The organism is Polaribacter sp. ALD11, assembly GCF_002831685.1.
Lineage (GTDB): Bacteria > Bacteroidota > Bacteroidia > Flavobacteriales > Flavobacteriaceae > Polaribacter.
Genome location: NZ_CP025119.1, coordinates 2,752,501 through 2,810,171, shown reverse-complemented (window position 1 = coordinate 2,810,171; position 57,671 = coordinate 2,752,501). Strand labels below are relative to the sequence as shown.

55 protein-coding genes, 4 tRNA genes and 1 rRNA gene (1 of these 60 running past the window's edge) are annotated in these 57,671 nt (G+C 30.6%); 24 read left to right on the top strand and 36 right to left on the bottom strand.

Annotated elements, in window-relative coordinates:
- Positions 1-326, bottom strand: partial view of a SusC/RagA family TonB-linked outer membrane protein gene (locus CW731_RS12370; RefSeq protein ID WP_100947012.1) — the 5' portion only. Its footprint begins 2,713 nt before the window's first position; 326 of the gene's 3,039 nt are visible here — the first part of the coding sequence; its start codon is at positions 324-326; its stop codon lies beyond the left edge, outside the window.
- A gap of 543 nt (positions 327-869) precedes the next feature.
- On the opposite strand from CW731_RS12370, the gene CW731_RS12365 reads away from it, so the two are divergent.
- On the top strand, positions 870-1,295 hold the full coding sequence (locus CW731_RS12365; protein ID WP_100947011.1) for an OsmC family protein: 426 nt from the start codon (positions 870-872) through the stop codon (positions 1,293-1,295).
- A gap of 18 nt (positions 1,296-1,313) precedes the next feature.
- Entirely contained in the window at positions 1,314-2,999 is a 1,686-nt protein-coding gene (gene recJ, locus CW731_RS12360) for a single-stranded-DNA-specific exonuclease RecJ (protein ID WP_100947010.1), read from the top strand.
- A gap of 387 nt (positions 3,000-3,386) precedes the next feature.
- Here the strand turns inward: recJ and CW731_RS12355 are convergent, their stop codons facing one another.
- The 7 genes from CW731_RS12355 to CW731_RS12325 all read right to left on the bottom strand — a co-directional run bounded on the left by CW731_RS12355 (position 3,387) and on the right by CW731_RS12325 (position 13,976).
- On the bottom strand, positions 3,387-5,792 hold the full coding sequence (locus tag CW731_RS12355) for a helix-turn-helix domain-containing protein (protein WP_100947009.1): 2,406 nt from the start codon (positions 5,790-5,792) through the stop codon (positions 3,387-3,389).
- A 103-nt stretch (positions 5,793-5,895) separates the two neighbouring features.
- Positions 5,896-6,756: an alpha/beta hydrolase gene (locus CW731_RS12350; protein ID WP_100947008.1), complete on the bottom strand. Its 861-nt coding sequence runs from the start codon at positions 6,754-6,756 to the stop codon at positions 5,896-5,898.
- 43 nt (positions 6,757-6,799) lie between these two features.
- Positions 6,800-8,176 carry an aldehyde dehydrogenase gene (locus tag CW731_RS12345; protein ID WP_100947007.1) on the bottom strand — a complete coding sequence of 459 codons (1,377 nt, stop codon included), beginning with the start codon at positions 8,174-8,176 and terminating at the stop codon, positions 6,800-6,802.
- A gap of 5 nt (positions 8,177-8,181) precedes the next feature.
- A complete protein-coding gene (locus tag CW731_RS12340) occupies positions 8,182-8,988 on the bottom strand; it encodes an SDR family oxidoreductase (RefSeq protein WP_100947006.1) in 807 nt (268 codons plus the stop codon).
- 95 nt (positions 8,989-9,083) lie between these two features.
- On the bottom strand, positions 9,084-9,662 hold the full coding sequence (locus tag CW731_RS12335) for a Crp/Fnr family transcriptional regulator (protein WP_100947005.1): 579 nt from the start codon (positions 9,660-9,662) through the stop codon (positions 9,084-9,086).
- Positions 9,663-9,794: 132 nt separating this feature from the next.
- Complete coding sequence (odhB, locus tag CW731_RS12330; RefSeq protein ID WP_100947004.1) at positions 9,795-11,006, bottom strand: 2-oxoglutarate dehydrogenase complex dihydrolipoyllysine-residue succinyltransferase; 1,212 nt, start codon at positions 11,004-11,006, stop codon at positions 9,795-9,797.
- A 234-nt stretch (positions 11,007-11,240) separates the two neighbouring features.
- On the bottom strand, positions 11,241-13,976 hold the full coding sequence (locus CW731_RS12325) for a 2-oxoglutarate dehydrogenase E1 component (protein ID WP_100947003.1): 2,736 nt from the start codon (positions 13,974-13,976) through the stop codon (positions 11,241-11,243).
- Positions 13,977-14,164: 188 nt separating this feature from the next.
- On the opposite strand from CW731_RS12325, the gene CW731_RS12320 reads away from it, so the two are divergent.
- From CW731_RS12320 to CW731_RS12310, 3 genes are all read left to right on the top strand, one after another.
- Positions 14,165-14,238 (top strand) — tRNA-Asn (locus tag CW731_RS12320).
- Between the two features lie 21 nt (positions 14,239-14,259).
- A tRNA-Gly gene (locus CW731_RS12315) sits at positions 14,260-14,331 on the top strand.
- Positions 14,332-14,354: 23 nt separating this feature from the next.
- Positions 14,355-14,440: transfer RNA gene (locus CW731_RS12310), tRNA-Leu, on the top strand.
- A 509-nt stretch (positions 14,441-14,949) separates the two neighbouring features.
- Here the strand turns inward: CW731_RS12310 and CW731_RS12305 are convergent.
- From CW731_RS12305 to pdxA, 9 genes are all read right to left on the bottom strand, one after another.
- Complete coding sequence (locus CW731_RS12305) at positions 14,950-15,654, bottom strand: LytTR family DNA-binding domain-containing protein (protein WP_100947002.1); 705 nt, start codon at positions 15,652-15,654, stop codon at positions 14,950-14,952.
- A gap of 15 nt (positions 15,655-15,669) precedes the next feature.
- The gene (locus CW731_RS12300) at positions 15,670-15,987 is read right to left on the bottom strand and encodes an Hpt domain-containing protein (RefSeq protein ID WP_100947001.1); all 318 of its coding nucleotides are present in this window, start codon (positions 15,985-15,987) and stop codon (positions 15,670-15,672) included.
- A 4-nt stretch (positions 15,988-15,991) separates the two neighbouring features.
- Positions 15,992-16,441 (bottom strand): Lrp/AsnC family transcriptional regulator, encoded by a 450-nt coding sequence (locus CW731_RS12295; protein ID WP_100947000.1) that lies wholly within the window; start codon positions 16,439-16,441, stop codon positions 15,992-15,994.
- 93 nt (positions 16,442-16,534) lie between these two features.
- The gene (gene accC / locus CW731_RS12290) at positions 16,535-17,872 is read right to left on the bottom strand and encodes an acetyl-CoA carboxylase biotin carboxylase subunit (protein ID WP_100946999.1); all 1,338 of its coding nucleotides are present in this window, start codon (positions 17,870-17,872) and stop codon (positions 16,535-16,537) included.
- A 92-nt stretch (positions 17,873-17,964) separates the two neighbouring features.
- On the bottom strand, positions 17,965-18,444 hold the full coding sequence (accB, locus tag CW731_RS12285; RefSeq protein WP_100946998.1) for an acetyl-CoA carboxylase biotin carboxyl carrier protein: 480 nt from the start codon (positions 18,442-18,444) through the stop codon (positions 17,965-17,967).
- Positions 18,445-18,469: 25 nt separating this feature from the next.
- Positions 18,470-19,465, bottom strand: coding sequence for a beta-ketoacyl-ACP synthase III (locus tag CW731_RS12280; RefSeq protein ID WP_100946997.1), 996 nt, complete (start codon positions 19,463-19,465; stop codon positions 18,470-18,472).
- 153 nt (positions 19,466-19,618) lie between these two features.
- Positions 19,619-19,813, bottom strand: a complete 195-nt coding sequence (gene rpmF / locus CW731_RS12275) for a 50S ribosomal protein L32 (RefSeq protein WP_100946996.1) — start codon at positions 19,811-19,813, stop codon at positions 19,619-19,621.
- Between the two features lies 1 nt (position 19,814).
- Positions 19,815-20,351: a DUF177 domain-containing protein gene (locus tag CW731_RS12270; RefSeq protein ID WP_100946995.1), complete on the bottom strand. Its 537-nt coding sequence runs from the start codon at positions 20,349-20,351 to the stop codon at positions 19,815-19,817.
- 81 nt (positions 20,352-20,432) lie between these two features.
- Positions 20,433-21,473, bottom strand: a complete 1,041-nt coding sequence (pdxA, locus tag CW731_RS12265) for a 4-hydroxythreonine-4-phosphate dehydrogenase PdxA (protein WP_100946994.1) — start codon at positions 21,471-21,473, stop codon at positions 20,433-20,435.
- A gap of 57 nt (positions 21,474-21,530) precedes the next feature.
- Here pdxA and CW731_RS12260 point away from each other — a divergent pair, with 57 nt between their 5' ends.
- Positions 21,531-22,115: a riboflavin synthase gene (locus tag CW731_RS12260; protein ID WP_100946993.1), complete on the top strand. Its 585-nt coding sequence runs from the start codon at positions 21,531-21,533 to the stop codon at positions 22,113-22,115.
- Positions 22,116-22,119: 4 nt separating this feature from the next.
- Here the strand turns inward: CW731_RS12260 and CW731_RS12255 are convergent, their stop codons facing one another.
- From CW731_RS12255 to CW731_RS15900, 4 genes are all read right to left on the bottom strand, one after another.
- Positions 22,120-22,302, bottom strand: a complete 183-nt coding sequence (locus CW731_RS12255; protein WP_100946992.1) for a PID-CTERM protein-sorting domain-containing protein — start codon at positions 22,300-22,302, stop codon at positions 22,120-22,122.
- Positions 22,303-22,808: 506 nt separating this feature from the next.
- Positions 22,809-23,072, bottom strand: coding sequence for a hypothetical protein (locus CW731_RS12250; RefSeq protein WP_100946991.1), 264 nt, complete (start codon positions 23,070-23,072; stop codon positions 22,809-22,811).
- A 172-nt stretch (positions 23,073-23,244) separates the two neighbouring features.
- Positions 23,245-23,526: a LytTR family DNA-binding domain-containing protein gene (locus tag CW731_RS12245; protein WP_100946990.1), complete on the bottom strand. Its 282-nt coding sequence runs from the start codon at positions 23,524-23,526 to the stop codon at positions 23,245-23,247.
- Between the two features lie 307 nt (positions 23,527-23,833).
- Positions 23,834-23,959 (bottom strand): hypothetical protein, encoded by a 126-nt coding sequence (locus tag CW731_RS15900; protein ID WP_302849629.1) that lies wholly within the window; start codon positions 23,957-23,959, stop codon positions 23,834-23,836.
- On the opposite strand from CW731_RS15900, the gene CW731_RS12240 reads away from it, so the two are divergent.
- The 3 genes from CW731_RS12240 (at position 23,919) to CW731_RS12235 (ending at position 26,411) form a co-directional block, all read left to right on the top strand.
- Positions 23,919-24,011 (top strand): hypothetical protein, encoded by a 93-nt coding sequence (locus tag CW731_RS12240; RefSeq protein ID WP_232734758.1) that lies wholly within the window; start codon positions 23,919-23,921, stop codon positions 24,009-24,011. The genes CW731_RS15900 and CW731_RS12240 overlap by 41 nt on opposite strands.
- Positions 24,012-24,051: 40 nt before the next feature.
- Positions 24,052-24,222 carry a hypothetical protein gene (locus tag CW731_RS15610; protein ID WP_157812228.1) on the top strand — a complete coding sequence of 57 codons (171 nt, stop codon included), beginning with the start codon at positions 24,052-24,054 and terminating at the stop codon, positions 24,220-24,222.
- Positions 24,223-24,299: 77 nt separating this feature from the next.
- Positions 24,300-26,411, top strand: coding sequence for a thioredoxin domain-containing protein (locus tag CW731_RS12235; RefSeq protein WP_100946989.1), 2,112 nt, complete (start codon positions 24,300-24,302; stop codon positions 26,409-26,411).
- 240 nt (positions 26,412-26,651) lie between these two features.
- On the opposite strand, the gene CW731_RS12230 is transcribed toward CW731_RS12235, so the two are convergent.
- Positions 26,652-26,725: transfer RNA gene (locus CW731_RS12230), tRNA-Ile, on the bottom strand.
- 60 nt (positions 26,726-26,785) lie between these two features.
- Positions 26,786-27,757 carry a polyprenyl synthetase family protein gene (locus CW731_RS12225; protein WP_100947704.1) on the bottom strand — a complete coding sequence of 324 codons (972 nt, stop codon included), beginning with the start codon at positions 27,755-27,757 and terminating at the stop codon, positions 26,786-26,788.
- A 137-nt stretch (positions 27,758-27,894) separates the two neighbouring features.
- Between CW731_RS12225 and CW731_RS12220 the strand changes: the two genes are divergently transcribed.
- From CW731_RS12220 to CW731_RS12200, 5 genes are all read left to right on the top strand, one after another.
- The gene (locus CW731_RS12220) at positions 27,895-28,494 is read left to right on the top strand and encodes a TetR/AcrR family transcriptional regulator (protein ID WP_100946988.1); all 600 of its coding nucleotides are present in this window, start codon (positions 27,895-27,897) and stop codon (positions 28,492-28,494) included.
- 6 nt (positions 28,495-28,500) lie between these two features.
- Positions 28,501-29,832 (top strand): TolC family protein, encoded by a 1,332-nt coding sequence (locus CW731_RS12215; RefSeq protein ID WP_100946987.1) that lies wholly within the window; start codon positions 28,501-28,503, stop codon positions 29,830-29,832.
- A gap of 9 nt (positions 29,833-29,841) precedes the next feature.
- Positions 29,842-31,014 carry an efflux RND transporter periplasmic adaptor subunit gene (locus CW731_RS12210; RefSeq protein WP_100946986.1) on the top strand — a complete coding sequence of 391 codons (1,173 nt, stop codon included), beginning with the start codon at positions 29,842-29,844 and terminating at the stop codon, positions 31,012-31,014.
- Positions 31,015-31,021: 7 nt separating this feature from the next.
- A complete protein-coding gene (locus tag CW731_RS12205) occupies positions 31,022-34,555 on the top strand; it encodes an efflux RND transporter permease subunit (protein ID WP_100946985.1) in 3,534 nt (1,177 codons plus the stop codon).
- A 113-nt stretch (positions 34,556-34,668) separates the two neighbouring features.
- Positions 34,669-35,148 carry a regulatory protein RecX gene (locus CW731_RS12200; protein ID WP_100946984.1) on the top strand — a complete coding sequence of 160 codons (480 nt, stop codon included), beginning with the start codon at positions 34,669-34,671 and terminating at the stop codon, positions 35,146-35,148.
- Positions 35,149-35,316: 168 nt separating this feature from the next.
- On the opposite strand, the gene CW731_RS12195 is transcribed toward CW731_RS12200, so the two are convergent.
- On the bottom strand, positions 35,317-35,721 hold the full coding sequence (locus CW731_RS12195; RefSeq protein WP_232734670.1) for a nuclear transport factor 2 family protein: 405 nt from the start codon (positions 35,719-35,721) through the stop codon (positions 35,317-35,319).
- A 111-nt stretch (positions 35,722-35,832) separates the two neighbouring features.
- Positions 35,833-36,459 carry a hypothetical protein gene (locus CW731_RS12190; protein ID WP_157812227.1) on the bottom strand — a complete coding sequence of 209 codons (627 nt, stop codon included), beginning with the start codon at positions 36,457-36,459 and terminating at the stop codon, positions 35,833-35,835.
- A gap of 164 nt (positions 36,460-36,623) precedes the next feature.
- Here CW731_RS12190 and CW731_RS12185 point away from each other — a divergent pair, with 164 nt between their 5' ends.
- From CW731_RS12185 to CW731_RS12170, 4 genes are all read left to right on the top strand, one after another.
- On the top strand, positions 36,624-37,565 hold the full coding sequence (locus CW731_RS12185) for an NAD-dependent epimerase/dehydratase family protein (protein WP_100946981.1): 942 nt from the start codon (positions 36,624-36,626) through the stop codon (positions 37,563-37,565).
- A gap of 63 nt (positions 37,566-37,628) precedes the next feature.
- A complete protein-coding gene (locus tag CW731_RS12180) occupies positions 37,629-38,240 on the top strand; it encodes a thioredoxin family protein (RefSeq protein ID WP_100946980.1) in 612 nt (203 codons plus the stop codon).
- An 86-nt stretch (positions 38,241-38,326) separates the two neighbouring features.
- Positions 38,327-38,812: an ABC transporter ATPase gene (locus tag CW731_RS12175; protein WP_100946979.1), complete on the top strand. Its 486-nt coding sequence runs from the start codon at positions 38,327-38,329 to the stop codon at positions 38,810-38,812.
- 2 nt (positions 38,813-38,814) lie between these two features.
- Complete coding sequence (locus CW731_RS12170; protein ID WP_232734669.1) at positions 38,815-39,966, top strand: lycopene cyclase family protein; 1,152 nt, start codon at positions 38,815-38,817, stop codon at positions 39,964-39,966.
- A 107-nt stretch (positions 39,967-40,073) separates the two neighbouring features.
- Here CW731_RS12170 and CW731_RS12165 read toward each other — a convergent pair whose 3' ends face one another.
- Complete coding sequence (locus CW731_RS12165; protein ID WP_100946978.1) at positions 40,074-40,751, bottom strand: hypothetical protein; 678 nt, start codon at positions 40,749-40,751, stop codon at positions 40,074-40,076.
- A gap of 159 nt (positions 40,752-40,910) precedes the next feature.
- Between CW731_RS12165 and CW731_RS12160 the strand changes: the two genes are divergently transcribed.
- The gene (locus CW731_RS12160; RefSeq protein ID WP_100946977.1) at positions 40,911-42,581 is read left to right on the top strand and encodes an RluA family pseudouridine synthase; all 1,671 of its coding nucleotides are present in this window, start codon (positions 40,911-40,913) and stop codon (positions 42,579-42,581) included.
- Here CW731_RS12160 and CW731_RS12155 read toward each other — a convergent pair.
- A complete protein-coding gene (locus CW731_RS12155) occupies positions 42,578-43,204 on the bottom strand; it encodes a LysE family translocator (RefSeq protein ID WP_232734668.1) in 627 nt (208 codons plus the stop codon). The two genes, CW731_RS12160 and CW731_RS12155, sit on opposite strands and share 4 nt — an antisense overlap.
- A gap of 106 nt (positions 43,205-43,310) precedes the next feature.
- Between CW731_RS12155 and CW731_RS12150 the strand changes: the two genes are divergently transcribed.
- Positions 43,311-44,183, top strand: a complete 873-nt coding sequence (locus CW731_RS12150) for a LysR substrate-binding domain-containing protein (protein ID WP_100947701.1) — start codon at positions 43,311-43,313, stop codon at positions 44,181-44,183.
- Positions 44,184-44,257: 74 nt separating this feature from the next.
- Positions 44,258-46,483 (top strand): alpha-L-fucosidase, encoded by a 2,226-nt coding sequence (locus CW731_RS12145; protein ID WP_100946976.1) that lies wholly within the window; start codon positions 44,258-44,260, stop codon positions 46,481-46,483.
- Between the two features lie 104 nt (positions 46,484-46,587).
- On the opposite strand, the gene truB is transcribed toward CW731_RS12145, so the two are convergent.
- The 8 genes from truB to CW731_RS12105 all read right to left on the bottom strand — a co-directional run bounded on the left by truB (position 46,588) and on the right by CW731_RS12105 (position 54,749).
- On the bottom strand, positions 46,588-47,283 hold the full coding sequence (gene truB, locus CW731_RS12140; RefSeq protein ID WP_100946975.1) for a tRNA pseudouridine(55) synthase TruB: 696 nt from the start codon (positions 47,281-47,283) through the stop codon (positions 46,588-46,590).
- Positions 47,284-47,305: 22 nt separating this feature from the next.
- Positions 47,306-48,100: an undecaprenyl-diphosphate phosphatase gene (locus tag CW731_RS12135; protein ID WP_100946974.1), complete on the bottom strand. Its 795-nt coding sequence runs from the start codon at positions 48,098-48,100 to the stop codon at positions 47,306-47,308.
- 2 nt (positions 48,101-48,102) lie between these two features.
- Entirely contained in the window at positions 48,103-48,345 is a 243-nt protein-coding gene (locus tag CW731_RS12130; RefSeq protein WP_100946973.1) for a DUF3098 domain-containing protein, read from the bottom strand.
- Positions 48,346-48,348: 3 nt separating this feature from the next.
- On the bottom strand, positions 48,349-49,227 hold the full coding sequence (locus tag CW731_RS12125) for an ABC transporter permease (RefSeq protein WP_100946972.1): 879 nt from the start codon (positions 49,225-49,227) through the stop codon (positions 48,349-48,351).
- 89 nt (positions 49,228-49,316) lie between these two features.
- The gene (gene mce / locus CW731_RS12120) at positions 49,317-49,733 is read right to left on the bottom strand and encodes a methylmalonyl-CoA epimerase (RefSeq protein ID WP_100946971.1); all 417 of its coding nucleotides are present in this window, start codon (positions 49,731-49,733) and stop codon (positions 49,317-49,319) included.
- A gap of 66 nt (positions 49,734-49,799) precedes the next feature.
- A complete protein-coding gene (locus CW731_RS12115; protein ID WP_100946970.1) occupies positions 49,800-50,354 on the bottom strand; it encodes a hypothetical protein in 555 nt (184 codons plus the stop codon).
- 209 nt (positions 50,355-50,563) lie between these two features.
- Positions 50,564-51,985, bottom strand: a complete 1,422-nt coding sequence (locus CW731_RS12110; protein ID WP_100946969.1) for a DUF5689 domain-containing protein — start codon at positions 51,983-51,985, stop codon at positions 50,564-50,566.
- Between the two features lie 13 nt (positions 51,986-51,998).
- Positions 51,999-54,749 (bottom strand): TonB-dependent receptor, encoded by a 2,751-nt coding sequence (locus CW731_RS12105; protein WP_100946968.1) that lies wholly within the window; start codon positions 54,747-54,749, stop codon positions 51,999-52,001.
- A 130-nt stretch (positions 54,750-54,879) separates the two neighbouring features.
- Between CW731_RS12105 and CW731_RS12100 the strand changes: the two genes are divergently transcribed.
- The 3 genes from CW731_RS12100 to CW731_RS15985 all read left to right on the top strand — a co-directional run bounded on the left by CW731_RS12100 (position 54,880) and on the right by CW731_RS15985 (position 56,830).
- Entirely contained in the window at positions 54,880-55,935 is a 1,056-nt protein-coding gene (locus tag CW731_RS12100) for an endonuclease (RefSeq protein ID WP_100946967.1), read from the top strand.
- Positions 55,936-56,395: 460 nt separating this feature from the next.
- Complete coding sequence (locus tag CW731_RS15990; protein ID WP_368356666.1) at positions 56,396-56,572, top strand: transposase; 177 nt, start codon at positions 56,396-56,398, stop codon at positions 56,570-56,572.
- Between the two features lie 108 nt (positions 56,573-56,680).
- Positions 56,681-56,830 (top strand): transposase, encoded by a 150-nt coding sequence (locus CW731_RS15985; protein WP_368356665.1) that lies wholly within the window; start codon positions 56,681-56,683, stop codon positions 56,828-56,830.
- A 695-nt stretch (positions 56,831-57,525) separates the two neighbouring features.
- Here the strand turns inward: CW731_RS15985 and rrf are convergent.
- Positions 57,526-57,635, bottom strand: a 5S ribosomal RNA gene (gene rrf / locus CW731_RS12090).
- Positions 57,636-57,671 lie beyond the last annotated feature (36 nt).

Sequence of the window (57,671 nt, the reverse complement as noted above, 5' to 3'; positions counted from 1 at the left end):
ATACCAAAAGAAGTCACAACAACCTCGTCCAGTGCACTAGAATCCTCTTCAAGAACTACATTTAATAAAGATCTACTTATTATAACTTCTTTAGTTTTATAACCAAGTGAAGAAAATATTAGAATATCTCCTTTACTCGATTTAATAGAGTACGCCCCATTAAAATCTGTACTTGTACCTTTCGTCGTACCTTTTATCAGGACACTTACTCCCAATAATTCTCCTGAACTATCTGATACTTTTCCTTTTACAGTTATCTCTTGTGAATAAAAGTTAAGTGTTAATGTTAAGCATAGAATAGTTAAAATAACTAGCTTTTTTTTCATGAAAACGATTTTTGTTGGTTTATATATTCCATAAAAATATATAAAAAAAACAAGTTTACAGCAAAAAAAAATTAAAAGCAGCATTAATTTAATAACTTAATGCTATAAACAGCAATAATAATGCATAGTTAAAAACAAAAATACGCAATTTGTGAAATGTATAATTCTATTTTACATGAGATAAGAAGCTATTTAATCAGCTTTAACCACTATCTTAAAATAGTATAAACCAATGATTCTCTTTTCTTTCGATTAGTTCCGTTATAGAATTCATTTTGTACGTTAATAGTAAAAAGGAACACTACTCTTCTATCATCTTAAACTAAGATTATAAGTTCCCAATACAAAAACCCTGTATCTTTTCCCCCATAATCTATGAAATGAGGTCGGTTTGGGCATAAAAAAAAGTGATAAAAAACAGGCTCAAGAAAACAAGAGTCTTATATTTAGTCTTTATAGATAATTTAATCATTTACTTATAAGGGTTTTCTTATTTTTGTGTAACAGCACAAATTAATACTTCATTTTTAAAAAACAGAATTTATGGCTAATAATATCGTTACCACAGTTTGGACAGAAAAATCGCAATTTGAAACTGACAACCCAAGTGGAAGTAAACTTACAATGTTTGATAAATCTCAAGACAATGGAGATGTTGTTGGTTTTGCTCCTAAAGCTTTAATGCTTTCTTCTTTGGCAGGTTGCTCTGGTTTAGACGTAGTTTCTTTATTAGAAAAAATGCGTGCAGAAGTTGCCGATTTTAAAATTGAAGTTACTGCAGAATTAACTGATGAACACCCTAAGTTTTACAATAAAGTAAAAGTAGATTATCATTTTTCTGACAGTGAATTACAACCAGAAAAAATACAAAAAGCAGTGAATTTATCAGTTACAAAATATTGCGGAGTGATGGAAATGTTTCGTCAGTTTGCAGATGTAGAAATCGAAATTCATTTGCATACAATTTAAAATGAAGTCAAAATTGCTATGAGATGGACTTTAAAACCAGCACCAAATAGAGAAAAAGCAGAAAAATTAGCAGAAGACTTACAAGTAGATATCGCGATCGCTGAAATACTTTGTCAGAGAAATATTGAAACTTTTGAAGCTGCAAAAAGCTTTTTTAGACCAAGTTTAGAGGAAATTCACGATCCTTTTTTAATGAAGGATATGGATCTTGCAGTTGAAAGAATTGAAACTGCTATTGCGAACAACGAAAATATTTTAGTTTTTGGCGATTATGATGTAGATGGAACCACTGCCGTTTCTTTAGTTGCGTCATATTTAAAAACGATTCACCCTAATATTGCAACTTATATTCCAGATAGATATGCAGAAGGCTATGGTGTTTCTTATATGGGAATTGACTTTGCACATGACAATGATTTTTCATTAATAATTGCGCTAGATTGCGGTATAAAAGCGATTGAAAAAGTAGCGTATGCAAAAGAGAAGAGTGTAGATTTTATTATTTGCGATCATCATAAACCAGGTAAAGAAATACCAAAAGCAGTGGCTGTTTTAAATGCTAAAAGAGATGATTGTACGTATCCTTTTGATGAACTTTGTGGTTGTGGCGTTGGTTTTAAACTGATTCAAGCTTTAGGAGTTTCTAGAAACCAAACTATAGCATATTTTATGCCATATTTAGATTTGGTAGCCACTGCAATTGCTGCAGATATTGTACCAATGAATGGAGAAAATAGAGTTTTAGCGTATTATGGTTTGCAAGTGATTAACGAGAATCCTAGAAACGGAATTAAAGCCATTATTCATCAAACGAAAAAAACAGAGCTCACAATAACCGATGTCGTTTTTATAATTGCACCAAGAATAAATGCTGCAGGAAGAATGAAACATGGTAATTATGCGGTTCAACTTTTAACAGAAATGGATTTTGATGCGGCCGTAGAGTTTGCTGCAGCAATAGAAATTTTTAATGCTGATAGAAAAGACTTAGACAAAAAAATTACAAATGAAGCTTTAATTCAGATTATTGATAACAATGAAGAACAAGGCTTCTCTACAGTGGTGTTTCAAGAAGATTGGCACAAAGGAGTTATTGGTATTGTGGCTTCTAGATTAATCGAAAAACACTACAGACCTACGTTAGTCTTTACAAAAAGTGGTGATAAATTAGCGGCTTCTGCTCGTTCTGTAAAAGGGTTTGATGTCTATAATGCCTTAGAAGCTTGTAGCGAATTCATAGAACAATTTGGCGGACATAAATATGCTGCTGGTTTAACCTTATTACCAGAAAATTACGAAAATTTTAAAAAGAAGTTCGAGGAAGTTGTAGAAAGAACCATCGATAAAGAATTATTGACTCCAGAAATTTCCGTGGATGCAGAAATACATCTATCTGAAATTACCCCTAAGTTTTTTAGAATTATTCAGCTAATGGCGCCTTTTGGTCCTATGAATATGAAACCTACTTTTAAATCTGTTTGTGTAAGAGATAATGGGTATGGCAAACAAGTTGGCGCAGACAAAACACATTTAAAACTAAATGTTTTTCAAGGAGATAACAAACAAACGTTTAATTCTATTGGGTTTAATTTAGGCGATAAAATGGGCTTGGTTCAAAATGATTTTGATATTGTCTATGCTTTAGATGAGAACGAATGGAACGGTCGAAAAACGATTCAATTGTTGTTGAAGGATTTGAAATAAGAGGAATCTATCTTAAATTAGTTTTTCAAACAAACGTCATTCCGACAGAGGGAAGTATGAAAGACAAGAAATCTAAAAATTACTTATAATAATTAAACTTTATTAGAAGTGAGAAAAGTTTACAAAAAGTTTAGCGCTTATTAAACCTTTCGTCGGGCTCAATACAGGCTTTTTATTTGAGCTCTTTTTTATTCTTTTTCTGAATAAAAAAGCGAGTAGTGAAAGCAGGAAATAGCTTCTAAAAGATTATTTTTTTTATAAAAAACCCACTCCTAAACTAGAAGTGGGAAAATTGCTATGAAAAAGAAATGATAAGAAGTTTCTTATCATGTTTCTTTAGACGTTCGTTTTTAATAAACTTACACTCTTGCTATAAAATATTTTGAATTAACTCTCCATAGACATTAAAACCATTTTCAACTCCATGTATGTAATGCCTGCGTCTACTTTCTCTTTAAGTGCTGTTAACCCCTTTACATCACCAGCTTCTTCAATCTCGTTTCTGATTTTTTTATAGCGTTTTAATGCAATCAATTCTAAAACATCGATATCGCCAGAAGATATATAATTTGCCAAATGATTCTCTATTGTTCCCAAAGTTAAGCTTCTTTCTTTAACTATTTCTTTAATAGAAAGACCAGATTTAAACAACTCGTAAGTTACTTGTTTGGTTGGTTTTTTATCTGCCTTTTTTTGTTCGTTTAATTTATTTATTCCGTTTTCATCACAATATTTATTGATGACTTCTAAAATTTCTTCCCCATATTTAGAAACACGAACTTTCCCCATTCCAACAACATTTAACAACTCTTTTTCTGTTCTTGGAAGAATATCACACATTGCATACAGCGTTTCTTGTGTAAATATTTGAAAAGCAGGTATACTTTCTGCTACCCTAATTCCGTCTCTTAATTCTCTTAATTTTAAGGCTAAAATTGGGTCTCGTTTAGAAATTACTTTCTTTTTTTTTGTAGGTTCAGATTTTTGTAAAACGGCTTTTGCTCTTACTTTTAAGTATTCTTGTACTTTAAAACCATCTGACATTTTCTGAAGCACAAAAAGTTTTTCTAATAACTTTTCTTGTAACGAATCGAATTGTTTAGAAAAGTCCTTTTTTACAGCTTGATTATCCGAAGAAAATGTAACCGAATTTAAAGGTTTTAGAATATTCCCTTTTGTTTGCACTACAAAATAATCTAGTGCTTTTGTAAATCTTTCTTGAATTGAAGAACTATTTTCGGGAAGAATAGCATCCTCTGAAATCGCATTTAATTGATTTTTAAATCCGTTAGAAACTTTCATTAAAGCCACTACTCCATCATCTTTAATGGTTTGTAAATGATCTATAACATCTCCTTTTATACTTGTTCTATTTTTGTAATAAATATCTATCAAGCGAGATATTGGATATAAAAAGGGTTGATAATCGAATAATTCTGAAATCAAATTCAATTGAAAGTTTTTTTCAGATTGATTTAAAATACGTTCGTCTGGGTGATTTTCTTCAACACTTTCATTAAAAACACTTACAGTTCTATCATTTATAATAGCGCTACTTGTAATTGGTGTTTTTAAAACCAACCCTTCTAAAGAAGTACATCTACTTAAGGCAACATACGTTTGCCCGTGTGCAAAAGACGCTTCTGCGTCTATAATTGCTTTTTCGAATGTTAAACCCTGACTTTTATGAATGGTAATTGCCCAAGCCAAACGCAAAGGTATTTGAGAAAATGAGCCTGTTACGTCTTCATTTATCTCTTTGGTTTCTTCGTTGATAGAATAATTAATATTCTCCCACTTTTCTTTTTCTGTAACAATTTCTTCAATTTCACTACCACATTGCACTGTTACAGAATTGCTAGAGATATTGGTAATAACACCTATTTTTCCGTTAAAATATCTTTTTTCTGGCGAAGAATCGTTTTTAATAAACATTACTTGCGCGCCAACTTTTAATTCTAGTCTTTCTGAATTAGGAAATGCATTTTCATTGAACTTCCCAGAAACTTCTGCTTTAAAGAAAGCGCTTTTAGCTTTCAGTTTATTCAGTTCAGAATTGTTGATTAAATTCGCTCTATTATTATGTGTTGTTAAAGTTATATAGCCTTCTTCTTTTGTTGGAGAAAAAGAGGGATCGTAATTTTTATTTAAAATTTTAGCAGATTCATCAGACAACGTATTTGTTCTAATTTCATTTAGAATCTTAATAAATTCTTCATTTTTCTGACGGTAAATATGTTTCAATTCTATAGAAACCACATTTGCTTCTTGGTAGGCTTTCGAACTAAAAAAGTACACCGTATTGTAATGTTGTTGTAGTAAACTCCATTCATTTGGTCTTACAACTGGCGCTAATTGTTGTAAATCTCCAATCATTAAAATCTGTGCGCCTCCAAAAACTTTATCACGATTTTTATAACGTCGCATTACTTGGTCTATTCCGTCTAACAAATCTGCACGAACCATAGAAATTTCATCAATAATTACTAAATCTAACGATTTTATAATATCAATTTTCGTTTTCGAGAATTTACGTTGCTGATTTGTATTTGCAATTTGATCAGGTAAAATAGGTCCAAAAGGCATTTGAAAAAATGAATGAATCGTTACTCCTTTTGCATTAATTGCTGCAACACCAGTTGGCGCCACAATAACCATTCTTTTTAAAGATTCCTTTTTAATTTGATGTAAAAAAGTAGTTTTTCCTGTACCTGCTTTTCCGGTGATAAAAAGATTTCTATCTGTTTTATCTATAAATTGTAGGGCAAGTTCTAATTCAGGATTTTTAGCCATTTTACTTTTTGACGCAAGATAAATAATTAAATTATACTACATAAAAAATCCCGAGCAAAAGCCCGGAATCTTGATAACTAAAAATCTAAAACTCCAGGTAATTCTATTTATGAATGTCTATAAATTCAATAATTTCTTTGTAATTTTTATTCCATGGCCAAAAGAATTGACTCATCATTGGAATGTGTTTCTTTGATTGGAAATTGATTTTAACGCTTGGTTGGAACTTATTTAACTTTTCTATAAAATCTTTATTTTGAGAAATAATTGATGGAAATGTTTTAGTTCCCGTAATCATAAAAATTGGTGGTGTTTTTTCTGATACAAAATAAATAGGAGAAGCATCTTTCCAATTTTCTTTTTTGTCTGTCCAAGTTACATCATAATTATAATTTTTAGTTGGTGGATATTTCTTTAGATAAGAATACATATCTAATCCTGCTGCATCATTCAGAATTATACCTTTTACGACATCTCTATCTTCTAAATATTTAGGATTCGTTCCTACCAAAGCAATTAAATGCCCACCTGCAGAATGTCCCATTAAAAATATTTGATCGGGATTTCCGTTGTACTTTTCAATATTTTCATGCGTCCATTTTATAGCTGCTGCAACTTCCTTTGCCATCGTATCATAATTCCCATTAGGACTTAAAGTATAATTAGGAATTACGGTTACCACATCTTTTTTAGCAAAATTTCTACCTAAAAATCCATAAATACCTTTTCTTCCTTCATTCCAGTAACCACCATGAATAAAAATAACAACAGGGTTGTCTTTAGACTTTCTCGTTTTATAAACATTTAATTCAGGAAAAGATGCTACTAAAGCTTTTGAATCTTTTGTATACGGAATATCACTTATTTTTTTTGATGCACAACTAAACAATAAAAAGGCACAAAAAACAACTGCTAGTGTTTTAAAAAAATTATTTATATCAATTGATGCTATTAATTTGTTCATCCCTTTTACTTTAATGGTCTGTTATATTATGCTTTAAAAAGTTTTAAAGAATTTTCTTAATTAATTTGAAATACTTAAAAGGCACGTATTTTAATGGCAGATCCATCCATGTTGGCGTTGTTACTACTGCTCTTTTATTACTAAAAACTAAAAAACTTTCTTGTCCGTGATAATTTCCCATTCCGCTATTTCCTACACCTCCAAATGGCAAATTATGATTGCTTATATGCATTAATGTGTCATTCACACAGGCTCCACCAGATGTCGTTTTTGCTAAAACGTCTTTTGCTTTTTTGTTTTTTCCAAAATAATAAAAAGCCAAAGGTTTTTCATTCTTATTAATGTAACTAATTGCTTCATCGATATGATTAAAACTCATTACCGGTAAGATAGGTCCGAAGATTTCTTCTTGCATTACCAAAAAATTAGGCTGAACATTATCTATGATAGTTGGCGCAACAAATTTTTCTTTTATATCAATCTCACCACCAGTGTGTATTTTCCCTTCACTTAACAAACCACTCAAGCGTTCTACAGCTTTTTCATTTACAATACGAGGATAAAAACGACTTTCCTTTATAGTATCACCATACATCAGTTTTATATTCTTGGCAATTTTGTCTAATAATTCTTCTTTAATAGACTCATGAGCAAAAAGATAATCTGGGGCAATGCAAGTTTGACCTGCATTAATTAATTTACCCCAAGTAATTCGTTTAGCAGCTATCTCTATATTTGCATCAGCATCAACAATACACGGACTTTTCCCACCCAATTCTAAAACGACAGGTGTTAGATTTTCGGCTGCTGCTTTCATTACTACTTTACCAACTTTAGGGCTTCCTGTAAAGAAAATGATATCAAAATTCTGTGCAAATAATATTGTATTGGTTTCTCTTCCTCCTTGAACCACACTAATATAATCTGATTCAAAATTTTCTGAAATCATATTCTCCATTACCTTAGCAACGGTTGGCGTATCTGGTGATGGTTTTAGCACACTACAACATCCTGCAGAAATAGCTCCAACAAGAGAATTTATTAGTAATTGAAACGGGTAATTCCAAGGAGCAACTATTAATGCAGTACCTAGAGGTTCATACAATACTTTACTAGAGGAGGGAAATAAATGAATAGGTGTTGACACTTTTTTGGGTGATGCCCATCTCTTTAAATGCTTGATATGATTGTCTATTTCACCAGTAACAATACTAATTTCAGTTAAGTATGCTTCTTCCGCAGATTTGTGTAAATCTTCCCATAAAGCATTTTCTATTTTTTCTTGATGTTGAAGAATTGCTTTTTTCAACGTACGAAGCTGCGTTAATCGAAAGTCGATATCTTTCGTCTTTTGTGTCGAAAAAAATGTACGATGACCTGCAATATATTTAATAATTAACTCTTCTGCTGTAGCTATCATAATACTTATTTTTTACGACCTGTGAAATGTTCCATCGTTTTATAAATTCCTAATACTTTTCCTGCAAACCAATCAAAAACATCAATGGACATAAAACCTTGTCCTAATCTTGTAAATCTGTACAAATAACCTGGAATTGTTACCATCCTCTTCTTTCGTTCTATTGCTTTTACAATAGTAAGTGCGGCAGATTCTGGTTCTAGAATTGGTATTTTAGATTTTACCCCATCAAACATTCTGGTATTGATATAGTATGGCATTATGGTAGTTACGCTGATGTTCTTTTTTAACTGTTTCATCTCGATGCGTAAACTATCTGACCAACCAATTAAAGACCATTTACTTGCCGCATACACCGACATTTTAGGGTTAGAAATTAAACCACCAGAAGAAGCAATATTACAGATCTGTCCAGAATTTTTGTCTAGCATACCACTCAAAAATTCTTTGGTAATAAACATGGGCGCATTCGCATTAATTTCCATTGTTTTGAGAATGTCTAATGTGGTATGTTCATGGAAGTATTTTCCTGCAACAATACCCGCATTATTTATAAGCACATCCACGCCCCCTATTTCTTGTTTTACTTTTAAAGCTGTTTCTTTTATTTGATCAATATCAGAAACATCAATAGTAAACCCTAGAACATCACCTTTGCCAGCTAATTCTAAAATGGTTTCATCAATTTTTGATCCATTAATATCCCAAATAATAACTTTGGCTTCACGTTCTAAAAATAAACGAACCATAATTTTACCAATACCAGACGCTCCACCTGTTATTAGAACTGTTTTACCTTTCATTAGTTTCATATCAGAAAAATTTAATCACCATTAATTCAGTTGTAAAAATAGCTAATTGATAAAATTTTAGCGATAACAAATGTTATCACTTTAGATAAGTTGTTTTAATCTGAATTTTTTAAACGACTTAAATGTACGGAGCTAATATTTAGGTAAGAAGCAATTAAATGCTGTGGTACTCGTTGAAATATCTCAGGAAAGCTAGTCGTTAAATTATTATATCGTTCTAGTGGAGTTTGCGTATATATCGCCTGAATTTTGTCATTAAACATAAAAAAATAATCTTCCGCTAAGAGTCTTCCAAGTTTTTCGCCATGCTTCAATTTATTATAACCAAGCTGCACCATCTCAAGTGACATTATTGCAACTTCGGTATCTTCCATTGCCTGAATTAAATAGTTTGACGGTAATTCCTTTAGAAAACTCTTATAATCTGTAGCAAATGTATTTTCTAAAGCGAAATGAAAGGTTTTTTCCTCTCCGTTATTATCCACAAAAAAAATTCGTAACAATCCTTTATTTATAAAAAAAATCTCTTTACAAATATTTCCTTCACTAAGAACAATGCTCTTTTTTCTAATTACTTTTACCTGTAACATCGAAGAATAATAAGCCCATTCTTCATCACTAATTTCAATATAACTAGAGATAACTTGATATATATTTTTGAATTTAGGGTTCATTTTCTAGATGATAATTTTAATATGAATGTAGCTAAGTTATATTTTTTTAACCCTAGAAGCAAATCTAATCTTTAAACAAAAAATCCCAAGCAAAAGCTCGGGATTTAAATATTTATAAAGCCAAATTCTGGTTTACATTTCTAATGCTTTTGTAGGATTGTTATCCATCAACAATTCTGTAGGGTTTTCTAAAGCTTCTTTAACAGCAACTAAAAAACCAACAGATTCTCTACCATCTACAATTCTGTGATCATAAGACAACGCAACATACATAATTGGCTGAATTACTACCTGCCCATCAACTGCCATTGGTCTGTTTACAATATTGTGCATTCCTAAAATTCCACTTTGAGGAGGGTTTATAATTGGTGTAGACAACATAGAACCAAACACACCACCATTGGTAATTGTAAAAGTTCCACCCGTCATTTCATCCACTGTAATTTGCCCATCTCTAGCTCTAATTGCTAAACGCTTCACTTCAGACTCTACACCTCTAAAAGATAAGTTTTCTGCATTTCTAATTACAGGAACCATTAATCCTTTTGGCCCAGATACTGCAATAGAGATATCCTGAAAATCTTGTTTTATCTGAAAATCTCCATCAATCATAGAATTCACATCTGGATACATTCTTAAAGCTCTTACAACCGCTAATGTAAAGAAAGACATAAACCCTAAACCAACACCGTGTTTCGCTTTAAAATCTTCTTTAAATTGTTTACGTAAATCAAAAATTGGCTGCATATTTACTTCGTTAAAAGTAGTTAACATAGCCGTTTCATTTTTTACAGCAACCAAACGTTCCGCAACTTTTCTGCGCAACATAGACATTTTCTTACGCTCTGTTCCTCTCGTTCCATTTGCTGGCTGAGTTCCCATTGAAGGCACTGCTTTTACAGCGTCATCCTTGGTAATTCTACCATCTTTTCCTGTTCCTTTAATAGAAGAAGAGTCCATTCCTTTTTCTGCTAAAACTTTTTTAGCCGCTGGCGAAGCAGTTCCTGTAGCATATGTTGCCGCTTTAGGTGCTTCTTTTACTTCAACTTTCTTTTCCTCTTTTGGTGCTGCTGCTTTTACCGGCGCATCACCTTCTGGTCTTGCTGCACTTGTATCTATTAAACATACAACTGCTCCAACTTCTACAGCATCACCTTCTTCTGCTTTTAAAGTGATAATTCCACTTTCTTCTGCAGGCAATTCTAAAGTTGCTTTGTCGGAGTCTACTTCTGCAATTGGTTGATCTTTCTCAACATAATCACCATCTTCAACTAACCAAGTTGCAATTTCTACTTCTGTAATCGATTCTCCCGGAGAAGGAACTTTCATTTCTAAAACACTCATGGTTTCTTATTTTACTTACACTGAACTTATTTCAGTATCTAAATTTAATTAAAATTTTTATTTTTTGGGCGTTTAAACAGGCTTTTCACTATATCTTTTAATTTTTTGTTATTGCGGAGTTTACTTTTTGGTAAACTTTGGCAATCTCTTAATTATAACAGATTGCTTCGTTCCTCGCAATGACGCCTATTTATATAGACAATAAAAAGGATGCCGTTTCAATCCTTAACGCGCTTACTCATTATCATTAAAAACACTATCAATAACGGCCTTATGACGTTTTTTGAATCGTGTGCTAGAACCCGCTGCTGGTACTGCGTAATATTTACGAGAACGTACATTTAATTTTACTAAATCGAAACGTTCTAACATAAAGCTCCAAGGCCCCATATTCCTAGGTTCTTCCTGTGCCCATATATAATTTTCTACATTCGGGTATCTATCAATTACTTTCTGTAATTTTTCTAAATGCAAAGGAAATAATTGCTCTATTCTAACCAAAGCAACATCTTCTCTTTCTAAAATCTCTCTTTCCTCTAATAAATCATAATAAAATTTACCCATACAGAAGACTAGTTTCTTTACATTGTCTGGGTTTAGAGTATCATCTATAACTTCTTGAAATTCGCCTGTAGCTAATTCTTCTACTGTACTTACTACTTTAGAATGACGTAATAAACTTTTTGGTGTAAATACAATTAATGGTTTTCTATAATCGCGCTTCATTTGTCTACGCAATAAATGATAGAAATTTGCAGGCGTTGTACAGTTTGCAACCGTCATATTATCTATTGCACACAATTGTAAATAACGCTCTATTCTTGCAGATGAATGCTCAGAACCTTGTCCTTCATATCCATGAGGTAACAAAATCACAATTCCGTTTTGTAACTTCCATTTGTCTTCGGCAGCAGAAATGTATTGATCGAACATTATCTGAGCTCCGTTTGAGAAATCTCCAAATTGTGCTTCCCAAATAGTTAATGTATTCGGATTTGCCATGGCGTACCCATAATCAAAACCTAAAACACCATATTCAGATAATAAAGAGTTATAAATAAACATCTTTCCTTTATTATCAGGATTTGTGTTTAATAAATTGATTCTTTCCTCAGTAACCTCATCACGTAAAACGGCATGTCTATGAGAAAAAGTTCCTCTTTCTACGTCTTGCCCAGAAATACGAACGTTAAATCCTTCTTCCATTAAAGAACCGTATGCTAAATTCTCTGCCATTCCCCAATCTAATTTATTGGTTTCGAATGTCATTTTAGCTCTACCTTCTAAAATACGTTCTGCTTTTCTTAAAAACTGAACACCTTCAGGAACTGTAGAAACTACTTTTGCAATATGTTTTAATTGATCTGCCTTGTAACTTGTATCTACAGGTTCTAGCATTGCCTGTAGGTCTTCTCTTTCAAAACCTTCCCATGTAGATTGCATGAATTCTCTTACTTTAGAAGTTTTATCTTCTTTAGATAAGGCGAACTCTCTTTCTAACATTTCCTTAAATTCTGAAGTAATTTCAGCTAGATGATTTTTATCTATACTTCCTTCCTTCAGTAACTTTTCAGCATAAATATCTTTTACATTTTTATGTTTAGATATTGCTTTGTATAATTTTGGCTGTGTAAAACGAGGCTCATCACCTTCGTTATGCCCATATTTTCTATATCCTAAAAGATCTATAAAAATATCAGATTTAAACTTCATTCTAAATGCTAACGCCATTTGCATTGCATGACAAACTGCTTCTGTATCATCTGCATTTACATGTAAAACAGGCGATAAAGTAACTTTACCAACATCTGTACAATAGGTACTCGAACGAGCATCTAAATAATTCGTTGTAAAACCAACTTGGTTATTTACTACAATATGAATGGTTCCACCAGTTTTATAACCATTTAGTTTTGCCATTTGAACGATTTCATAAGCAATACCTTGACCAGCAATTGCTGCATCTCCATGAATTATAATTGGTAAAATTTTACTTGAATCTCCGTTGTATTTTCTATCTATCTTAGCTCTTGTAATTCCTTCTGCAACTGCTGCAACCGTCTCTAAGTGAGACGGATTAGGAACCAAGTTCATTTTAATTTCATTACCATCTCTGTAAGTTTTACTTAATGTTAGACCTAGATGGTATTTTACATCACCATCTATATCATCATCTTCGAAATCTTTCCCTTCGAATTCACTAAATAAATCTCTTACTGGCTTCTTGAAAATATTTACTAATGTATTTAAACGACCTCTATGAGCCATTCCTAAAACACATTCTTTTACCCCGTAATTTTCTGCTGCTTCTCTTAAAGCAACACTAATACCAGGAATTAAAGCTTCACCACCTTCTAAAGAAAAACGCTTCTGACCAACATATTTTGTTTGTAAGAAACTTTCAAAAGTTACTGCATGATTTAATTTAGAAAGTATATATTTTTTTGAATCTACAGAGTAATTAGGATGATTATCGTTTTCATTCAAACGATTTTGCCACCACTTTAATTTTTCTGGATTACGCATGTACATATATTCTACTCCAATAGAATCACAATAAATGCTTTTCAGGTGATTAATTATCATAGAAAGCTTAACCCTTCCAAGACCTAAGACATCACCCGCCGAAAACTCTTTATCTAAATCGTTTTCGGTTAAACCGAAATTGTCTAAATCTAAAGTTGGTTGATACTGTCTCCTATCTCTTACAGGATTTGTTGCTGTGAATAGATGACCACGAGTTCTGTAACCATTTATTAAGTCTACAACCAAAAATTCTTTTTTTACTTCCTGCGGAATTTCAGTAGAAACCTCTTTGTCAGAAAAAGAATAATCTTCATTAGCCAAGTCATATCCTTGAAAAAAGCTTCTCCAACTAGGTTCCACTCCATCAGGATTGATTAAGTATTGATCGTATAAATCGGCTATAAAGCCTGTATGTGCCGCGTTTAAGAACGAAAATTTGTCCATATTTTAGTTTGTGCTTTTTATTGTAAGCATATTCTTATAGCAAAAATACAATATTTTGAAATTTAAAGAAGAATTTATTCCCAAATTATTAAAATGAAAAAAAATATTATTTTTTTTTTAAAAAAAACTTGCAGAAGTCTAAAATAGATGTATATTTGCAGTCGCTAAACACAAATAGTGTTGCAAACTCCTCTTTAGCTCAGTTGGTTAGAGCATCTGACTGTTAATCAGAGGGTCCAAGGTTCGAGTCCTTGAAGAGGAGCAAAGTTCATAAACATTGACTGCGAAAGTAGCTCAGGGGTAGAGCATCACCTTGCCAAGGTGGGGGTCGCGGGTTCAAATCCCGTCTTTCGCTCTATTATGACATAGCATACCAATGCTGAAGTGGTGGAATTGGTAGACACGCTGGACTTAAAATCCAGTGGTCAGTAATGGCCGTGCGGGTTCAAGTCCCGCCTTCAGTACAATAACCGTTGTTAATCTTATGATTTTCAACGGTTTTTTTGCTTTTAAACCTCTCCCTCCGCCAAATTCTCTTTATTTTTCCTATTAACTTTAAAAATCTGTGAATTTATTTTCATTGAAAAAATGGATATTATTTCTTATAAAATTTAAAAAGCGTAAGATTAGAATTCTTTATAAACATTTAAGAATCTAAAAGAAATAGTTATATCTGCTTTAAAACTATAATTAAGGAAACACTAAAACCTTACTTAAAACTTAATAATATTTTTTAAAAAAAATAGCACAAAAAAAAGCCAAAGACTAATCTTTGGCTTTTTTTAAACAATCAGTAAATCCCCCAACCTACGATTGTATTTCATTATGATATTTAACTCAACCTTTTATTATGAAATTGTACTTACCTCTAAATACACTTCAAAGATACTTTTTTTCTATCTTTTTTATTATTGAATTTCGATGAGTGAATACTTATTGTAGCTGAATGGCAAGAAGTCTTAGATAAAAAATTTTATAAAAGATTTAATCTCTTTATTAATTCTGATTTATGTGATCTACTAATAGGAATAACATGCTTTTTAATTAAAACACTATTATCCTCTATGTCTATAATTTCTGAAGTATTTATAATATATGATCTGTGGATTCTTAAAAATAAGTCAGAAGGAAGTTTTTTGTCAATCTTTTTCAAAGTAGAATGTACTAAATAACTTTTTTGATCTGTTCTAATACTTATATAATCACCTTTTGCTTCTATTAATAAAATTTCTGGAATGTTAATTTTAACTAATCGCTTATCAACATTAACAAAAATAAAATCTGTGTTTTCAGTTTCACGATTGTTTTCTTCTGCTGTTAGATTAACTAAAGATAGATTGGAAAGTTTCTCTATAGATTTTTGAAAACGATCTATACCTATTGGTTTTAATAAATAATCTACAACACAATCAAACTCAAAAGCTTCTAAAGCAAAATTTTTATCTGAAGTTGTTAAAATAACTTTAAGTGGTGCTTTTAAGGTTTTAATAAAATCGAAACCAGAAAAAGTTGGCATGTGGATATCTACGAATGCAACATCTATATTATTAGAATTTAAGTATTTTATTGCCTCTATAGCAGAAGAAAATTCTTCTTTTACAATTAGTTTTGTGTTTTTACATAACTGCCTAATAATTAACCTAGCAGATGCATCATCATCTATAATTATACAATTCATGGTGTAGTTGGGGGACTATTTATTTTTTAAATATACATTAATTCTCTCTAAAATTAATACCAGATCTCTATATTCTTCGGTATTACCATTTTTTATGTTCTTCTCGCATTTAGAAGCTAAATCGACACTGGCCTCCATACCTAGCATTCCTATTTTGTGTTTTATTTTATGAATATCTAATGCTATTTCATCAAAATTATTATTGTCAAAATTCATTTTTAAAACAGTATATTCTGCTGGAAACTCTAATTTCAGAAGTGAAAGCATTGCATTTTCAAAATCGAGATCTCCTCCTGAAATTTCTTTTAAATAATCTAAGTTTGGTATTTCCAAAATTTTAAATATTTATTTGTCTTTTTACCTGTTGCTCTAAAGAAATAAAAGTCTCTGTTCTTAAAACATTTTTTATTGGCTGAATTTTGTCATTTAAGATATCTTTTAAGCTTTTGTTATTTTTACATAAAACTTTTATAAAAACTGCATAATTACCTGTTGTGTAGTGACTTTCTATAACTTCTGGTATTTCTTTTAATCTTTTTATTGTTGAAGATAGTTGGCTTGATGAATCTAAATAAACACCTACAAAAGCAGTTGTTGTATATCCTAAAGCTTCAGGATTAAGAATCATACTATACCCTTCTATTAATTTAGATTTCTCTAATTTCTTTAGCCTTTGATGAATGGCTGCACCAGAAACACCAACCTCTCTAGCAATACTTAAAATTGGAGTTCTTGCATCTTTTACCAATCTCTTAATAATTGTTTTATCTATTCCATCTATTTTCATACCAAAACATATTTAGCATAAAGGTAAAAAAAATAGAGAACACAAACTGTATTCTCTATTTTTACTTTATTATTAGTACTAAATTGTACGGTTTTATTTCATTACAAAATCTTCCATAAACTTAGTAGTATAGTTTCCTGCAACATAATCTGGATGATCCATTAATTGTCTATGGAAAGGAATCGTTGTTTTAACACCTTCAATTACAAACTCATCTAAAGCACGTTTCATTTTATTAATTGCTTCTTCTCTTGTTTGAGCAGTAGTAATTAATTTAGCAATCATAGAATCGTAATTCGGCGGAATCATATAGCCTGCATACACGTGTGTATCAATTCTAATTCCGTGACCTCCTGGAGCGTGAAACGTTGTAATTTTCCCTGGAGCTGGTCTAAAATTATTATAAGGATCTTCTGCGTTTATTCTACATTCTATTGAATGCATTTTCGGATAATAGTTTTTACCAGAAATTGGTACACCTGCAGCAACTAAAATTTGTTCTCTTATTAAGTCGTAATTTACAACCTCTTCCGTAATTGGGTGCTCTACTTGAATACGTGTATTCATCTCCATAAAGAAGAAATTTCTATGCTTATCTACCAAAAACTCTACAGTTCCTGCACCTTCATATTTTATATATTCCGCAGCTTTAACAGCAGCATCTCCCATTTTCTCTCTCAATTCATCTGTCATGAAAGGAGAAGGCGTTTCTTCTGTTAATTTTTGATGACGTCTTTGTACAGAACAATCTCTTTCAGATAAATGACATGCTTTACCAAAAGAATCTCCTACAATCTGAATTTCTATATGTCTTGGCTCTTCGATAAGCTTTTCCATATACATATCATCATTACCAAAAGCGGCTTTAGATTCTTGTCTCGCAGAATCCCAAGCATCTTTTAAATCTTCTGCTTTCCAAACTGCACGCATTCCTTTACCACCACCACCAGCAGAAGCTTTTAGCATTACAGGGTAACCAGTTTCTATAGCTACTTTTTTACATTCTTCAAAATTTGCAATAACACCTTCAGAACCTGGTACACAAGGTACACCAGCTTCTATCATAGTCGATTTAGCATTTGCTTTATCTCCCATTTGGTCTATCATTCTACCTGTTGCTCCAATAAATTTAATATTATGTTCTTCACATAAATTAGAAAATTTAGCATTTTCAGATAAAAAGCCATAACCTGGGTGAATTGCATCTGCATTTGTTATTTCTGCAGCGGCAATAATGTTAGACATCTTTAAGTAAGACTCAGAACTTTGAGGAGGACCAATACAAACGGCTTCATCTGCAAATCTAACGTGTAAACTTTCTGCATCTGCTGTAGAATATACAGCTACAGTTTTAATACCCATTTCTCTACAGGTTCTAATAACACGTAGCGCTATTTCACCTCTATTGGCAATTAATATTTTTTTAAACATCTTGTTTGGTTTTTAGACATTAAATTTTTAGTTTTCTTTAGATTCTTTAAGAAGATAAACTTCTAATATCTAGTTTCTAACTTATAATTTAACTATGATGGGTCTACCAAAAATAATGGTTGATCAAATTCTACTGGAGAAGAATCATCTACTAAAACTTTAACAATTTTACCTGAGATTTCAGATTCTATTTCGTTAAATAATTTCATAGCTTCGATAACACATACGGTATCACCAATACTAACTTCTGTACCTACTTCTGCAAAATTTGGTTTGTCAGGAGATGGCTTTCTATAAAAAGTACCAATTATTGGAGACTTAATAGTGATGAATTTAGCATCTTCACTTTCCGTACTCCCAACTGTTGCTGGTTGCTCTGCTACTGGAGCCGCCGCCATTGGTGCAGCCATATGTGGCATACCTTGCATTGGTGCAGCTTGAACAATAGTTGTTTCTGTTTTTTCTGAACCTGTTTTTATTGTGATTTTCACATCTTCCATTTCTAACTTTACCTCGCTAGCGCCAGATTTAGCTACAAATTTTATAAGATTTTGAATTTCTTTAATATCCATTTTTCTTATTGTTTAGTTGTTATATTTATGAATTGTAAGCCCATTTTAAGTATGCAGCTCCCCAAGTGAAACCACCACCAAATGCAGCAAAAATTAAATTATCTCCTTTTTTCAATTGACTTTCATAGTCTGCTAATAACAAAGGCAAAGTTGCAGATGTTGTATTACCATATCTATGAATATTCATCATTACTTTTTCTGCTGAAACCCCTACTCTTTTTGCAGTTGCTTCTATAATCCTTTTATTAGCTTGATGTGCAACCAACCATTGAATATCTGGTTCTGTTAAGTTATTTCTAGTTAACATTTTTTCTGCAACTTCTGCCATATTAGAAACAGCATATTTAAAAACAGTTTTACCTTCTTGATACACAAAATGCCTTTTTTCTTCGACTGTTTTTTGTGTAGTTGGCATTTGAGATCCACCAGCCTCTATTCTTAAGAAATCTCTTCCAATACCATCACTTCTTAAATATTCGTCTTGCAAACCTAAACCTTCATAATTTGGTTCGAATAAAGCAGCTCCTGCTCCATCACCAAAAATAATACAAGTTGCTCTATCTGAATAGTCTATAATCGAAGACATTTTATCTGCCCCAATTAAAAGCACTTTTTTATATCTACCAGATTCTATATAACTAGAGGCTGTAGACATACCGTATAGAAAGCTAGAACATGCAGCTTGTAAATCATAACCAAATGCATTTGTTGCACCAATTTCTGTAGCGACATAAGCAGCTGTACAGGCAACTGGTAAATCTGGCGTTGCAGTTGCAACGATTACTAAATCTATTTCTTTTGGATCTATGTTAGACTTACTAATTAAGTCTTCAGAAGCTTTAATTGCCATATAAGAAGTACCTAAGCCTTCTCCTTTTAAAATTCTTCTTTCTTTGATACCTGTTCTAGAAGTTATCCACTCATCATTCGTTTCTACATAGGCTTCTAACTCTTTATTTGTTAGAACGTATTCAGGAACATATTTCCCTACTGCTGATATTGCTGCAGTGATTTTTGTCATAATATTAGTTTGTTATCCCAATGTTAAGGAATTTCAAAGTAATGAAATTTATTTTACTTTTTAAGGTAAAAGTTATCAAAAACGATGAAATTTGATATAAAAACGCAAAAAAACCCTCGAAATTGAGGGTTTTTCATACAAAATAAATTCTTTCTAAGCCTCTACTGTTGCAGATTCTAATACTATTTGACCTCTGTAATAAAGTTTACCTTCATGCCAGTGAGCTCTATGATACAAGTGCGCCTCTCCTGTTGTAGGATCTGTAGCAATCTGTTGGTCAGATGCTTTATAATGCGTTCTCCTTTTATCTCTTCTAGTTTTGGATATTTTCCTTTTAGGATGTGCCATTTTATGTCTTTTTTTCTGTTATTAAATTCTTTAATTTATCCCATCTAGGGTCTGTTGTTTGAACAGTTTTTACTTCTTTTACTTCTAATTCTTCTAATTTATCTAGTGCTTCAGACTCCATAGTACCGTCTAATACTTTTGGATGTATTCTTCTGTTAGGAATTCCTAACACAATCATTTCATAAATAAATTGTGCTACACTAAATTGATATACTTCATGCGGCAAGATTAAAATCTCTTCATTATCATCATTATATTCTGGCCCAAACTTTACAATTAACGGTAAAGTTGATGTAATTTCAAGGTCAAAATATTCATTTGTAACATCACAAGGAACATTTACAGTTCCTGAAGCGGTAAAAACAAGCTCAAACAAAGTGCTTTTTTTTACAAATTCTAAAGTAACATTTATTGAAGATTTTTCAAACTCGCTATAGTTGTATATCTCAAAGAACGTATTGTCAATACTATACTCAAACAAATGCTTCCCTTCCTTTAATCCTACAAACGGTATGTTGAATTGTTTCAAGTCTTTCATTATCAAACATCAAATTGAGCGTGCAAAGATATAAAAAAATGTTTCTATACACTCTTTTCTTTCAAAAAAAGAATTTTATTTTTAATGCTTCACTAAAAGTGGGTTTTTAGTAAGCTCTTTGTATTCATTTCTTGTTTTATAAATTTGAATTGCGGTAAATAAAGCTTCCTTAAAAGAAGAAGGGTTTGCTTTATTTTTTCCTGCAATATCAAAACCGGTTCCATGATCTGGCGAAGTTCTAATTTCACTTAACCCTGCCGTAAAATTAACTCCGTTGCCAAAAGACAATGCTTTAAAAGGTGCTAAACCTTGGTCATGATACGTTGCCAAAACACCGTCAAACTGTCTATAGGTCTCAGAGCCAAAGAAACCATCGGCTGCATAAGGACCAAAAACTAATTTTCCTGATGCTGCAATTTCAGCAATAGTTGGTTTTATTATTTCATCATCTTCTTTGCCAATTACACCTTTATCACCACAATGAGGGTTCAATCCTAAAACGGCTATTTTAGGTTTTGAAATTCCGAAATCTGTTTTTAAAGAAGTGTACATTGTTTCAACCTTCTCTTTTATAATTTCTGGAGTAATTGCTTCAGCAACTTCAGAAATAGGAATATGACCTGTAATTAAACCAATTCTTAATTGATCTGTCATTAAAATCATTAAACTTTTTCCCTCTAAATTAGCTTCTAAGTATTCTGTATGTCCTGGGAAATTAAAATTTTCTGACTGAATTGTTTCTTTATTAATTGGCGCAGTTAATAAAACGTCTATTGTCTTTTCTTTTAAATGTTTTACTGCTTCTTCTAATGATTTTGCAGCATATCCTCCAGAAATCTTCGTTGCTTCCCCTAATTGTATAGCAACCTCTTCTTTCCAGATATTTAAAATATTTATTTTTGAATGATTAACTTGGTTTATAGAAGTAATTCCGTGAACAGGAAGTTCTATATTCAAAGCTTTTTTATGGTAAGAAATCACTTTTGTACTCCCAAATAAGACTGGCGTACAAAAATCTAACATTCTTTTATCTTCGAATGTTTTTAAAATAACCTCTATTCCTATTCCGTTTAAATCTCCTATTGAAATTCCAACAATTATTTTATCAGTTTTTTCCCCCATAACTCTTGTAATAGTCTTAATTTTGATATTCTACAAAAGTAACTAAAATTTAGGGAAATGTTTACGGGAATTATTGAGACACTTGGTACAATTACAAACTTGGTTAAAGAGCAGGAGAATCTTCACTTGACAATTAAAAGCAGTATTACTAATGAGTTAAAAATAGACCAAAGTGTTGCACATAATGGCGTATGTTTAACAGTAGTTGGTATTAAAAGTGATGAATATACTGTAACAGCAATAAAAGAAACCTTAAACAAAACTAATATTGGTAGTTTAAAAGTTTCTGAAAAAGTTAATTTAGAACGCGGAATGAAACTTGGTGATCGATTAGATGGCCATATTGTACAAGGTCATGTAGATGAAACCGGTGTTTGCACAAGTATTGAAAATCAAAATGGAAGTACAGTCTTTACTTTTAAATACAATTCAGAAAAAAACAATATAACTATAGAGAAAGGTTCTATTACAATAAACGGTGTAAGTTTAACTGTAATAAATTCTGAAGACAATTCTTTTAGCGTTGCCATTATACCATACACATATAGCAACACTTCTTTTAAAAACTTATCTGTAAATGATAAAGTTAATTTAGAATTTGATGTAATTGGAAAATACGTTAGCAGATTAACAAAGAAGTAAAACGCTACTTCTTTAGTTTTTTAACACCATAGATTAAACCAGATATCAATAAAAAAACTAATCCCCCATCAACAGGAAGACCTGGTGGTGGTGGTGGACCTGGTGAAGGTGGTGGTACAATTTGACCACAAACCAATTGCGTAGTAAGAAGTACTATAATAAGTACTGTAAGTTTTATTTTCTTCATTTTATATCCCCCCAGATTAAAATTTGAAATTTTTAATAATTACAAGTATATACTTGTCTAAAAAAAAGTTACTAAATATGCCCTCGAACCAATTATTAGTTATTTAGAAGATAAATGAGATTACTGTTCGAATAACTTTCACTTCTCTAATTACCATTGTTTGCGAAAAACATTTTTTAATTCGTTGGCAAATGTAAGCATATTTCTGATAGCTAGCTACCAATATTTTACAAGTCGATTTATAAAATACTGAAAAAGAGGGATGAAATTGTACTTTAACGAAGTTCTATAATACTAAAAACCTCCTTAACCTTGAAGAAATCTCCCTAAAAAATTTATTTTAGATTTAATAAAATAACTTAAACCTTTTTAAAAATTTTAATTTTAAACATTAAATACCCCAATCCTAAATAAAATAAGACAACAGTTAAACCGTATAATAATGACGACAAGTTGTTTGAGAAGAAAGATTGCTCAAAAAACACTTTCATATAAATATTACCATGCTACCCTACCTTAATTAGGCACATGCTTTTATAAATAAAACTTGATGAGAAATAAATTGTAATTGCATTCATACCAACATACTTAAATATATTTCCGAATTTAAATTGCTTTATATCTCTTAAATAATAAATTATAGCTAGAATTAATGTTGCCCAACCACTTGTAACCAAAACAAAACTACTACTCCAAATCGCTTTATTTATAGGAAACCAGACATCAAAAACATAGCCTAAAAACAATAAACCAACTGCTGTTAAAAGCAAATACTCAACGCCCTTTAAATTATCTAAAAATGAATAAAAAAAAGATGAAGTCTTGGATAAATATTATCTACCAATGACATAGAATTACACCTATACAGATTCATTTAAGGAATAAAAATTAATCAATATTTAGAATAACACGTTTTGCGTGACTAACATATTTTCTACCAAATCACCTTCTATACTTTTTTACTCTATCTATTGCAATGGTATATGACCTATGAATTCTGATGAAATTATTTTCAGGAAGCTCTTCTCTTATACTCGTTAGATATTTATGCACAAGATAATGCTCTTTATTTGTAAATACTTTGATGTAATCTTTTAAGCTTTCAACATACAAAATGTCTTCACACTTAATTTTTACTAATTTTTTATAAACCTTCAAAAAAATGAGAGATTCGTTTGAACCCTCTTCTTTATGAACTCCTTTTAGTGAATAAACTTGATTCATTATTGTAAAAAGAACTATTAAAGTAAAACTAAGAATTCTCTTTTAACGCTCCTTATCATTAAAAAAGCATCCATAAATGAAACCAAATAACACTATTTCTCTGTTCCTAATTTTGATTTTTGGTTTCTCTTGTACTCCTGAGAAGAACCCGGCGAAGCAGTTTACACTTTTAGCATCAGAAGACACAAATATTTATTTAAAAACACCCTTAAAGAAACCCTTTACTTCAACTTTCTAAATTACGCATAATTTATAATGGCGGTGGCGTTTCTGTAGGCAATATTAATAATGATGATTTAGAAGGCATTTACTTTACTTCTAACCAAGAATAGAATAAGTTATACTTAAATAATGGCGATTTCGAGTTTACATACATTACGTTAAAAGCAAATATTTCTGATGAAGTTGGCTGGACAACCGGTGTATCTATCATTGATATTAATAATGATGGTTTAAATGATTTTTTTGTAGGAATTACCAATTAAAGCCCAATTTTCGCCAACATTAAGTATTAAAGTTGCTGATGTGAATAATGATGGTTTTTTAGATATATTTGGGGTTGGAAATGTGTATGATGCAGAAATAGAAACCATTAAATATGATGCTTCTAAAAGCTTTATTTTGTTAAGTAACAGTGTAAGAGAGTTTCAATCTACTACCGATAAAAGTTTCTATAAAAAAAGTAAAAGCAGTTAAAAAGATTATAATTGATGGTCTTTTACATTTTATCATTCCAAATAAGAACAAAGAATTAACAATTTTAAAAGCTAATAATGCCAAAATATGAAACCCTAATCTATTTGTTTTTTTTGATAATTTTTATCAGTTGTACAGAAAACATTAAAAAAGATAAACATCAATTTACAAACGATTTAGTACATGAAACAAGTCCGTATTTATTACAACACGCTCATAATCCTGTAAACTGGAAAGCGTGGAATGAAAAATCGTTAGCAACAGCAAAAACAGCCAATAAATTAATTGTAATTAGTGTTGGTTATGCCGCTTGCCACTGGTGCCATGTGATGGAAGAGGAAAGTTTTGAAGATTCTATTGTGGCTAAAATTATGAACAAAAACTTTATTAACATTAAAGTTGATAGAGAAGAAAGACCAGATGTAGATAAAGTCTACATGAAAGCAGTACAATTAATGACAGGAAGTGGTGGCTGGCCTTTAAATGTAATTGCTTTACCCGACGGAAGACCTATTTTTGGAGGAACCTATTTCCCTAAAGAACAATGGTTAAAAATCTTAGAACAAACAGCTGAAGGTTTTAAAAACAGGCCTGAAGATTTTTATGCTTTTGCAGATAAATTAGAGGTAGGAATTAAAGATTTAGATTTAGTTCATTTAAATACAGCTGAACCTGTTTTTACAAAGACTTTTATAGAAAAAGAAGTAGAAAAATGGCGCATATCTTTTGATGCTAATTTTGGAGGCACAAATAATCCTCCAAAATTTATGATGCCAAATAATTATCAATTTTTAATGCGTTATGCATATCAAGATGATGATGAAAAATTGATGAAACACATCGAAAATACATTACATAAAATGGCTTTTGGCGGAATTTTCGATCAAATAAATGGAGGTTTCTCTAGGTATTCTGTTGATAAAAAATGGCACATTCCTCATTTTGAAAAGATGTTGTATGACAATGCTCAATTAGTAAGCTTGTATGCAAACGCGTATCAAATAACTAAAAACAAAACCTACAAAGAAGTAGTTTATGAAACTTTAGATTTTGTTAAAAAGGAACTTACTTCACCAGAAGGAATGTTTTACTCTTCCTTAGACGCCGATAGCTATAATCATGAAGGTAAATTAGAAGAAGGTGCATATTACTCTTGGACAAAGACAACATTAAAAACCCTCTTAAAAAGTAATTTTGACTTATTTTCTAAATACTATAACATCAACGATTTTGGTTTTTGGGAAGAAGATAAGTTTGTACTTATAAAAACTATTGATGATGTTGGTTTTTGTAAAGAAAATAACATTTCAATTTCTAAATTAAAAGAATATAAAATCAACTGGAAAAAAACATTAAGAGAAGAGCAAGAAAAGCGTAAAAAACCAAGGCTAGATGACAAGAGTTTAACTTCTTGGAACGGGTTAATGATAACAGGTTATTTAGATGCGTATTCAGTTTTTAATGAAAAAAAATATTTAGATGCAGCCCTTAAAAATGCGCATTTTATTTTAAATAATCAATTACTAGAAGATGGTAGATTATATCATAATTATAAAAAAGGCAAAAGTAGCATTAATGGCTATTTAGAAGATTATGCTGCTATAGTTGAAGCTTTTATTAAATTACACCAAGTAACTTCAGAAGAGATTTGGCTACAAAAAGCGAAAGAGTTAACTATGTATGCTATTGAACATTTCTATGATGAAACTTCAAAAATGTTTTATTTTACTTCTAAAAAAGATGCTCCGTTGGTAGCAAAAACAATAGAATACCAAGACAATGTAATTGCCTCTAGTAATTCTATCATGGCAAAAAATTTATTTGCGCTTTCTCATCATTTAAGTGATAAGAAATACTTAAAAATGGCTACTTCGATGCTTAATAATATAAAACCAAAAATAGTAGATCATGCTGCTTCTTTTTCTAATTGGTTGGCTGTAATGTTAAATTATACGAATCCGTATTATGAAGTTGTAATTGCAGGTAAATACGCTAAAAAGAAGCTAGCAGAGTTACATAAAAACTACCTCCCAAATATTTTAATTTCTTATAGTACGGAAAACTCTAATTTACCACTATTAGAAAACAGATTTACAGAAAACGAGACCTACATATATGTTTGTGTAAATAGTTCTTGTAAACTTCCTGTAACAACTATTTCTGAAACTTTAAATTTGATGGAAAAATAAATATAAAAGCGAAAAGATTTCAAGCTGACATTCCATTAAATATGAATACTTCTTCTCATTGATGAAATATGCAGTAGTACTCTAAATGATCTTTAAGTTTTAAAAAAGAAAATTTTAAATGTAATTATTCTAATAAATTCAGATTAGAATGAGGGTTTAAATCTATTTATCTTAAATTATTCTTGAAATTTATGTAAAACAAAAAAGCCTCTACATTTCTGTAAAGGCTTTAAAATAAAGTGGTCCCACTTGGGCTCGAACCAAGGACCACCTGATTATGAGTCAGGTGCTCTAACCAACTGAGCTATGGGACCAAAATTATTGGGTGCAAATGTACTCTTTATTTTAAAATCACACAATAAAAATAATAAAACTTAAACAGATCTATTCATTAACCACAAACCAAAATCTCTAAGTCCTTGTTTATCTGAATCTTTAATACTCATTTTAGACAACGTATTAAATGCTTTTTCTGTATAATTAGTTATTTCTTGTTTTATTAAGAAAGGAATATCATTTAACTCAAAAATTCTTCGAACTTCTGCTATTTTAATCGAATTTTCTTTTAGTTTATTCCTGTAGAAATGTTCTAACTTTCCCTTTTCTGCCTCACAAGAAACTTCCAAAGCCTTTAGATATAAGTACGTTTTTTTATTTTCTATAATATCTCCTCCTACTTGTTTACCAAATGTTTTAGGATCCCCAAAAGTATCTAAATAATCATCTTGCAACTGAAAAGCCAAACCAAGATTTAAACCAAAATCATAAATTAGACTTGCGTTTTCTTCATTTGTTTCCGCCACTATTGCTCCCATTTTTAAAGCTGCAGCAACTAAAACAGAAGTTTTTAAACGAATCATATTAATATACTCATCGATAGTAACATCATTTCTAGTTTCAAAATCGACATCTAATTGCTGTCCGTCACAAACTTCTAAAGCTGTTTTACCAAAAAGTTTTGCTAATTTCTGAAAAACGATAGGTTCATAATTTTCAAAATATTGATATGCTAAAATTAGCATTGCGTCTCCAGACAGAATCCCTGTATTCAAATTCCACTTTTCATGTACCGTTGCTTTTCCTCTTCTCAAAGGCGCATCGTCCATAATATCGTCATGAATTAATGTGAAATTATGAAAAACCTCAACAGCCAAAGCTGCTGGCATTGCTTTTTTATAGTCTTTAGAAAAAATATCTGCTGCCATTAAAGTTAAAACAGGGCGCATTCTTTTTCCCCCTAACTTAATAATGTAGTCTATAGGCTCGTATAGATTCTTAGGCTCTCTTACCCATTCTTTTGAATCTAAGTATTCTAGAAAATCTTTTTGATAATGTAAAATGTCCAATTTTGTGATTTTTTGTGATTTTTTGTAAAAATAATGTAAAGATTTCTGTCTCTTATAACTAAATGTTAAAAAATCATTAAAACTTTGGAAACTATTTTTGTTTCTAAAGTTTCCTTTTGTACATTTGCACACGAATTATGAGAGAAAAAATATTAGAAAAATCGAATGAACTCTTCTTAAACCTAGGTTTTAAGAGTGTTACTATGGATGAAATTGCAAGCTCACTTGGAGTTTCAAAAAAAACTATTTACAAATATTTTAAAAATAAAACCGAACTTGTAGAAGCAGTAACGCATTATATGTTTGACACAATTTGTAGTGGAATTGACGGCATCTGCGAATTAAAATTAGATGCCATTGATGAACTTTTTTCTATAAAAAGATTCGTTATGGAAAATTTGAAAGACGAAAAATCTTCTCCCCAATACCAACTTCAAAAATATTACCCGAAAATTTATGCATCTTTAAAGCAGAAACAGTTTCATATAATGCAAGATTGTGTGATAGACAATTTAAAAAAAGGGATCGATACGGAGCTTTATAGAGAAAGTATAGATTTAGAATTTATTTCAAGAATTTATTTTAACGGAATGATAGGCATAAAGGATAAGGATTTATTTCCTTTAACAAATTATTCTATGAATATCTTAATGAGTAATTATTTAGAATATCATTTAAGAGCAATAAGTACACAAAAAGGAATACAACAATTAGAAAACCAATTAAAACTGAAATAAAACCACATGAAAAAATTAATTCTGGTATGCATAAGTACCTGTTTTTTCTTAGTAACAAATGCACAAGAAAAAACACAACAGCTCTCTTTAAAGGAAGCTATAAATTTTGCCTTAGAGAATAGCTACAACACAAAAGCATCGCAAAATGATATTCTTTCTGCTCAGAAAAAAGTTTGGGAAACCACCACAATTGGTCTTCCTCAAATAGACGGAAAAGTAGATTATCAAAATTTTATAAAACAACCAATAACACTTGCAGATTTTGATCAAGATGGTACAAATGAAGAATTTGTATTTGGAACAAAACAAAACATGAACGCTACTGTAACTTTAAAACAACTATTGTTTGACGGCTCTTATTTAGTAGGTTTACAAGCATCTAAAACATATTTAAAAATTTCTGAACAAGCAAACAAGAAAACAGAAATGTTAACCAAAGAAGCTGTTATTAATGCTTATGGAAATGTTTTAGTTACAGAAAGGAGTATTATTATATTAGAAGGAAACATAAAAATTCTTCAGAAAAACTATGATGATGCTAAAAAAATCTATGAGAATGGTTTAAATGAAGAAGAAGACGTTGAGCAATTAGAAATTACATTAGGTAATTTAAAAAACCAATTAAATAGCGTTATAAGAATGAAAGGCATTGCATACCAGATGCTAAACCTCTCTTTAGGTAATGCTATTGAAACAAAATTAGTTCTTACAGATTCTTTAGATTCTTTGGCGGAGGAAAATATTAGTTTAGCATTAATTTCACAAAGTTTTAATGTAAACAATCACATCGATTTTAAAATTTCTGAAAACGACAGAGAAACAAAAAGATTAATGATGAAATTAGAGCAAAGTAAAGCTTTGCCTACGTTAAGTGCTTTTGTAAATTATGGCGCACAAGCAAATTCAAATTCTTTTACATTCTTAAAAAACGACCAACGTTGGTTTGATTCTTCTCTCTTGGGAGTAAGTTTAAATGTGCCTATTTTTAGTAGCTTTGGTAGAAAAGCAAAAACTGCACAAGCAAAAATAGCATTAGAAAATGCAGATTTAAGACTAGAAGAAATGAAGCAAAGACTTTCTTTAGAAGCACAAAAAGCAAAAAATGATTATCAAATAAGTATTGATAACTACCAAACATCAAAGAAAAATGTTGGTTTAGCAGAACGAATAGAAAAGAAACAACGTGTTAAATTTTTTGAAGGAATTTCTTCTAGTTTCGATTTATTGCAGGCACAAAATCAATTATACACGCAACAACAAAATTACATTCAATCTATGTTAGATGTAATTGCAAAAAAGGCAACATTAGAAAACGCATTAAACCTACCAATCAAATAACAAAATATCATGAGAAAAATATATTTACTACTAATTACAACGCTTATTTTAACTTCTTGTGGAGGTAAAAAAGAAGTTTCTGTAGATGACGTTTTAGCTACAAATGATGTTGCTCAAATAAAATCTAAAAAAGCAACATTAGATGCTAAACAACAAGAATTATCTGTTGAGTTAAAAAAACTAAACGATCGATTAGATGATTTGAATGAAGATAAAAATATTCCTTTAATAACAACATTTAAAGTTAAAGAAGAAGTTTTTACACACTTTATAGAACTACAAGGTAATGTGCAAACAAAACAGAATGTTTTAATATACCCTGAAATGCCAGGAATTTTAAACAGTGTTCTTGTAAAAGAAGGTCAGAAAGTTACCAAAGGGCAAGTTTTAGCAAGAATTGATGACGGAGGAATGTCTCAACAATTAGCACAATTAAATTCAAATGCACAATTGGCAAAAACGACCTATGAACGTCAGAAAAGATTGTGGGACCAAAAAATTGGATCAGAAATTCAGTTTTTACAAGCAAAAACATCTTATGAAGCTCAAAGTAGTGCTGTAAATCAGTTGAAAATTCAGTTAGGAAAATCTACTATTAGAGCTCCTTTTTCTGGAATTATAGATAATATTTTTAGAGAAAGAGGAACTGTAGTTGCTCCTGGTCAAGGTTCAGAAATTTTTAGAATTCTAAACCTTTCTAATATGTATATTGAAACAGAAGTGCCAGAAACTTATATTGGTAGTATTACTGAGAACAAATCTGTAGAAGTAAACTTCCCTGTATTAGGTGAAACATTAAATTCTAAAATTAGACAAGTTGGTAATTTTATCAACCCTAATAACAGGTCTTTTAAAATAGAAATTGGTGTACCTAATTTAAAAGGAAAAGTGAAACCAAACTTAACTGCAAGATTAAAATTAAACGATTATACGAATGTAAATGCCGTTTTAATACCACAAAGTATAATTTCTGAAAATGCAAAAGGAGAACAGTTTATTTACGTTATAAAAAATAAAAAAGATAATAACGAAGCAATAGCAGAAAGGTTAATTATCGAAACAGGAAGAACTCAAGGAGATTATATCGAAGTAGTTAAAAATCTTACTGCAGATGCCGAAGTAGTTATGGAAGGCGCTAGAAGTGTAAATAACGGACAGGTTGTAAAAGTGATTAATAAATAGTAGAAAAATGGCTAAAAAAAACAAACAAGTAGATAAAGAATTTAAGCTTTCTTCTTGGGCAATAAATAACAAGACAACCATTTACGTCTCGATGTTTTTAATTCTTTATTTAGGAATTTCGGCATACTTTTCAATGCCTCGAGAAAACTTCCCTGAGATAAATGAAACGAAGATTTATATTAGTTCTGTATATCCTGGAAACACAGCAGAAGATATAGAAAAATTAATTACAAACCCATTAGAAGACAAGTTAAAATCTGTTAGTAATGTGGTAGAAATCACTTCAACTTCTCAAGAAGATTATTCGATAATTACTATAGAATTTGATGAAAATATTTCGGTTGACAAAGCAAAACAGAAAGTAAAAGACGAAATAGATCAAGAAACTGCAGGTGAAGATTGGCCAACATTTAATGGCGCAAAAGTAACCCCTAATGTTTTTGAATTGAGTATGTCTGAGGAAGTACCAATTCTAAATATTAATATTTCCGGAAATTACCCAGTTTATAAGCTAAAAGAATATGGAGAATATTTACAAGATGAAATTGAAGATTTAACTGAAATTAAGAAAGTAGACATTCGTGGAGCACAAGATAAAGAAGTAGAAGTTGCTGTTGACATCTATAAAATGATGGCGGCAAAAGTTAGTTTCGATGATATTACAAATGCTATAAACCGTGGAAACATAACGATGTCTGCAGGTAACTTTATTACCAGTAAACAAAGAAGAACGATAAGAATTGTAGGTGAAATTGACAAGCCTTCAGATTTGGAGGAATTTGTAATAAAATCTGAAAACGGAAACCCAATTTATTTGAGAGATGTAGCAGAAATATCTTTTAAAGATAAAGACAAAACTACATATGCGAGAGAAAATGGTGCTGCTGTTGTAATGCTAGATGTTAAGAAAAGGTCTGGAGAAAACATGGTAGATGCTGCAGACAAAATTGGAGTAATTGTAAAAAATGCTAAAAAAGATCATTTTCCGCAAGATTTAAAGGTAACTATTGCCAATGATCAATCTCCAAAAACAATTGGTCAAGTAGACGATTTGGTAAACAATATTATTTTCGGAGTTATCTTAGTAGTAATTGTTTTAATGTTTTTCCTTGGTTTTAAAAATGCAATATTCGTTGGTTTTGCAATACCAATGTCTATGTTTATGTCTTTAATGATTCTAGGTGCACTAGGTTATACCTTAAATACAATGGTACTTTTTGGTCTAATTATGGGACTTGGAATGTTGGTAGATAACGGAATTGTAGTTGTTGAAAACGTATATCGTTTAATGGACGAGGAAGGAATGAGTAGAATTGAAGCTGCCAAAAAAGGTATTGGAGAGATTGCTTTTCCTATTATAATTTCTACAGCAACAACCGTTGCTGCTTTTATTCCTTTAGGTCTGTGGCCAGGAGTTATGGGGCAATTTATGGTTATTTTACCAATTACACTTTCTATCGTTTTAGGTTCTTCTTTATTTGTAGCAATTTTCTTTAACTCTGTATTGGTTTCTCAATTTATGAGTAAAGAGGACAAAGATATGCCAATAAAAAGCATCATTAAACTAACAAGTATAATGGCTGTTATTGGCTTACTAATTTATTTCTTTGGAGGAGAATATAACGCCTTAGGAACTTTAATTTTGTTCACAGCAATTATGTTGTGGGTTTATCGATTAGTTCTTAGAAAAGCTGCAAATTATTTTCAGAAAAACACCTTGGTTTCTTTAGAAAACTGGTATGAAAGAAGATTAAAAAAAGCACTTTCTGGCTGGACTCCTTATATTTTGGTTGTTGGAACTTTTATTCTTTTGTTTATTGCATTTGCTGGTTTTGGTTGGTCTGTGGGTGAACAAAGAACAAAAATTGAATTTTTCCCAGACAACAAGCCAAATCAAATTATTGTTTATATCGAATATCCTGAAGGAACAGATATTGAGAAAACAAATCAAATTACAAAAGAAATTGAACAAAAAGTATATGGTGTCTTAAACCAAGACATGTATACCGACGGTGATTATAATTTCTTAGTAGAAAGTACCGTTTCTCAAGTGGGTGAAGGTGCAGGAAACCCACAAACAGACGGAGGTTCTTCTGCAGAAATGCCACACAAAGGGAAGATTACTGCTTCTATGCGTGAGTATAAATTTAGAAAAGGAAAAGACAGTGAAATTCTAAGACAAAAAGTACAAGCTGCTTTAGTTGGTATTTATCCTGGAGTTTTAATTTCGGTAGAAAAAGATGCTAATGGCCCACCAGCAGGTTCTCCTATTAATATTGAATTAAACGGTGAAGATTACGAAGAGTTGATTTTTACAGCAGAAAGAATGCGAGATTATTTAAACACGCAAAGTATTACTGGTGTAGACGAATTAAAGATCGATGTAAATAAATCGAAACCAGGAATGCAGGTTTTGGTCGACAGAAAAAAAGCTGGAGAATTAGGTGTTTCTACTGGGCAAGTTGGGCAACAATTAAGATCTGCGATTTTTGGAAGCAAAGCTGGAATTTATAAAGAAGATGGCGAAGATTATGATATATATGTCCGTTTTAACAAAGAAGATAGATATAATAAAAGTGCCGTTTTTAATCAGAAAATAACATTTAGAGATCCTGCAACAGGTAAGATTAAAGAGATTCCTGTTTCTGCCGTAGCAACACAAACCAACAGTTCTGGCTTTAGTGCTATAAAACACAAAGATGTAAAAAGAGTAGTAACTGTATATTCTGCATTATCTCCAGGAGAAACAGATGCAGGTGCTGTGGTGGCGAAAATTCAGAATTCGATGAAGAATTTTAAAGATTTGCCAAGAGGAATTAAAATTGATTATACCGGTCAAATTGAAGAGCAAAACAAACAAATGACGTTTTTAGTTGGCGCGTTTTTTACAGGTCTACTATTAATTTTCTTCATTCTTATTTTCCAATTTAATTCGGTTTCGAAACCAGGAATTATTATGTTGGCAATCTTCTTAAGTTTCATTGGTGTTTTTGGTGGCTTGGTAATTTCAGGAGCTCCTTTTGTAATTATGATGACCATGGTTGGTATTATTTCTCTTGCAGGAATTGTGGTAAATAATGGTGTTGTGCTGTTAGATTATGCAGAACTGTTAATTAGTAGAAGAAAAATACAAGACAATATTTCTGAAGACGATTATCTACCGTTAGATAGTTTATATGAAACGGTTGTAAAAGCTGGTAAAGCGCGTTTAAGACCAGTTTTATTAACTGCAATTACTACTATTTTAGGATTGATTCCTTTAGCAATTGGTTTAAACATTAACTTCTTTACCTTATTTAGCGAGTTTGATGCTAATATTTATATGGGGGGAGATAATGTTGTTTTTTGGGGTCCTTTAGCAAAAACTGTTATTTATGGTTTGTTAATAGCAACCTTCTTAACATTGATAGTTGTACCTATTTTATTCTTTTTAATTACGAAATTTAAAATGAGGTTAAAAGGTTTGTTAAAGGTTCAAGAAGGAAAACCTGAAACTAGTTTTAATGAGGATAAAAGGTTAGATGAGAAAAATCAGATTTAATTATTTATACTGCAAGGTTTTTAAAAACCCTGTAATTATATAATCTATTTTTATTTAATAGAAAAAAGGGTTGAAATCATCATAGTTTCAACCCTTTTTGTATTTTCGAAATAATGTTTGAAAGGAAAAAGAAAGTTTTTACTGTTGATGAAATAAAACGTAAACTAGAAAATTATTGCGTGTATCAAGATAGGTGTCATAAAGAAGTAGAACAAAAAATGCGTGAGTATAATCTGATTCCTGAAGCGCGAGAACTGATTCTTTTGAGTTTAATGAAAGACAATTTCTTAAACGAAGAACGTTTCTCTAAAAGTTTTGCCAGAGGAAAATTCAGAATTAAAAGCTGGGGAAAACAACGTATTGTTAGAGAATTAAAGTTTAGAGATATTTCTGCCTACAATTTAAAAACAGCTTTAAAGGAAATTGATGAACAAGAATATATTGCTACTATTTATAGAATTACAGAAAACAGAAACGAAGTAATTTCTGAGTCAAACATTTTTAAAAGAAAGAAAAAACTAATTGATTTTTTAATGCGAAAAGGCTTTGAAAATGAGTTGATTTATAAAGTTGTAAACGAGGTTGTTTCTTAATTGTTTGACTTTAAATATCATTATTTACCATTCAATGGTATTAGACCTGATTGAAACGGTATCCTTTTTAACTGTCCGTTCAAGTGAATTTTGAAGAATGAAAAAATTGGTATCGAGAACAACAATAAAAAAGATATAGTGGAAAGCAGGAAATGGCTTCTAAAAAAATTATTTCTGATGCTTCTTTAAGAAAATAGCATCGTTTTCCTTTTTCGCTAAAATTACTGTTTGAATGTCTTCATTTGGTATTGGAACCGACAAAACGTATTGCTTAATCTTCCAAGAACCCTCTTTCTTTTCTAGCACTCCAGAACCTCTGCAAGTTCCCATCCAAGTAACTAAAAGCTCATCAAACCAAACAAAGGAACCATATTCGTTTACAGAAACAGTACATTCTAACGTTTTAAAATCCCACGCTTTACCTTTATCAAAATAAGGTTTACTAAAGCTTGCAAACTGTTCTTTAGTCCAGATTTCTTCTGCAGCCGTTCCGATATAAACAGCAGTGTTGTCCATTAACCCAAAATACTCCTTAAAATCTGCATCTGCGGCGGCTTGATGCCAATTTACCAATAATGTATTGACTTCTTTTTTTATATAATCTTTGTCAATTTTAACTCCTATAGAACTTCCTCAAGAATAAGAAAAGAAAAAACTTAAACGTAAAAGAATTGCTTCTCATAATTATTGTTCTTTATTATTAGAAATTTTGTCTACCTTATTTTTACTCATTACCTGTTCTTTGAGCCTAAGATCTATCGATTTTTTAGAAATACTGTCTATTCTTGTGGTATCTAAACCAATAAACTTAACATCTATATCAATTTCGTTTTCAAAATTAATCTTTGTTAAAATTGTATTTATTTTTGTGTTAACATCCGAAAAAGCAGACATTGTTTTATCTACCTGTATGTTTACTTCTTCTGCTTTTATGGCTCCAATTTCTATTAAATCTGCTAATCTTAATACTTCATTATATAAGATGTTAATTCTTGCTTCTAGAGATAGTATGTTAAATTTGTCAGGCTTTATATTCTCTTTTAAGCTCTTAATTAAACTTTTTAATTCTACAGCATTACTTAATGCTTCGTTAGGAGAAATTTTTCTAAATTTAACAAAAAAGGAATCTATTGCTTTTAACTCACCCCAGCTATCTACTTCTTTTAAAAAAATAGGTTTTACATTTTCTGTTGCGGTATGAGTTTTAACCAAACTCATTAAAGGTTTTGGTTTTTTTATTTTTTCTTTGTCTTGATTATTTCCGCAAGACAGCACAAAAATACTTAGTAATAAAAGATATCTATATTTCACAAGTCTGTTTAAAAGGTAAAAATACATAAATAAATTGCACTAAATTATCTTTTAAGAAAACCATAACAAAACAGCAAAATAGTGGTTCAAATTATTCAATCAAAAAATAATTAAGGATACTTAAATTAAGTACCTTTGCCACTTATTTTAATTCAATTTTAGTGATGAGTGAAACCATTTTAATTTTAGGCGCTAGTGGCCAAATTGGTAACGAATTAACGCAAGAACTGCGTTCTATCTATGGAAACAGTAGTGTTATAGCTTCTGATATTAAAGAAGGAAATGAAGAAATGATGTCTTCTGGTCCTTTTGAAATTATAGATGCAACCGACAAAGAAACCATTTTAAAAATGGTTAAAAAGTATAAGGTTTCTCAAGTATATTTACTTGCTGCAATGTTGTCTGCTACGGCAGAAAAATTTCCGCAAAAAGCTTGGGATTTGAATATGAATTCTCTTTTAGGAGTTTTAGAATTGGCAAAAGATAAACACATAAAACAAGTGTATTGGCCAAGTTCTATCGCGGTATTTGGCCCAACAACGCCAAAAGAAAACACCCCACAAAAAACCATTATAGAACCTAGTACAGTTTACGGAATTAGTAAACTTTCTGGCGAATTTTGGTGTAATTATTATCATGAAAAATATGGAGTAGATGTTAGAAGTTTGCGTTACCCAGGTGTTATTTCTTGGAAAGTAAAACCTGGAGGTGGTACTACAGATTATGCAGTAGATATTTATTTTAAAGCTGTAGAAGAAGGTAATTATGAGTGTTTTGTATCTAAAGAGACCCGTTTACCAATGATGTACATGAATGATGCTGTAGCAGCAACAATTAAATTAATGCAAGCAAAACCAGAAGATGTAAAAATTAGAACTTCTTATAATTTAGCTGCGATGGATTTTACACCAGAAGAAATGGCCGTAGAAATTAGAAAACATATTCCGGATTTTAAAGTTTCTTATAAACCAGATTTCAGACAGAAAATTGCCGATAGCTGGCCCTCTTCTATAGATGATTCTGAAGCTAGAAAAGATTGGAATTGGCAACATAAATTCAACCTATCTTCTATGACTTCTGATATTCTTAAAAATATAAAAAACTAAGAAAACTCTTTGTAAGTTTAGAGATTATCTTCGTCTAAAAACCTCAATAGAACACTTTTAATTATGAAGGAAATTATAGAAAATAGTTTAAAAAAAACGATATCATATACCGATTATAGAGCATTAGTTCGTAATTTATTAGTTGAAGGAAAATCTACAGGCCCAGAACAATCTGAAGCATTAACAAATTATAGTTTGTTAAATGACAGAAGAATGAAACGTCTAGATAAAACTATAAAAATTTCTGAAGAAGCAATTCTAGAGTTTAAAAAAATTAAACAACCCCAAACCTGGTTGGTTATTACTGAAGGTTGGTGTGGAGATGCTGCACAAAACCTACCTGTTCTTAATAAAATTGCTGCAACTACAGATAAAATTGATTTAAAAATAGTGCTAAGAGATGAAAACCTAGCATTAATGGATTTGTTTTTGACAAACGGAGGAAGAAGTATTCCTAAATTAATAGCTTTAGACAAAGACAATAATGTAATCGATTCTTGGGGACCAAGACCAACTATAGCTACAAAAATGGTTTCAGATTATAAAGCAGCACATGGTAGTTTAGATCCTCAATTTAAAGAAGACCTACAACTTTGGTACAATAAAAACAAAGGACAAAGTGTGCAAGAAGATTTCATACATCTCACTACAAAACTTTCTGTTAAAGAAGCTTAGCCTTTTTAAAGTTTATAAAAAACCGCAAACTGAAAATCAGTTTGCGGTTTTTCTTTTGGCTATCTTTGCAACGTAAATAAAAAACAATGTTTGTAGATTTTAAAGAAATACCAGAAGATGCTAAAGTTTGGGTGTACCCTTCTAGCAGAAAATTTTATCCGAATGAAATTGAAGCCATAGAAGAAAAAGTAAAAACCTTTGTAGAGAACTGGAAATCTGATGATGAAAATTTCAAAGCTTCCTATCAATTTTTATATAACAGGTTTATTATTTTAACAGCAGATGATGTTGCTACAGAACTTTCTAATAGCGATATTGATGCTTCTGTTTCCTTAATTATAGGTCTGCAAGAAACCTATGAAGTAGCACTTTTAGACCGAATGAATGTTTGTTTTAAACAAGGTGAACACGTACAATACAAAGATCTAAAAGACTTTAAAAAACTACTTAAAAACAAAGCTTTAACGGGCAAAACTATCATTTTTGATAACCTGATTACCACAAAACAAGATTTTGAGAATTTTTGGGAAATACCTATCGAAGAAAGTTGGTATAATCGTTTTATAAAATAATTATGATGAAATACGATTTTATTATTGCAGGTGCTGGTTGCGCTGGTTTAAGCTTATTGTACAAGATATTACAAGAACCTACTTTGCAAGAAAAATCGATTTTGATTATTGATAAAGACACAAAAAACAGCAACGATAGAACTTGGTGTTTTTGGGAAAAAAACGCAGGTTCGTTTGAGTCTATTGTGCATGCAAAATGGAACACTTTAGAATTTCTTTCAACAGGTTTTGAAAAAAAACTAGATTTAGGAACCTATACTTACAAAATGATTCAAGGGATAGATTTCTATAACTTTGTAATTAATTTTGCTAAACAATTTACCAATGTTACTTTTTTACAAGAAAACATTGTTGCCATTACTTCGGATGCTATTTTGGCTACTGTAAAAACGGAAGATAATTTATATGCAGCAAAAACTGTTTTTAATTCTACAAATCTCTTCAACCCAGAAATAACCGAAGAAAACTCACTTTTACAACACTTTAAAGGTTGGGTAATTAAGTCTAAAAAACCAATTTTTGATTTTGAAATTGGAAGATTGATGGACTTTAGAGTTTCTCAAGAAAATGGCGCTACTTTTATGTATGTTTTCCCAACTTCTACTACAGAAGCTTTGGTTGAATACACACTCTTCTCTTCTACTGTTTTAAATAAAGAAACGTATGATTCTGCCTTAAAAAAATATATTAAAGAAGAGTTAAAGATTGATGATTATACTATTTCTCACGAAGAGTTTGGAATAATACCAATGTCTTTGGCGAAGTTTCAAAAAAACCCGAAGAAAAATGTTCTAAACATTGGCACCTCTGGCGGCTATACAAAAGCAAGCAGCGGGTATACTTTTCAATTTATTCAGAAAGATGTTTCTGAAATAGTAGAAAAATTAAAATTAGGTAAGAACTTAAATTCTGATATCTCTTTTAAAGACAAACGATATAATTGGTATGATCGTACATTAATTGATGTTCTATTATCAAAAAAACGAACAGGTAAAGAGATCTTTGCACAAATATTCAAAGACAATTCACCCGAGAAAATATTCGCTTTTTTAGGAAATGAAAGCACAATTATAGAAGATGTTTCTATTATGAAAAGTTTGCCTATAAAACCTTTTTTAATTTCTGGCCTGAGACAACTTCGTAGTAAAAATTAGTTTAGATCTCACTAATTAATTTAAAACATAAATAGAGGATAGATTAAAATCTATCCTCTATTTATAAAATCACAACACCCTAATTACGAGTCAGATATATGCGAATATTACTTCTTTTCTAAAATTTTATCTAACTTTTTAATCTCTTCGTTATACTCTTCAATAGCAGCATCTATTTTTCCTTTTTTTATTTCTTCGTTATATTCTTCAATTGCTTCTTCATGAATTTTAGTATATTCTTTCACTGTTTCATCTAACTCTTCACGTAAATCATCAAATTTTTCAGAAAGCTCTTCTAAATTTTCTTTTCTTTCGTTATCTGATGCGTTAGGATCCTCAATTAACTCTAAATATTCTTTTTGAACATCTGCAACATCTTCCATCACTTCTTCCGTTTTTAACCAAGCAGGAATTGTGCTACCTAAACTGGCTATTCTAAAATTCATGTTTTTTACACGTTGCGCTGTAGTTACAAAGTTAGATTTTCTCATTTGTGCCAATTCTGAATTTACGACTGTAAAGTCTGCCCAATCATCAAAACCTACAACCCCTTTCGCATCTAAATTATAAACAATTGCTGTACCGTCTTTCATTTTGTAAGTTCGAGTTTTCACCTCGTCATCCATCTCCCCTACTTCATTTTCAATATCCTTTTTAATTTCAGTAGCTTCTTCTTTAATTTCTGTTGCTTTCTTTTTTGCATTATCACAAGAAACCAACATAAAACTAGAAACAGTTAATGCAGTTGCAAATAATTTAATCGAATTCATTTTTATATTTTTCATACTATTGTTTTTAGTTCAATACAAAACTAAATGATAAAGAAACCAGACTTTAACGCATTCAAAAATTATTTTAACTCTTTTAGAGAATCGTTATTATGCCTATTATTTCTGTCATTTTTATTGATAACTAACTATCTTTGACACTTATTCTTAATTATATTGAAACACTTCCAACATTTTAAAACTACTATTTCTGAAATAGCACTTCCAGAGAAATTTACATTTCCCTTTTATTATGAACCGCATCTTTTAGCAAAAATTGCGACGACAGAATTACAGGAATATTTAGAAAATCAGACATATTTTAAACATAATTTTGGATTAGAAACAAATTCTAACTCACTTGCAGTAGGGAAAATGTTTGGCGTTTTAGTTGTAAAAAACAAGCGAAATGAAATTGGCTATTTAAATGCTTTTTCAGGTAAACTAGCAGACAAAAGTTTGCCAGAAAAGTTTGTTCCACCTGTTTTTAATATGCGAACAGAAGGTAGTTTTTATATAAAAGGTGAACTTGAAATTGATGCAATTAATGCGCAATTAGGTGCTTTAAAAAAGGATGAAAATTATTTAACTCTAAAAAAATCTGTAAAAAGAATTACCAAAGAGATTGAAGATGATTTGGCTTTTCAAAGAAAGCGGATGAAGTTTTTTAGAACAGATCGGAAAAATCAGAAAAAGAAAGCAATTGCTGTTTTAAATGACTTAGAATTTAAAGAACTAACGAAAAGACTTACACAAGAAAGTTATAATAATCAGTTCTTTTTAAAAGAATTACAAGAATATTACCAGATTAAACTTCAAAAAGTTAGTAAAGAATTCATCCTTATTGAAGCTAAAATTGAATCTCTAAAGAAAGAGCGAAAAGAAAAATCTAATTATTTACAGCAAACATTATTTAGTAAATACGCCTTTTTAAATCGACAAAAGGAACTTAAAAACTTATTAGATATTTTTAATGACCCTGCTATAAAACCTCCTGCAGGTTCAGGAGAGTGTTCTGCTCCTAAGCTTTTGCAATATGCATTTGCAAACGATTTAACGCCCATTACAATGGCAGAATTTTGGTGGGGAGTTTCACCAAACTCTGCCGTTAGACAACATAAAAACTATTATCCTGCTTGCCAAGGTAGATGCAAACCCATTTTAACACACATGTTAGAAGGTATAAAAATGGATGAGAACTTGTTGCTAGAAAATCTAGCAGAAAAACAAGAACTAAAAATTATTTATGAAGATGCTGTTTTAATTGTAGTGAACAAACCTGCTGAATTTTTATCTGTTCCTGGTAAGGATATTAAAGATTCTGTGTATACTAGAATTAAAGAGAAATACCCAACTGCAACAGGTCCTTTGATTGTGCATCGATTAGACATGTCTACTTCTGGAATTTTATTACTTACAAAAACTAAGGAAGCTAATAAAATTTTACAGAGTCAGTTTATAAACAGAACTATAAAAAAACGCTACGTAGCTTTATTAGATGGAATTTTATCTGAAAATAGCGGAAAAATAAAGTTGCCCTTACGTGTAGATTTAGATGATAGACCTAAACAATTGGTAGATTTTACCTATGGAAAACCAGCTGAAACAGATTGGAAAATCATCAACAAAGAAAATGGAAAAACACGCGTGTATTTTTACCCAATTTCGGGAAGAACACATCAATTAAGAGTACATGCTGCTCATAAAAACGGATTAAACACACCAATTGTTGGCGATGATTTGTATGGAAAAAAAGAAAATAGGTTGCACTTACATGCTGAATTTATTGAGTTCTTTCACCCTTCAACAAATGAACGAATGAGTTTTACCGTTGATGCTGAATTTTAACTTAGTATTATTTTAACTCCCATTAGTATAAAAACGAAACCACTCAATTTATTTAACCAGATATTAAACTTTGGGTTACTTTTAATTTTTTGAGAAAAAGTACTAGCAAATATCGTTAGACCTAAATACCAAATAGTTCCTATTGCTGCAAATGTAAAACCTAACAATATAAATGGTACAGGGTTTTCTATTTGTGCAGGATTGATAAATTGAGGGAAAAAGGCCAAAAAGAATAATGCAACTTTCGGATTTAAGGTGTTTGTTAAAAAACCAGACCAAAAATCACTTTTTACTTTTTTTTGCGATTCATTTCCTACCTTTAAAGACAGCACTTCTTTGTTATTTTTAAGTTTAGAGAAACCTAGGTAAATCAAATAAATAAAACCAATATATTTAATTATAACAAAAGCTAAATCAGATTTAGAAAGGATTACAGATAAGCCTAAAGCTGCAAAAAAAGTATGTGCCAAGATACCTGTATTTATACCTAACGTTGCATTTATACCAGATTTTCTACCTTGCCCAATAGACTTATTTAAAACAAATACCGTATCAATTCCTGGTGTTATTACAAATACAAATGCCGTTAGCATAAAAGTGATAAAATTTTCAATTCCCATCATTTTTTTTATTTTTAATAATTAAAATAAATCTAGCACAAAGGAACTGTTTTGTGAACTCCTAAAAAATACTTATTTTTGATTGATTAATGCAGAAAGCACATTAAAAATGACAATCAAACAAATAAAATATTTTTTAACACTTTCTAATGAACTTCATTTCTGGAAAACTGCTGAAAAAGTATTCATATCTCAATCTTCATTAAGTAGACAAATTCAATCTCTTGAAAATGAGATGGGAATTCAGCTTTTTGAAAGGGATAAAAGAAATGTAAAACTAACAGATGCTGGTAAATTTCTTCAAGAACATTGGACAAAAACCATTAAAGAATTAGATCAAATACATCGACAAGCAAAAAAAATTGATAAAGGAACATCTGGGTTTGTTTCAATAAGTTATCCAGGTTCGATTGCCTTTAAATTTCTACCCGATTTTCTCGAGATTATAAATTCAAATTTACCAGATCTAAAATTAGAATTGATTGAACCAACAGATAAAGACCACGAGAAACTATTACTCAACCACAAAACAGACATCGCATTTAGCAGAGATAAAATAAAAAACATCAATATAGATTCTCTAAAATTACATTCAGAACCAATTTGCTTGGTTGTACCAAACAACCATTGGCTAAACAAAAAAACATTTAAGAACTTAAACGAGTTAAAAAACGAAAAATTTATTATTACAGGTTTGCATCAAACAACTTTTTTTGCTTCACTTTTAAGAAATTTTTTCAATAAATATAATTTTCAACCGAAAACAATCATTGAATCTGATTTTGGTGGAATGATTTTAAACCTTGTATCTAAAGAACTTGGAGTTTCTATTCTTCCACATTCATTTAAGTTTGCTGAATCTCACAATGTAAGATTCATTGAACTAGATGAAGATATCGATTTATTTATTAATTGGAGAAAGAACGACCCTAATAAAACAATTAAAAAAATAATTGAATACACTAAGTCTATTAAGCAATAGAATACAAAAGGTGTAGTTAATTTTCATCGTCAAATAAGATTATCCTATATTTAGAAATTAAAACCATTTATAACTTGAAAACAATTATTCTTTGCCTTCTTACTGTTCTTACAATATCTTCCTGCTCACAATCAAACGGTGTCTTAATAGAAACAAGTAACACCTTTAAGATATCTAGTACAAATAGTAAAGATTCTATTATTTTGAAAGCTGCTCATGTTGTTCCTACTAAAAACCAGTACGAAGCTTTAAAGAATGAATTCATTGCCTTTATACATTTTGGCCCCAATACTTTCACGAGAATGGAATGGGGGAATGGAAAAGAGAACCCAAGTATTTTTAATCTACAAAACCTAGACACAGACCAATGGTGCAAAGCAATGAAAGCTGCGAATATGAAAATGGTGATTTTTACCGTAAAGCATCATGATGGTTTTGTGCTTTGGCAAAGTCGCTATACCAAACAAGGCATCATGTCATCTCCTTTTAAAGAAGGAAAAGGAGATGTTTTAAAAGAATTGGCTGCTTCGTGCAAGAAATATGACTTAAAATTAGGCGTGTATTTATCTCCTGCAGATTTGTATCAAATTGAAAGTAAAGACGGATTGTATGGAAACGGAAGTTCTTATTCTAATAGAACAATTCCAACACAGGTTAAAGGCCGTCCTTTCAAAAATAAAACGACATTCAAATTTAAAGTAGATGATTACAACGAATATTTTCTAAATCAGTTATTTGAGTTATTAACAGAATATGGACCTATTCATGAGGTGTGGTTTGATGGAGCAAATCCGAAAAGTAAAGGGAATCAGAAATACAATTATTTAGCTTGGAAAGAATTAATTACAACATTAGCACCAAAAGCTGTCGTTTTTGGTAAGCAAGATATTCGTTGGTGTGGAAATGAATCGGGTGGCACGAGAGCTTCTGAATGGAATATTATTCCATATCAAACGAACCCCAAAACAATGAATTCTTTTTCAGACATTACTGCGGATGATATTGGAAGTCGAGAAAAATTATACGCTGCTAAATTTTTACATTATCAGCAAACAGAAATCAATACTTCTATTAGAGAAGGATGGTTTTACAGAGATGATAAAAACCAAAAAGTACGAAGTGTTGACGATGTTTTTGATATTTATGAGCGTTCCGTAGGAGGAAATGCAACTTTATTATTAAATATTCCTCCAAACAGAGAAGGAAAATTTTCTCCAACAGATGTTCAAGTTTTAGAAAATGTAGGTAAACTTATAAAAGAAACCTATTCTAAAGACCTACTAGAAGATGCAAAAGGACCAGTAGAAGTGCTAGACGAAGATGAAGCGAGTTATAAGCTCTTAACAAATAGCTCAATTACTATAACAACCCCAGAGCCAATAACCATCAATCGTTTTGTTATTCAAGAGGCTATTTTAACACATAGTGAAAGAATTGAAAAACATGTATTAGAAGCATGGTTTGTAAATGATTGGAAAGAAATTGCAACAGCTACAAATGTAGGATATAAAAGAATTTTAAGATTTCAAGAAGTAACTTCTAATAAATTTAGATTTAGAGTTTTAGAATCTCGTTCACAACCTGCAATTACCAAAATTTCTGCTCATTATTATAAAACCCGTCCTCCTCAGCTTACTATTGAAAGAGATTTAAATGGTATGCTGCACATTCAAACTAAAAAACATGATTTTAGATGGAAACCTCATGGAGAAGACATCTCAAAAAATATAAATAGCGGTGTTGAAATAAGGTATACGCTAGACGGAAGTGCACCTACAAAAGAGTCTGAATTATATAATGAACCTTTGTTCTTAAAATATGGAGAAGTTAAAGCCGCTGTATTTACTAAAAATGATACTGGTAGTATTGCTTCAAGCGTATTTGGTGTTGTAAAGAAAGACTGGAAACTAGTTGATGTAGACAGTGAAAAAAGGCAGCATGAAGCTGTAAAAGCATTTGACAGCGACACCGATAGTTATTGGAGTTCAAACACGGCAAATACACACCATTTATCTTTAGATTTAGGAAAAGAAAATAATTTAATGGGGTTTTCGTATACTCCTCAAATAGAAAACTCTAAAGGGATGATTGAAAGTGGTATTCTAAAAATTAGCAGTAATGGTAAGTCTTGGACAGTTTTTGAACACTTTGAATTCGGAAACTTGATTAATGACCCTACAAAAAGAACTCACTATTTTAAGAAAGCTATAAAAACAAGATATATTAAAATAGAATCAACAAGAATTGCTGGAGGTAATAAAAATGCAGCAATAGCAGAAATTGATTTTTTAGTACAGTAGTAAATACTTTATGTATCAATATATTACGTAGGTTTTTTAAAGACCTGTGTTGTATATTGCTGTTTTTTACCCAATAACTAAAATACTATTAACTAAGTAGTTTTTTACTGACCTTCTTTCAAGTTCTCAATAAATCCTTCCACAGAAAGTGCATCATCAACAGAAAAATCACCAATTTTAGTTCTTCTTAAAGAGGATAAATGCGCTCCAGAATTAAGAGCAGTTCCATAATCGAAAGCAATAGAACGAATATAGGTTCCTTTGCTGCAGATAATTCTAAATTCTACCTCAGGTAAGTTTATCTTTGTTATTTCGAACTTAGAAACTGTAACTGTTCTTGCTTTAATCTCTGTAGTTTCTCCTTTTCTTGCCAATTCATACAAACGTTTTCCGTCTTTTTTAATCGCGGAAAAAATGGGTGGTTTTTGTTGAATTTCACCCGTAAACTGTTTGGTTGTTTCGTGCAATAATTCTTCAGTAATATGTGCTGTAGGAAACGTTTTGTCAACCTCTGTTTCTAAATCGTAACTTGGTGTTGTGCCACCAACAGTAAAAGTCCCTGTATACTCCTTAACCTGACCTTGATATGTATCTATTTGCTTTGTCTGCTTACCAGTACAAATAATTAATAAGCCCGTAGCCAAAGGATCTAAAGTACCTGCGTGACCAACTTTAATATTTTTTATATTGAACCGTTGTTTTATTTCCCAACGTAATTTATTTACTACTTGAAAAGAGGTCCAAGTAAGTGGTTTATCAATCAATAAAACTTGACCGTTTTTATAATATTCTTCAGTCATGTATACTGATTTTAGTGTACTATTAATTTAAAAGAGCATATCCAATTGCAATACTTCCTACAACTGCACAATATATAGAAAAGTAGGAAAGCTTGCTTTTTTTGACTAAAGAAATCATCCATTTACAAGCTAATAAACCTGCTAAAAATGCTGCAATAAAACCTGCTGCAATAGGAAGCATTTCAGATGATTGAAAGCTTAAATCTCCACTTAAAACATCTTTTCCAATTTTTCCGAAAATTAACGGAACAACCATTAAAAAAGAGAATTTTGCAGCTCTTGTTCTATCGATTCCCAATAAAACAGAGGTAGAAATTGTTGCGCCAGATCTAGAAATACCTGGTAGCATTGCAATAGCTTGCGATATACCTATTAAAACTGCGTTAGAAAAGGAAACTTCTTTCTTTGTGTTTTTCGCTCTATCTGCTAGTAATAATAGTAAAGCTGTTAGTAATAACATACAACCAACTAGTAATATTTTTCCTCCAAAAAAAGATTCTAATTCTTTCTCAAAAAGTAAACCTACAGCTACTGCAGGAATCATAGAAATAATAATTTTTAGAGAAAATTTAAATTCTTCGTTCCATTTAAATTGAAATAAACCTTTAATTATTTCTACAATTTCTTTTCTAAAAATAACAATTGTACTTAAAGCTGTCGCAAAATGTAAAACTACCGTAAAAGTTAAACTTTCTTCTGGCACAGATGTATCTCCTAAAATTGCTTTTGCCAATTCTAAATGTCCGCTAGAAGAAACTGGTAAAAACTCTGTTAATCCTTGAATTATACCAAGAATTATCGCTTCTAAAATATCCATCTTTACTTTTTAGGGTTTAATAAAATTGCATAAATTTCAATTGCTAAACCAATAATTACTAAAGTTGGTGCTAAACGAATTCTTTGCCAATTGTAAATTTCTTCATTAAAAACTTCTGGGTTATCGCTTCCACCACCAGACATAAAGATAAATCCTAATGCTATTACAACAATTCCTATCACCATAAAAGTGTAGTTTTTCTTTCCAAAAATAAATGCTGGTTTTTGAATAATTTCGTCTTTCATATTTTAATAATAAAGTTCGTCTGTTTGTAAATTTAAGAAACGTTGAGTTGCAAAAAAGGTACTTAACCAAGTAATTATAAAAGCAGAGACAAAAACACCACCAACCAAATAACTTAGAGAAACATAATCTTTTAACAAACCTAAACTAGGTGCAATAGCATCTAAATAATAAATAACAGCACCCAAACCTATTAAAGCTACAAGTGCAGCAATAAAGCCTAATTTCATGCTTTGTAAAATAAAAGGTCTTCTTATAAAACTTTTTGTAGCACCGACCATTTGCATGGTTTTTATGTTGAATCTTTTTGAGTAAATAGACAATCTTATAGAACTATTAATTAAAATAATTGCTACTAAACCAAAAAAGCCACTGAACACTAGTAACCAAAAACTTATTCTTTGAATATTTTTTGTTATTAAGTTTATTAGTAATTTGTCATAAGAAACATCTGCAACAAATGCATTTTTGAGAAAACGAGTTTCTAATTCTTGCATTTTTTCTGGAGTCACGTACGTTGCTTTTAAGAAAATATCTATTCCGTTTTTTAAAGGATTTTCTCCCAAAAACTTCATAAAGTCTTCTCCTATTTCTTTGCTATATTGCTTTGCTGCCTGTTCTTTTGAAGTATAAATAATTCTTTTTGTAAACTCTTCTTTTTCTAAAGAAGCTTTAAATCCGTCTATTTGTTTTTTACTTACATTCTCTTTTAAAAATAGAGTAATTGCTACTTTTTCTTTTACCCTGTTTGAAACTAAAGTAGATTTTAAAAGTACCAAGCCCAAAATACCAACCATAAATAGTACCAAAGCAATACTAATTACAACAGATATGTAAGAAGATGCTAAACGTCTTTTTTGATAAGATTCAAATTTTGAAGCCATTTTACAGTAACTTTTTTTAAACGCTGGCAAGATAATAATTAGTAAGCAGTTGACGGTAACTGTTAGCAGTATTTTAACGTATATAATTTTTACCCCAAAATATTCTCCTCAATTTCTTGACATAATTCAATTAAAACACCGTTTGTAGTTTTTGGATGTAAGAATGCAACCAATTTATTATCTGCCCCTTTTTTAGGTGTTTCATTTAAAACAACAAAACCTTCGTTTTTAAGTCTCTTAATTTCAGCTTTTATATCTGAAACGGCAAAAGCAATGTGGTGAACTCCTTCTCCTTTTTTATCAATAAATTTTGCAATCGGACTTTCAGAGTTTGTCGCTTGCAATAATTCAATTTTATTTGGTCCACTTTTAAAAAAAGAGGTTTTTACACCTTCCGAAGCTACTTCTTCCATTTTATAATGTGTTTCACCAAATAATGAAGCGAATAATTTATTTGATACCTCTAAATCTTTTACAGCAATACCAATGTGTTCTATTTTTTTCATGGTGTAAAAATAAGAAAAAACCTCATTAAAAATTAATGAGGCACATTATGTTTGCTTGGATTAAGATTAATCATTTTCTTCTCCAACAAAAACATTAACTGTTGATTTATGTTCTCTTATTTCTCTATAGAAGTTTACTTCTCTCTTTGAAAGAACTTCATCCATGGTTTCTGGTAAGTCCCATCCTAATAGTGCGTTTAAAATTTGATCAATTAGAAGTATTATCGTGTACACCCACTTCGGTGCATTAAATAAATCTAAAAGGAAAAAAATTAATTTTTTAATTTCTCTAATAATATCACTTAAAGCTAGTTTAGAAAAAACAGACTTTAGATTTTTAGTAATCGATTTTGCAGTAGTAATCATTTTATTTCCTGCCCCCATTTGTACAAGACGATTTGCTGAATTTAAGTTTTCATTAGAACTATTTTTAGAAGCATCTATTAGATAATTTGAAAGACTACTAAATTGTTCTTGAAATGGTTCTAAAAAACCGTTAGCATTCTTCTTAAAGTCTGCATCATTATTAGAATTTTGTATTCCTTGAATAATAAGATTAGGTAGTTTTGAAAACTCATCTGCAAATTGTTCTAGCTGTGTTTTTTTTGTATCTTTTTCCATGATTCATACTATTTATTTTCACCTACTCTATTTAAAATTGGCTTTTCGGTTGTCGCCTTTAATTTCTACTTCAAAATTGCAAGAAAACAAAAAACAACACAAGAGTTAAGTTATTGATAAACAATGAGTAAAACAAACTAAAAAAGAAAAGTGTATTTCCTTTATCTTAATAAGAAATACACTTTTAAAAAGTAAAAAAACATTCTAAATTAATTGGCAATAATAGTAATATTATCTAATTCATACGTTCCATCAAAATTTACGTTACCTGTTCCGGTATATTTAAAAGCAATAAAAGCTGTGCCAGAATAACTTGATAAATTCACATAAGTAGAATGTATCCAATTCTTAAAACCTTCGCCATTGGAAACAACCTTTGCTGGCAATACATCCCAAGTTGCAGAAGTTATATTTGTTGCTACCCCAGTCCAATCTGTAGAAATTAGTACTTCTAAATTACTTCCGTTTGCAAAACTATTAGAAGTTTCAAACGATAAAAATTCTTCTGAGGTTGTATCTAAATCAATTCCCTTTGTAATTAACCAAGCAACTGTGTTTGCATCTCCAGAATTTTTAGAACCAATTCTTGCTGCTTTACTTTGCGAATAGGTATCGGTATAAGATCTCCAAGATTTCGTGCCTTTTTCTCTGTAATTTAGCCAATCTGTAATTTTTATTTCTCCGGAGGATGCTTCAAAATTCTCATTTAATAAAATTGTAGGAAAATCGCTTTCAGTTTGTGTTATACATCTTTCATCTGCCATGGAAACATCTTCTGTAGAATTTAAAACTAACACTAAAAAATTACCATTATAATCTTTAGAAACTACTGCATTTATAGTGCCGCCGCCAGTTGGCAAAGCTTCATTTGCAAAACTAGCAAAAGAACTAGTTTCTATTAATAAATCTGCATACCCTAATGTTTGGCAAGTTTGTATTTTACGTTGAGTATCAAAATCTTCTGTTGGGTCTACATAAGCTTTTCCAGATAAATTAGAAGGAAAAACAACGTTATTTACTGATACAAATGTACCAATATCTGAAGTATTTAAACTTGCCAAAGAAACTACCTTAGGTATAATTATTTCAGTTTTTTCTGAACGAAAAAAATGAGTGTCCATTTGTTTTAATGAAACACTCTGTATTTCACTTGTATCTGTTGTACTAATTTTTCCTCCAATTGTAAGCACGCCATCACCAGAATTAGCTTCACCAATATATAGACCTTTTAAACGAATGTAAACTTCTCTTCCGAAGTTAAGTTTGTTATAAGTATTGTTTAAGTTAACAGCAATTTTAATTCCTGCTGTAGGGTTTTCGGGTGTGCTTTGCATATAAAATTCCCTAAAATAATTACCTTTTGCATCCGAAGAAACAACATATCCTTTTACAACAATATCAGATACTATTTTTGTAGGATCATTTCCTGAAATGTATAAATTCTTTAGATCTTTTATCGATTTTAATTCTAGTTGATTCTTTAGAATGCTATCTAATAATGCTTCTAATTTTAGATTTTCTTCAGCTCCTAAGTTTTCTGGAACTGTAAAATCGTTATCTTCTACACAGGCAGTAAAAAATATACTCGTTATAAAAGCTAGTATTAAGATGCATGTTTTATTTCTTTTCATTTCAATTTATTTTTTAAAAACTTATACTCAAATTCATAAAGTAGGTTGCACCTCTACCGTACCAATATTTATTTCCAAATACAGGTTTGCTTAGAGATTTATCAGCTTTTAATTCATTATAATTTGCATTTCTACCTTGCTCAAATCCGCCAGATTTATACTTTGTATTTAACAGATTATTTACGGTTGCAAAAACACTAATATAATAGCCATTTATTTTCCAGGATTTACCTCCAACAAGGTTTACAACTTTATAATTATTAAATTTTTCTTGCTGTAATAATTCTCTAGCAACTTCTAATTCATAATATGGAAACGATAAACCATCTGCATCCTTGTAGAAGTTACTAGACCTAGTTAATGGCGCAATATCTACATAAGTATTACTAAATAAATTTGTTGTTGCACCAACCCACCAATAATCTGGATCTCGATACTCGAAACCAACTGAATATGCATGATGTGGTCCTGCTGATATTTTATAATTTTTTAAGTTTGAGGTATAGTTTCCTGAACGACCATTCTTATCAAAAATCCCTTCATTTATAACATCTGAAGTAAGATATAAATTCGGATTATTAGCATACGTAAAACTACCAATAGCCGCAGCTCCTTTTAGTTTTATTGTTGAAGTAACTTGTGCTTCTAACCCCAATTCTAAACCCATATGTTTCTTTTCAATTCCTGATAAAATTTCTTGTACAAAAGCTGTGTTATCTCCTCCAATTCCATCACCAAAATAAAAAGAAATCTCTGTAGCATCTTTTATGGAAGTATAATAAGCGGTTGCTCTAGCAGTAATTATCGGACTTCTTCGAATGTAACTTAAATCTGCAGAAAACAATTTTTCACTCTGCAAATTATCAACTATATTGTTGTTTTCTCTTGAGTTAGAAAAAGTGTTTCTAAGGTTTGGTGCTTGTGTTAAATATGCAACATTTGCATCTATTAAATTACGTCCGTTAATTTTATACGTTCCACCCGTTTTTACACCGTAATTTGTAAAATTGATTTCTTCCGATGCTCCTAAAGAAGTATTTTCAAATCTACCGTTTTTATACAAACCTTCTCTTTGATTATTTATTTGAGATACACTTGCCGCCAGAAAAAAATCAACTTTGTTATATTTAAATTGTACTTGTGCAAAGCCCTTAATTAAGTCTGAACTTAAGTTGAAATTGTACTTAAATCGATCTCCAACACTAACAATTCTATTCAGATTCAATACATCATTCTGCCTTTGTGTTTCAGTATCTGCAAAATTATTAATATCTAAATAACCGTTTCCTCCTAACAAATCAATCACTTCTGCAAAATTTTCAGACCAGAAACGCTTGTATTCTATTTTTCCATTAACAGCAATATGATTGTTTATTTCTGAATTGTAAATAGTATTTACTGTTATTTGTTTGTCGTCATTTCTATCTTCATACAAAACATATGCATTATTTAAATCGACATTTGCTGTTGTTATATTGGCATCGAAAATACGATTCCAATCTAATTGACCGTTATTTACAAAGTTTTCTTGTGAAGTGTATGCACCAAATACATCATTCTTTCTTAAAAAATAACTTGGTAATCTCTGGTAATAACTCGGACTAGGATTTGAGCCTCCATTAAAATCTAAACGACTATTTCCTATTTTTCCAAATTGATAAGAAACGTTTGTTTGTAAAGTTGTATTTTCTGAGATATCCCAATAATGACTTAACATTAAAATGGGTTCTGCTACTTCTTTTATTCTAGAATTTCGTTTTCCTCCATTCAAATCACCCCAATATTCGTTGTATTCAATTCCTTTTAAATCGAAAACCTCTTGGGTATTTGGTGAAGATTTACCTCTCCTGTTTGGTGTGAAAATTCCTGTAAAATTAATACTATGATTCTCGTTAAATTTCTTTTCTATGGAAGTAAATAAAGCATACGCATTATAGGAAGTTCCATCATTAAAACCCTCTTGTCCTAATCTTCTACTTCCAGAAAAAGTCATAGACCAACCTTTTTGAAAAACACCTGTAGAATGTGTTGCCATAAATCTATGCACATAACTTCTGTTAGAAGACGAATAGGTTATTCTTGTACCTGGTCTTTGTTGTGATGCTCTAGTATTCATATTTGTAGACCCTAAAATACCGCCAAAAGTAAAATTAGAAGGGGATAAACCATTGCTAAACTCTTGATTTCTTAAGACATCATTTAATCCGCCCCAATTACTCCATTGAGCTCTACCATCGTAGATTTTGTTCATTTCTATTCCGTTAATCAAAACTTTACCATTACCAGAATCTAAACCTCTAAGTTTAAAAAAAGATGAACTAAATTCAAAAGCTGCAGATCTCAAAAAAATATCCTTTGAAGCATGCAGAAGGCCAGAAATATTATCTGCAGCTCCCGTATCATTGCTTAACTGATCATCCGTAATTGTAATAATACTTAAGTCTTGCTCTTCTATAAAATCTTTATATAAAAGAATTGTTCCTAAATCAATTGGTTTTCCATTTAATTCTATAGGGAAATTTTGTGTTTCGTAACTACGAAATTTAACCTCTAGAATAAAGTTTCCGTTGATGATATTTTTTATTTCAAAAGCACCATTAAGAGTTGTTTTAGAAGTAATAGTGGTATTTTTAACACGTATTAAAACATTCGATAACGGGTTTTCAGAATTGTTATCTATCACAATTCCTTTTATAATATTTTGGGAATAATTTGTTGCACAACACAACAGAGACAGAACTATTAGCACAATAGTTTTATTCATAACTTTTTCAATTTCAATTTAATAGCGTAGTAAATCTACTCTTTTTTTATTAAAAAAAGAGAGTATACATTATCTTTTATTTTTAATGATGCTTTTTGTTCTGTAAGTTTGTAATTAAAAAAAGTAGAAAATGATAAAGAAAAACTATTTATTAATACTCTTGTTATTTAGTATCAGTATTTCTTTTTCTCAGAAAAAGGAAAAGAAATACGCCATAAGAACCATAGCTTTTTACAATTTAGAAAATCTTTTTGACACCATAAATGATACTTCTATAAATGATGAAGCAAGTCCAATGATGGAACTGAAATCGAACAGATCTAAGGTTTATTGGGACAAGATTGATAAACTAGCAAGTACCATTGCACAAATCGGACTAGACAAAGCAAAAACAAGTCCTGCAATTATAGGTGTTTCCGAAGTTGAAAACCTGAGTGTTTTAGAAGACTTGATAAAATCGAAGCATTTGATAACAAAACAATACGGAATTATACATTATGATTCACCTGACAAACGAGGAATTGATGTTGCTTTGTTATATCAAAAACGATATTTTAAACCTGTTTTTCATGAAGTATTTAATCCAAATATTTACAGAAACAACAGAAAAGTATTTACACGAGATCAATTGTTAGTATCTGGTTATTTAGATGATGAGTTAATTCATCTAATTGTAAATCATTGGCCTTCTAGAAGTGGCGGTGAAGCAAAAAGTAGACCTTTACGTGAAAAAGCGGCGTATCAAAATATAAAAATTATTCAAAAGATTAGAGAAAAAAATAAGCATGCTAAAATATTAACCATGGGAGATTTTAATGATGACCCTATAAACTCTAGTTTCAAAAAAATATTAAAAACAAAGCGTGAAAAGAAAAATGTTAGAAAAAACGATATTTACAACCCATATGAAGACCTCCATAGAAGAGGCTTTAATACCTTAGCTTACAGAGATAATTTGAATCTTTTTGATATGATTTTAATTTCTTCTCCGTTATTAGACAAAGGAAAGAAAGATTTTTCTACTTACAAGATGTACAAAGCTATGATTTTTAATAAAAGCTTTTTAAGTGATAAAAAAGGCAAGTTCAAAGGTTACCCTTTTAGAAGTTTTTCTAATGGTGGCTATACTGGTGGTTACTCAGATCATTATCCTGTTTATATATATTTAATTAAAGAGAAAAAATAATTACCTATTGCTAATTATAAGTTTTTAAACAAACAGATCTAACCAAAATTTTTAATTTGAAGGTGTTTTTATTATTTCAAATACATAATTTTATGGAGTTAACAATTATAGTAAACAATACTATATTGAGCAATATTTATATTTCTAGAAAATATGTATCCATAGATTTAACTCTTTCCTCCAATAGAAATTTATATCCGATTATTAACTATAAAAGTAATAATTAGCAGGGTTATTTAATAAAGTATCGCACTGTCCCATAAAGTGTGTAAGCTTCAAAAACTCAGGATTGATTAAATTCTGAGTTTTTTATTTTTATATACTTATGAGACAAGGATATTTATTAAACGACGATTTTTAAAACAATTCAGTAACGGATCAGAGCACACCAGCTTCATAGAAGAACTTCACAAACGAGGAGTTGAAAAGATACTTGATGGTGAACTCGATGCTCATTTAGATTCTGATAAGTATCAATAAAAACAAAGCGAATAACTTACGAAATGGTTGCACAAAAAAGAAGCTAAATACTACTTTAGGAAAAACAGATATTCAAGTTCCAAGAGATCGAAATAGTTCTTTTAATCCAATGATTATAAAGAAAGGACAAAATACAGCAGAAGAAATTAAAATGTAATTATTTCTTTATATGCCAAAGGAATGAGCAGTAGCGATATTGAAGCACAAATCCGAGAACTCTATCATTATAATGTGTCGACTTCTACTATAAAGACTTTAAAACAAAATTATCACTAAATATTCTTACACCATTAGAAGTTCGGAGAATAACGAGCATGAACTCACTGTATTCTTTGATTTTCCTGTGGAAATAAGAACCATTATTTATACCACAAATTTAATAGAGAACCTAAATGGAAAAATTCGTAAATACTAAAAAATGGAAAATTATTCTAAACCAATTTTTAGATATATTTGAAAACAGGATTAAAGTATAAATAAATTAATACTAAGTTTTGAACTTACACATTTTTTAGGATAGTGTTGATAAAACAGAATTACCTTCCAAAGATGTTTCTGGCGACTTAGTAGCATGTAAATATTTTATAATTACAATTAAACAAAAACTCATCAGTACTACTGGTGAGTTTTTAATTTATAATAATTTGTCCATAGCTTTGGGCGTGCCCATTTTAAAAATAACATTCTACAGTTATATAAACCATCGTCACAAAAATGGTCAGGCTTTCCGCTGCAAGTCCTCGTTCGTACCTCACTGTGGGCTTTCCACTTCAATCCTTCACGCAAAATAAACACTTACATATTTTTGTAAAATAATTAAGGTCTATAATCTTTAGTACAATACATTCTAGCTAAAAATAACTCCAATAAACTTCTTCATATATATCCTCTATATTGATTAAAACATAAATGAAGTCACATAAAACCAGTTTCGTATTTGATTCGTTTCATAATAATGCAGCTACTTCAATTGAAGTAGTTTGGATATCGTGAGATAAAGGTTTAGCGCCCATTCTACACCCCAGACGTTAATTATTTCATTATTTTTCATAAAAAAACCTCATATCGTAAGATATGAGGTTTGTAGAATTCTGATTGTATCAGAATTAAGAAAGGCGGCGACCTACTCTCCCACATAAATGCAGTACCATCGGCGCGATTGGGCTTAACTTCTCTGTTCGAGATGGGAAGAGGTGAGCCCCAATGCTATAACCACCCTAAGATTTTCAGTTGAACCAGGTTCAACCGTATAAATT

Bases quoted from the DNA above. Each gene is read 5' to 3' on its own strand.
- CW731_RS12350 (WP_100947008.1), bottom strand. From the start codon at position 6,756: ATGAACAAATTAATAGCATCAATTGATATAAATAATTTTTTTAAAACA.
- CW731_RS12205 (WP_100946985.1), top strand. From the start codon at position 31,022: ATGGCTAAAAAAAACAAACAAGTAGATAAAGAATTTAAGCTTTCTTCT.
- CW731_RS12345 (WP_100947007.1), bottom strand. From the start codon at position 8,176: ATGATAGCTACAGCAGAAGAGTTAATTATTAAATATATTGCAGGTCAT.
- CW731_RS12255 (WP_100946992.1), bottom strand. From the start codon at position 22,302: ATGAAGAAAATAAAACTTACAGTACTTATTATAGTACTTCTTACTACG.
- CW731_RS12365 (WP_100947011.1), top strand. From the start codon at position 870: ATGGCTAATAATATCGTTACCACAGTTTGGACAGAAAAATCGCAATTT.
- CW731_RS12220 (WP_100946988.1), top strand. From the start codon at position 27,895: ATGAGAGAAAAAATATTAGAAAAATCGAATGAACTCTTCTTAAACCTA.
- CW731_RS12305 (WP_100947002.1), bottom strand. From the start codon at position 15,654: ATGAATTGTATAATTATAGATGATGATGCATCTGCTAGGTTAATTATT.
- rpmF (WP_100946996.1), bottom strand. From the start codon at position 19,813: ATGGCACATCCTAAAAGGAAAATATCCAAAACTAGAAGAGATAAAAGG.
- pdxA (WP_100946994.1), bottom strand. From the start codon at position 21,473: ATGGGGGAAAAAACTGATAAAATAATTGTTGGAATTTCAATAGGAGAT.
- CW731_RS12105 (WP_100946968.1), bottom strand. From the start codon at position 54,749: ATGAATAAAACTATTGTGCTAATAGTTCTGTCTCTGTTGTGTTGTGCA.
- CW731_RS12100 (WP_100946967.1), top strand. From the start codon at position 54,880: ATGATAAAGAAAAACTATTTATTAATACTCTTGTTATTTAGTATCAGT.
- CW731_RS12110 (WP_100946969.1), bottom strand. From the start codon at position 51,985: ATGAAAAGAAATAAAACATGCATCTTAATACTAGCTTTTATAACGAGT.
- CW731_RS12150 (WP_100947701.1), top strand. From the start codon at position 43,311: ATGACAATCAAACAAATAAAATATTTTTTAACACTTTCTAATGAACTT.
- accC (WP_100946999.1), bottom strand. From the start codon at position 17,872: ATGTTTAAAAAAATATTAATTGCCAATAGAGGTGAAATAGCGCTACGT.
- recJ (WP_100947010.1), top strand. From the start codon at position 1,314: ATGAGATGGACTTTAAAACCAGCACCAAATAGAGAAAAAGCAGAAAAA.
- CW731_RS12135 (WP_100946974.1), bottom strand. From the start codon at position 48,100: ATGGATATTTTAGAAGCGATAATTCTTGGTATAATTCAAGGATTAACA.
- CW731_RS12165 (WP_100946978.1), bottom strand. From the start codon at position 40,751: ATGAAAAATATAAAAATGAATTCGATTAAATTATTTGCAACTGCATTA.
- truB (WP_100946975.1), bottom strand. From the start codon at position 47,283: ATGACTGAAGAATATTATAAAAACGGTCAAGTTTTATTGATTGATAAA.
- CW731_RS12260 (WP_100946993.1), top strand. From the start codon at position 21,531: ATGTTTACGGGAATTATTGAGACACTTGGTACAATTACAAACTTGGTT.
- CW731_RS12355 (WP_100947009.1), bottom strand. From the start codon at position 5,792: ATGGCTAAAAATCCTGAATTAGAACTTGCCCTACAATTTATAGATAAA.
- CW731_RS12180 (WP_100946980.1), top strand. From the start codon at position 37,629: ATGAAGGAAATTATAGAAAATAGTTTAAAAAAAACGATATCATATACC.
- CW731_RS12325 (WP_100947003.1), bottom strand. From the start codon at position 13,976: ATGGACAAATTTTCGTTCTTAAACGCGGCACATACAGGCTTTATAGCC.
- CW731_RS12335 (WP_100947005.1), bottom strand. From the start codon at position 9,662: ATGAACCCTAAATTCAAAAATATATATCAAGTTATCTCTAGTTATATT.
- CW731_RS12130 (WP_100946973.1), bottom strand. From the start codon at position 48,345: ATGAAAGACGAAATTATTCAAAAACCAGCATTTATTTTTGGAAAGAAA.
- CW731_RS15900 (WP_302849629.1), bottom strand. From the start codon at position 23,959: ATGATAGATACACCGGTTGTCCAGCCAACTTCATCAGAAATATTTGCT.
- CW731_RS12235 (WP_100946989.1), top strand. From the start codon at position 24,300: ATGCCAAAATATGAAACCCTAATCTATTTGTTTTTTTTGATAATTTTT.
- CW731_RS12155 (WP_232734668.1), bottom strand. From the start codon at position 43,204: ATGATGGGAATTGAAAATTTTATCACTTTTATGCTAACGGCATTTGTA.
- CW731_RS12295 (WP_100947000.1), bottom strand. From the start codon at position 16,441: ATGAAAATAGATGGAATAGATAAAACAATTATTAAGAGATTGGTAAAA.
- mce (WP_100946971.1), bottom strand. From the start codon at position 49,733: ATGAAAAAAATAGAACACATTGGTATTGCTGTAAAAGATTTAGAGGTA.
- CW731_RS12170 (WP_232734669.1), top strand. From the start codon at position 38,815: ATGATGAAATACGATTTTATTATTGCAGGTGCTGGTTGCGCTGGTTTA.
- CW731_RS12270 (WP_100946995.1), bottom strand. From the start codon at position 20,351: ATGAAAGACTTGAAACAATTCAACATACCGTTTGTAGGATTAAAGGAA.
- CW731_RS12280 (WP_100946997.1), bottom strand. From the start codon at position 19,465: ATGACAAAAATCACTGCAGCAATATCAGCAGTAGGGAAATATGTTCCT.
- odhB (WP_100947004.1), bottom strand. From the start codon at position 11,006: ATGAGTGTTTTAGAAATGAAAGTTCCTTCTCCGGGAGAATCGATTACA.
- CW731_RS12340 (WP_100947006.1), bottom strand. From the start codon at position 8,988: ATGAAACTAATGAAAGGTAAAACAGTTCTAATAACAGGTGGAGCGTCT.
- CW731_RS12210 (WP_100946986.1), top strand. From the start codon at position 29,842: ATGAGAAAAATATATTTACTACTAATTACAACGCTTATTTTAACTTCT.
- CW731_RS12115 (WP_100946970.1), bottom strand. From the start codon at position 50,354: ATGGAAAAAGATACAAAAAAAACACAGCTAGAACAATTTGCAGATGAG.
- CW731_RS12200 (WP_100946984.1), top strand. From the start codon at position 34,669: ATGTTTGAAAGGAAAAAGAAAGTTTTTACTGTTGATGAAATAAAACGT.
- CW731_RS12215 (WP_100946987.1), top strand. From the start codon at position 28,501: ATGAAAAAATTAATTCTGGTATGCATAAGTACCTGTTTTTTCTTAGTA.
- CW731_RS12125 (WP_100946972.1), bottom strand. From the start codon at position 49,227: ATGGCTTCAAAATTTGAATCTTATCAAAAAAGACGTTTAGCATCTTCT.
- CW731_RS12175 (WP_100946979.1), top strand. From the start codon at position 38,327: ATGTTTGTAGATTTTAAAGAAATACCAGAAGATGCTAAAGTTTGGGTG.
- accB (WP_100946998.1), bottom strand. From the start codon at position 18,444: ATGGATATTAAAGAAATTCAAAATCTTATAAAATTTGTAGCTAAATCT.
- CW731_RS12245 (WP_100946990.1), bottom strand. From the start codon at position 23,526: ATGAATCAAGTTTATTCACTAAAAGGAGTTCATAAAGAAGAGGGTTCA.
- CW731_RS12185 (WP_100946981.1), top strand. From the start codon at position 36,624: ATGAGTGAAACCATTTTAATTTTAGGCGCTAGTGGCCAAATTGGTAAC.